A 41,962-nucleotide genomic window follows, 5' to 3' on the forward strand; every position below is an offset into this window, starting at 1 on the left:
CACTGTTGGCTGTTCCCCTTGGTCGGGAGCCTTCCCTCCATCAATTCCGCCACATTGTTTTCTGTTTTGTTCACTGATTTCTCCGGTACTATACTCCCGTCCGACTTCCTGAACTCAATAAGGCCTCTGCTTTGACACTTAGACCTTATCGTCCCAACTGCTCACGATGGGAAACCGTTCAGGATCTCCCAGGTTCCGCGCGATGAACTTCCTCACATGCACAGGGTCTCCGACCCCGGGAGGTATGGTCAGGTTTCGCCAATACAATCTGACCATTATAGGTTTCCGCCTCGCTTAACTGCGTCACCACCTCCGATTTACCGATTTCGTGGCTCAATACCTGGCCTGTGAGTGCCTTCGCTAACACCTCACGACAGAAGTTACCCACAGTCGCGCATAGCTAAAGGACCGGGCGAGTGGCTAGCTCTTACCCGGAAGGGACTTTCACCCTCTGTTCTATCGCCAGCTTGCCTGGCGTACTAAACGTCCGGTCATCTCACCTTGTTCTTCCCCTCAGGCCCCTGCACGCTACCGCTTCCTTTCTTTATTTGGAGACTGACACCATGAGCCGTAGCCGATATACCCCGGAGCAAAAACAACACCATGTGACCCAATGGTGCCACAGTGACCTGACTCGAAAACAGTATTGTGAACAGCATCAGCTGAGTTTTTCCTCTTTCCGTGACTGGATTGCCGACAGTAATAACATACCCCAACCTCTCAGCCAGACACTGCCCGCCATCTTGCCGGTTTCACTCCAGCCTGACGATGCGCACACCGTCACCCTGCATACCCCAAACGGGTATGCCATCGCCTGTCCATTGACGCTGTTGCCTGACGTGATGCGGGTACTGGCCCGATGCTGAAACCGCAACAGCTCTTTCTGGTGCGAGAGCCCGTCGACATGCGTCGGGGCATTGATGCCCTGACTCAACACCTCGAGGGACTGAATTTGCGCTGGCAGGACGAAGCCGCTTTTGTTTTCTGCAACAAGGCCCGCTCCCGCCTCAAGGTGTTGCGCTGGGACCGACACCTGTCTCTTGATCAGATCTCCAAATCAACCGATTTAGCCAGCAAATAGCCGTCTATCAGGGTTTGCAGCCGAAACCAGCCTTCCCAAAGTCGTTCCCATCCGACTCGACCCGTGCGTTTGGAATCGTACCAGCCAGCCAGTTTTCCCAGATTGATGAAGGCCCAATGCAAACTCGGGGCTTTTTTCGGCGGACCGCGTTTTTCTTGTTTTGACCACAGTAATTTCCACGCCAGGGGGCTTAATACTGTCTCACAGCTCTCTTTCTCTGCCTCTTCTTTGTGCAGACCCATAAAATCGAGGTGGTATAGCCGAGTTCATCGGCGACCGACGCATGGGAAAATGACAGGGTTGTCGTGTCTTCCAGCGCTAACAGGCAATGATAACGTTGAGCGTGAGCGGCGGTGGCGGTAAATCCGGCTTCGGCGATGGCTTGAGGTGCAATGGCGGAATTTCGGGTCAGTCGGTAGGCCGCTTCAACATCGGCAGGAGAGTCAAGAGATTGCACGAGCGATTGTCCTATATGGTTAGCCAACGAACAGGCCACTTTCACCAGGCGGTTGGTACGGCGTTTATCACCTAATTCCGCATGTTGAAACGTGTCATTTGCCCATTGTTCGGCGCAGGTTGAAAACATAAAGATTACCTCAAGTTGTGTTTTTTATTGAGATCAATCTATGAGGGAAAAGTTCAATAACGAGGGGGCGGGTTAAAATATTTGTGTAGGAAAGACAGCGGTCCGTGGGGTTACGACCTGTTTTTTTGTCCCCGCTAAAGGGGATTGGGTCATGCAACCATCCAGTGATAACCACGACCAGTCGATGATAGCGAGGTGCTTGCAGGCCAGCAAACCGTTCTGCCAGAAGCGTTCAAAAACGCCGGCGTCACGCCATTCCTGAAAACGACGGTGAGCCGAACTTGACGAGCATATTCCTGTTGCATTCAGGGCATTCCATTGGCAGCCTGTTCTGAGCACAAAGAAGATGGCATCCATAGCGGCGCAGTTATCAACCCGTTTGCGATGTGTACCTAGCGGATGCTGAGTTTTATGTTCGGGGATAAGTGGCATCATTTTTTCCCAAAGCTCATCACTGAGCCGCCATTTGTTGTTTGTCATACTCTCTATACCTTCAGAAATTATCCGTTCTAGAATATTATACAACATGACAATTCCTTTTGGGATAGTTTCTAAATCGGCATAACCTTCAACACCAAATTTTTATCCTTCTGAAAGAGAGCCTTACGAGCGGTATGATTGCAGGTAAAGCAATAGGTCATGATATGACTAATATAATGAATACGGAAAAATACGGTTAATATTATTTAAAAAAAATAGCCTCATAAATATTCTGACAGTTGACGTGGAATTGATAATAAACAATGTAATATATAAAAATTTAAATTTATTGAGGAAGAAAACTCTTATTAAATTAATTCCGCATTGAACTAATTATCAAATTGGGGATCAGACTATTACATGATCTACTAAATAGATTTCATTAAGATAATAGCTTACAAAATTGGGTAACATTTTAATCTAATTATTTTAGTAACAATAATCTTCAAATATTTATATTTAATGAAAAATGTGACACAATTATAAAATTATAGATGTGTCTATAGCATACAATTATTCCATCATGTATAAATAAGAATTCAAAATTGTAGATCATTTTACATAATGCCTTGTGCTGCAAGGGTTGAGAGCTCTTCATAGTAGAAGTATGAGTTGGTGCGGCCTACCGAGTATCAAGCTTCAAATGTCAATCAAGCGAACAAATTGTAGCACTATTATGAAAGGTTATTTATATGTTGCATTAGAATTGATTGTAAGGTGTTGATGTAATTGTTTTTTATGACAGATGTATTTTCTTTATTTCTAACTGAAACAATTAATCTTGCCTTACTTTATTGAAATAGAAAAGTATCTTATTGGCTAAAATATCTGAAAACCTCTGAGGTTCGTTGATAAAGAGAGTAAGACTATTATTGATTGGTATTATGTTTTTGTTGACTAAAGGATGAAAAAATAATCATGGTAATTCGAATGCATAAAGATAGTCTCATTAATTAGGCTAAAAAAGTATACTTGGATGGCATCAAGTCTAATAGACATGAAATGGATATTGAGCTTGGCCCATTTATTAGCCCTGATATGTTGATGCGAGATCCTGAAAATGATCTATGAATCCTGTTTGGAACTTATATTTGGCGATGTGTTCTTGAAAATTGAAGAATCAGCGTTGGCTCGAAAATCCTGTGAGCTTTACATGAAACTGGAAGGTTTTTCTATTGGAGGATCGATAAAAATAAAACCAGCATTGAATATGATAAAGCAACTTGAGTTGAGAGGAAGGCTTAGGCCAGGTGGGAAAATAATAGAAAGTTCTTCCGGTAATCTTGGAGTGGCTCTTTCAATTATTTGTGCAGTAAAAGGATATAAATTTATCTGTGTTGTGGATCCTAACGTTTTGGAAGCATCGGAGCGATTAATGAAGATTTATGGCGCAGATGTAATAAAAGTAAGGGAAAAGGATAAAAATGGAGGATATCTCGGTACTAGGATATCGGTAATAAAAGACATGCTGAAGGAAGACAGTAGTATATGTTGGACCAATCAATATGAAAATATGGACAATGTTAACGCTCACTACCTGACGACGGCACAAGAGATATACAAGTCATTTCCAAAAGCAGACTATATCTTTGTCGGTGCCGGAACAACAGGAACGCTATCTGGTATTAGTCAGTTCACGAGGAAATATATGCCTAATACAAAGGTTATCACGGTCGATACTCTAGGTTCAGTTACTTTTGGCGGTAAAAAAGGAAAAAGGCGAATTCCTAGACTAGGTACTAGTATCCCTCCTGAAATAAGTAAGTACGCCATATTTGATGACTTAATTATGGTGGAAGAATCCGAAACAATAAAAGCTTGCAGCGATATGGCTGGAAAAGGAATTTTATTTGGTGGATCTACAGGCTCTGTGATATCAGCGATACGAAAATATTCAGACTACATACCAGACAATAGTCAGATAATTGCTATATCACCGGATTTTGGCGAGCGATACCTAGATATCATTTACAGTTTGCATTCTGCCTTGAGCACTGTGTGAGAGCAACAGAAACTCACTTGAATTGCAAAATTTAAACACTAGAAACTTTTTCAAATAGAACATTTGGCTTGGGTGTTGAATTTCAGTCGTAGCGGATTTTATGCCTAGAGTTAGCGTCAGGGGCGCAAAACGGCCACTTATGAAACATTGGAATCTTTGCTATAGCCGTCGATACGCGCTAGGAAATATTAAAGCGGGGGCGGTAGCGTGCCTGAATCGCTTGACCATCACAGAGTCTTTTTTTCCAGTGATGACTGATGCGGTGCACCACAAAGACGTTGGTATTTGGTGTTTTTGTCCTGGTTCTCCACTATCCGGTGGTCAAATTCAATATGCCACTACAATGAGAAGTAAAAGATGAATATCTATGAAGAATTAAAGCAGCTTAGTTCCGGTGTCTCATTGGGGCTTCAGTGCAACCCCAAACGCTTTTATTATGGAAAAGGGGCAAGGTTATATAGTGAAGATGATCAGGAATTTATTGATTTCTCTGCAGGAATGTTTACAAATATTTTGGGACATTGCCATGAATACGTAGAAGAAAAGCTGATTAAAGCCATCAAAAGACCTTGGAACACACACGATTATTCTAATGAAGACAGATCTAGGTTATTAGAGAAACTACAGATTATTACACCAAAGCACATTGATACATTTGAATTCTACTCGACGGGCTCAGAGTCAATAGAGGCCGGTATAAAGTGCCTACTTTCGTTTTTGCCCCCGGGAAGGAGACGGTTATGTGTATTTAAGAACGCTTTTCATGGTAAGACGTTGGGGGCCAGGGGATTGAATGGTACCTGTCTTAGCGGTGAAAGAGCACCTAACCACGCTGTGATCGAAGCTCCGGGGGAAAAAAGTACAGAATCTGAGATTGATAGGGCCATTACCGAAGCTAGCCATGTTCTGAACGACGGCCGCATAGGGGCCATAGTTTTAGAGTCAATTCAAAATGGCCCAAGTGTGAATATTATATCAAAACGCTTCATGAATAGTTTGGCAGATATTTGTCGGGAAAGGGATATAAAAATATTTGCTGACGAGATTTGTGTAGGTCTGGGCCGGACGGGCAAAAACTTCGCATTTGAGCACTATAACCTAAAACCGGATCTTATCGCTTTTGCTAAGGGATTGGGTAACGGATATCCCATTACAGCACTGGGGGGACGGAGAGCAATGCTCAACACCTATCCCTACGGGAAGCCCGGCAATGCCTCTTCAACATTCGGAGGCAACGCGCTGGGATTAAGCATTGCCCTTTCCACTATGGAAGTCTACGAGAAAGAAAAACTAGGAATAAGGGCCAAGAAGCTCGGAAAAATTGTTGAATCAAAGCTTACGACCCTGAGAAGCACTCCTCAAGTAAAAATCATGGGATATATTGGGCTGTTCTGGGCTATTGGTATTTTCAATGATTCCGCTCAGATCCTATCCGATGAGCTTGCCATAAGAATACATAGAAGATGCCAGGAAAACGGACTTCATTTCGTATTATTTAGTGGGATGCTACATTTTGCCCCAGCTCTAACAATTACAGAAAGTGAGCTGATATTTGGTTTGGACATTCTTATTGAAGCCATTAAATTTGAAACAGGGATATGATATGCGTTTAATTAGAGAAAAGGACGTTGAATTACTGTGCAATGACTGGGATGAACTTGTATCTGCCATTAAAGAAGCTATTTTTATCAAAGAGATTGGCGAATATTCTCAGCCACTGAAACCCTATCTGAGATGTAGTGACCCAACCAACAGAATAATTGCAATGCCTTCGTGGGTAGGGGGAGATATTAACAAAGCAGGAATAAAGTGGATTGCCAGCTTTCCGAAAAATATAACAAAAGGCCTTCCAAGAGCAAATTCAATCACAATTCTCAATGATATAGAGACAGGAATTCCCTGTGCGATTGTTCTTGGGGCTGCAATCAGTTCTTTCAGAACGGCCGCCGTAAGTCTATACGTTCTGAAGCAATATATGGAATCATGGAGAGAAAAAAAGATAAATGTTGGGATAATAGGTTTTGGGCCGATAGGGGTTACCCATTATCGAGCGATTAGTTCCTTAAGTTATAGAGTTGGAAGCATAAAAGTTCATGATATTAAAAGCAGCAAACTGGCGGAGTTGGAACCAAACAACAGAGAAACCTCTTTAAAACGGTTGTTAGCCAATTCAGATGTCGTCATTACTTGCACTCCCAGCAAAAGCCCATATATATATGAAAAGCCCAAAAAAGGAAGCCTTCATTTAAATGTATCGCTTAGAGACTACAGCTTAGAATCCTTGAAACACTTTGATAAGCACATTGTAGATGACTGGATGGAGGTATGCCGGGAGGGAACAAACATTGAAAATATGCATCAAGCTGGGCAGTTAGCTCCAGAACAGGTCTCTGTACTGTCGATAGTAAACAGCTGTTTAAATATGAAAAATGGAAAGACTGTTATGTTTAGCCCTATGGGAATGTCCATCTTTGACATTGCTATTGCCAATTATGTCCTGAAAAAAGCAGAGGAAAGCAATATAGGAGTTTGTTTAGATGAATTATAATGTGAATTATCTATTCAAAGCAGCCATTAATGTTATACGAAAAAACAGAGAGGGCATTATTAATATCCTTACTGAGATTTCAACGTACAAAAGTGCGTCATCTGAAGTTAGGTCATCAATTAGTACTCTGAAAAAAGCCAGAATCGAGTTACTTTCTAGTAAGCCTATCAACATAGATAGTTTAGCTGTTTTTCACCCATCAAATGTTATCCTCTATTCATTCATACTCTATGTAATTATCCCGCGGGCATACACCAAGAAAATATATATGAAGCCTGCTTCTGTAGTGAAGTCTCAAACACTCAGAATAGTAGAATACTTTAAGGATGAATTTGGGGAAGATTTTGTAGAGTTATGTACAGTCGGGCAGAGAAAGTTCACGAAGATAGCAAAGGGCTGTGAGTTCTCGGTATTTACAGGAAAATATGAGAACTTTGTAGAGGTAAAGTCAAAGGCACCGGAAACAGTACATTTCTTTTTTGGTAGTGGATTTAATCCCGTAGTTGTGGAAGATATAGTTTGTATTGAAAAAGTGACAACTGATATTATAACCGCAAGGACATTCAACTCAGGGCAAGATTGTATTGGGCCTGACATTATATTTGTTAATGAAAGATATAAGGATGAATTCCGTGATAATCTCGTAGCCAAAATAAGAGATCTAAAGATAGGAAGGAGAGACGAGAAAGATACAGATATTTGCGATTACTACTACGATAGCGCAAAATCATTCAATAACGCTTATTTTATTGAAAATTATTCAAGAGTTTCTGTTGATCTAAGAAACAACTCATTGGTTGGGCCGGTTCTGTTAGAGTCCGACAATTTGAATGAGGAGGGCGATATTGAATTTTTTGGTCCAGTGTTCAATGTTAAATATTACAAAAAAATTGAAGATGTAGAGAGTATACTCTTTTCAGATAGGTATCTAAAGCGTGCAATGGGCCTGTCCATATATGGTTCTCTCCCTTCGGTAGCAAGGCTTTCTGAGAGATACACCATAGCATTTGATCAATCATATATAGATATCGAAGATGGAAATAAACCATTTGGCGGCTATGGAATAGAAGCAAGTTCTATCCACTATGGTTCGGTCTGTATTGCTAAGCCAATATTAATATCGGAAGATATTCTGAATGGTTTGAGGCTGAAACGTTCTGTTAAAGAGGAAATAGAGATTATCAAATGATAAAAGTTGAAAATTTAAGCAAAAAATTCTCATATTACGAGAAAGATGAAGGTTTAACATCTTCTATCCGCAATCTTTTCAAAAGGAAAAAGCTGATAAAAACGGCGGTTAATAATATAACATTTGAGATAAAAAAAGGAGAAATTGCATCTTTTCTTGGTCCTAATGGAGCAGGAAAGTCAACGGCTCTAAAAATATTGTGCGGGATTCTGTCACCGAGTAGCGGACATGTAGACGTAGAGGGGCATAAGCCGTTCGACAGGGAAGAAAGCTTCAAGAAAAAGATTTCAATTGTTATGGGACAAAAGAGCCAGCTCTGGTGGGATTTACCGGCGCTGGATTCATTTAACTTGAATAGAGTTATCTATAATATTCCCCAGGGAGAATTTAAATCCAGGTTAGAAAGATTAACAGGTCTTTTGAATGTTGAAGCTGTGTTGAAGGTACAGTTACGGCGGCTCTCTCTTGGCGAGAGAATGAAAATGGAGCTAATAGGGGCATTGTTGCATAATCCTTCTGTTCTATTACTTGATGAACCGACTATTGGGCTAGATATACAAACTCAGGATGCAGTCAGAAAGTTCATAAAAACATACAACCGAGAGTCAGGATGTACTGTGCTTCTTACCAGCCACTACATGGGGGATGTGGTAAGCCTTTGCGAACGTTCTCTTGTTATAAATAAAGGTCGGCTGGTGTTCGATGGGCTGACAAATGATATAAAAAGGGAAATTGAAGATCACAAAAGTATCATAATAACAACGCATGACAAAATACCAAATAGTACAACTATATCCAACTTGGTAAAAGATATCGAAAAGATAGAAGCAGGGTATGAAATAAAGGTAAGCCCTGATGATATTCAACACTTGATCGCTGAATTATTTAACAAAATCAGCGTTAAAGATTTGAAGATTGTAGAACCGCCGATCGAAGATGCAATCAGGAGACTATATGATAGAACAAGTATTTAAAAAATTTATGAAGGTCAGTTCTCTTGGGATACAGCAATCTTTGGAATATAGAACTGACTTCTTTGTGAGTTTGATAAGTGTACCTATAATAGTTGTTGTTCAATATTACTTCTGGAAGGCTGTTTACACAAACTCGAACGAAGTTTTTACATACTCCTTTAATCAGATGATATTTTATATATTAACGGCTCAGTTAATATCAAAAGTAGTATCTAGCGGGTTCGAAGATGAGATTCAGCATGATATAAAGAATGGTGGGCTGAATAAATATATAGTGATTCCAATGTCCTATACATTGTATCACTTCTCCAAATTTATAGGAGGGAAGCTGTTACAAACCGCTTTAGTGGGAACAATATTATCTTTTATTATCGTATCGTTCTATCTCGAAACAGGAAACCAAATAGAACTGAATAGGCTGGTACTGTTCATTTTATCAATAATCAATGCGTTTTTACTGACATTCTCATTCTATTTCACACTGGCGGCTTTGTGCTTTTACTTTCATGAGCTCGGCTACTTCTTTATGGCATTAAGATTAATTACAGGTGTCGCCAGTGGTGCGCTTTTCCCTCTTCATATTTTCGGTAAAGAGGCATTTGAAGCGATGAAATTTTTACCTTTCATGTATATGATTAATTTTCCAGTGAATATAATATACGAAAAGATTTCCATCAGTGATACTATATTTGGCGTGTTAACTTCATTTGTATGGATTTTAATTTTATTCTCCATGATGATTTTGGTTTGGAAGACGTCAAGTAATAAATATATTTCTGCGGGGGGGTGATGAAAAAATATCTGTGCCTATTTAATATCTTCGTCAAAAGTTCCTTGATGGTTCAAATGGAGTATCGAGCGAATTTCTTTATGAGTATTGTTCTTGAGTGTATTTATCTATTCATTAAGTTTATTACAATATATATTGTCTATAAGTCAGGCATCACGTTTTTAAATTATCCCAAAGAGTATATACTTTTAGTTATAGGAACTCACTCGATTGTCACAGCTATCTATCTCGGATTATTTGTAAATAACTTCTATACTTTAAGTCGAAATATCAATGATGGCACTCTTGATATATATCTTACTAGACCTGTAAATAGCTTGTTTATGATGAGCGTTAGATACATTGACTTTGGCTTGTCAATTCCTGAGTTTATTGCTGGTGTTGTCATGATTTATTATGGCTGTACAGTCTTAAGTATAGAGCTAAACCTATTCAACACTGCTGAGTATATATACTCCGTATTTATCTCAATATTGCTGGCCTATTCAATTTTTATTATCCCTCATATATTATCCTTCTGGTTTGTAAAAACAGGCTCACTCACTCATGTATTGGATCAACTTTGGGAGTCAAACTCTTACCCTTATATGATCTACCCCAAGAGTATTAAGATTTTGGGCATATATATGATACCACTATTCATAGTATCTAACTATCCAGCGGAAGTACTTTTAGGAACAAAGAACATATCTCATCTTGAAGCTACTTTTATTTCATTAGTTGTTTTCATCCTGACTTATAAATTATGGGTTAAAGGGTTAAAGGAGTATCACAGTGCAAGTAGTTAATTTATCGAAAGCCTCGCTTTTTCAAAGTGCAATTTATAGAGAATGGTTGGCAAAACCGACTCAGAAGTACAATGTGCCTATCTCTTTTGAAATAAATGGAATCATTGATAATCTTCGCCTTAAGAATTGTATAGAAGAGGTAATGAACAATAGACTCAAACTGGCAAGAAAATTTTTCATAGACAATGATATTGTCTATATATCGGAGTCGGAAATTAGCAACGGAGGCTATGTTGTTATAATTCAGGAACCCGGCAATATATTTGAGAAAGAGGTCCTGAACACAGTATTCGATCTCTCAGTTGGATTCTGCTGGAAAGGAGTAATTGATGTTCGGAGCAAGAGTATAGCCAAGCTTACTCTGGTCATTCATCATTCAATTGTAGATGCAACAACATATCAGTTCGTGCTGCAGGAAATTTCCTCTATGTATAAAAGGGAGGAAGTTAGCTTATCCTGTGAATACCATCCGATAGAAAGCTACATCACAAATGTGCAAGGCTATCTTGACTCCAGGCAAGGTATAAGAAACAGAAATGAGATAGAGCAGGAGTATCTTAAAATTGCCGACAATATAAATGAAATTAGTTTGGTTGAGGGATTAAGGAGCCAGGAAAACTTTTTTTATAAAGAATTCGACCATATCTTCTATCAGAAAGTGGAACAATACGCCAATGAGCATGATGTTTCTCCATTTAGCTTCATTCTCTACAAGCTTGCAAAAAATCTAACGCCATTTTTACGCTCTGACTACATTGTATTTTCTATCCAAGTTAACAACCGACCCAAGAATTTGACGTATGTTACCGGTCCTGCCATGAATTCAGTTCTTGTATGTGTTGATGTTACACAGGATGTGACGCCAAAGAGCATACAGAAATCACTGAGAAAATCCTATAAGTTTGCGAATTTCCCCTATTCTGAAACCCAAAGGTTGGTTAAATTTGAATTATCGAAGTGCATAAATGTAAGTTTCCATGAAACTTATAATAGTAGTTTACATCTTGGTGATGAAATAAACATAACGCAAGAGTCTGTCTGGCATGATTTATACAAAGCAAACCTTAGCATCGCTATAGAATATGGTGATGAAAAAACAAGAATAGAATATGAATACAACAGTGAAGTGATCAGCAAAGATTTGCTTGATTATTTGTCACACATTGCTGAAGAAGATGAAAAACGGACAAAAAGGCAAAGAGTCGTGGCAAAGCCCAGCTCCAATCAGTATGTGGCTGATCCCAGCTCATTCTTCTACTATCTGAAGGAGAAGTTTCTATCCTTGATGATAAGTGATAGTACTGGATTGCAACAAAGACAGCATGTTCTCTCTTTGTCTCGCAGTCTGGAAGAAAATATCTGCCGTGCCAATACTCCCATCATACTTATTGAGCTCCCGCGCAGCTTGGAGCAAGTATTAGTAGTTTTGGTCTGCTTGAGTAATGGCATTCCCTTTGTTCCTATTGATCCCAAGTGGCATGAGGAGAGGAAATCCAGTATTAGGTTAAAATTCGCTAGTTACACTATTTGTGCATTAAACGAGGGAGTCGTTAATTTTTCACATAGCCGTTCTGTATGCAGGGTAAGCGAGGATTTTGGCGATTCTGCATATGTGATATTTACATCTGGCTCTACAGGTGAACCTAAAGGTGTAGTTGTTAATCGAAGTGCTCTGGCTAGCCATATTATCGGCGTTGACGAATCTATTGACCTCAGCAAGAATACTAAGTCTCTCCTCTCTACCTCACCAACATTTGATATTTATTATCTTGAGCTATTGTTGCCTGTTTATAAAGGGTGGGCAATTAGAATTATTGACGACAATGAAAAGTTAGATATCGATACCCTGCTGGATATAATTGATAGAGAGCATATTGATTTTATACAGCATACACCATCAATGTGGGAAAGGTATCTTCACTCAACCCGGAAAATCTGTGTGGAAACAGCCATTTTCGGCGGTGAACCTTTGTCGGCCAATACCCTGAAAATTATGAATAGGCTGGATATCAAGCAAGCATTTAACTTCTATGGCCCGACTGAGACAACCATATGGTCGTCGTTTCACAAAATTGAAGCTGAACAGTTTAATGTTACTACAGTGGGAAAACCTCTTTCGGGGGAAAGTATCGCGGTGGTAAACCACAATGCCATCTCTACACGGGGCTGTATAGGAGAGATCGCGATATCTGGAGAAGGGCTTGCGAGGGGGTATCTGGATAACCAGTATCTCACCGGCGAGAAGTTCAAGGAAATCGAAGGGGAGAGGTTCTATCTTACTGGTGATATTGGCTATGTTGATAAAGAAGACAACCTTCATATTATAGGTAGAATAAATGACGAACTTAAGTGGAACGGTTTTCGGATAAACCTGGCAGAGATAGATAATATACTTGCTGGCGATGAAATGGTTGAGAGTTCTAAAACCATCTTGGTAGACGGTAATATTGTTTGCTTTTATATCTCCCCAACAGATATAAATCCGAATCTTGCGAGAAATAGGATCACACAAATACTGCCCCACTATGTACATTTATCAGAATTTGTCCGCATGGACACATTTCCTGTCACGACAGGAGGAAAAGTCAACAAAGTGGCGCTGCACGATGCCTATATCAAGAACCAAACCCGGGATTATTCCTGTCACCTGCCGAAGCTTTCAGATGTTTTGCATGTACTGTCCTCTATCAAAGGTCGTGTGCCTAAGGAAAACGAATCGCTATTGAGCCAGGGGTATACATCTTTGGATATTATTATTTTTACTTCGATCGTCAACAGCAAGTTCAGGATAAATATATCTCCAGTAATGGACCTAGCAAACAAGAATGTCGTCAATATCTATGAAAATATAAAATCAGCGGCTGTAATGGCCGGTTAATTACCACCGTACGGCTCAAATCTTATGTGAGACGCACGTCCTAACTTTGGAAAAAAGCTGATATCCCTGTGTATCCCGGTTAAAGCTGTACAGTAGGGTATTTGTCCTTCTATTGCCAAAATAAACAGGAAGCAAAATGAAAGAAATATATGCCGTTCAGTACGTAATGACTATCAGATGTAATGCTAAGTGTGACTATTGCCGGTACTGGAAAGATGACTACCAGCCCAAGCGGGAGGTGGGACTGGAGCGTCACAAGGAAATCATTGACGACCTCTACAACAATGGGGTGCAATATATAGATTTTACTGGTGGTGAACCATTGCTCAAAAAGTGGCTTCCGGAGCTGATGAGATATACGAAAGAGAAGGGAATTTTTGTAACTTTCACGACCCACGGTCAGCTGTTTCCCAAAAAGTTTGATGAGCTGAATGGTGCGTTTAGTGAAGTTAACTTCTCACTGGATGCAGCAACAAAGGAAGAGCACGACAAGGTTAGAGGCCTGAGAGTATTTGATTCGATTATGGAGTCGATTCGGTTGTGCAAATTAAATTCCCTTAATTATAAAGTTATCATCAGCACGTTAGAAAATGTCGAGAGAACCATTGAAATCATTAATCTCTGTCAATCGCTCGGAAGCAAAGTTCACCTCTCTCCGGTTTTTTCTTATTTCGGTAATAAAGGTGAGCAGACAAGTACAGCGGAAAAAATAGCACACTTAACAATGGAACCTAATGTAAGCATTATTTTGCCTATGTATCAGATGATCATATCAATGGCAAAGAATGAAGTTAACTTACCGCTATGCTCGGCGATGAGAAATGTGCTCACGGTATCCCCCTTTGGAACAGTGCTCTCGCCCTGCCAACAGTGCTATGACAAGGAGATTGCTATTGAAGGTAGGATTGTAGACACGCTCAATTCTCCGAAATTCAAGGAAGAAGCCGAAAAAGTTGGCAAGCATAGCTTCTGCGAGGGTTGTACCATTAACTTCAACCACTCTTTTAGCTTTGGTCTGAACTTTGACAAATTCTATTTCTTAGAGTCCATTGCCTGGGATAAAACCAATATAGAAAGGAAATTCGGTAATAATGGACTTTACATATATAAAAATTCACTTCAAACCCGCTTTAAAAAACTGTTCGGGCTAATGTCATCTTTGCCAACATATCCTAAAAGTGAAATATTGATATTTATCAGAGCTGATGATGTATTTCGGGATAAATGGATTGACTACGACAGTAGAAATTATCGCTTTGTCCAGCACAATATTGATAAAAAATTCGAGTTGTTACCCTCGTATTTTATTGAAAAACACCTATTCTCTATTCTGGAAGAGATGGATGGCTATGAATATGATATAGCCAGAATTAAGATATATAACTTCATGTTGGATCTATGGGGAGTTTTCTACCATACCTACTTGGCAAGACAATGCGATATCTACCACTTCAATCAGTGTCAACGTACACTGATTGACTATCTCAAATTATTGCCGGAATGTCACAGTAAGTCCTGCCTAACCGACTATATTGATTCCATGGTACAGAAAGTAGCAAAAGTAATATCTGCAAGTGAATTGAAAATCAAAAGTTTTTCATAGCGTTAATACATGATTGAAAACGTGCAGGAATGATATTTCTGCTTATTAGAGGGAGTGTTCAATGGATATAATTAAGGTGATCGCTGAGTTTCTCGCGGAAAACCATATTGAGAATATATTCGGTATGGTGAATGACGGTGATGGAATATTTGAGAAGCTCGCCGATTATGAACAGTTAAAAATACACGGATTTATTGACCAAAGGGCCGCATCAGCTGCAGCTCTGGGATACAGTTCAGCTACCGATGACGTCGCTGTCTACTGTACGGCGGTAGGTCCGTCTCTAGCCAACTCCTTGATGGGGCTGCTAGAAGCGCACTCGCTGAGAAAAAAAATTGTCGTTTTTAGCCTCGGAATAGAGCGGGATCGTAAAGACTTCGGCTTTTTTCAGGATGTCGAAAGCATGAATCTGGTACGGCCCATCTCAGTTTTCCAGCACCGCCTGGAAAGAGCCGATGGTTTGGTTCATGTCCTGAAAAGGGCGCTGTATCTGAGTAGAAGTCGGTCAGGGATAAGTTATATCGAGATACCCAAGGATTTCGTTCACCAGTCGTCGAGCGAGTTTCCCCTGCTGGACGGATATGAGGTGAGGTCGGCCTCCCGTGCCGAGGATATTCTTACTAAGATCCGGCGTCTCAGTGCACCTTTGTTTGTCTTTGGGGCCGGTGCAAAAATCTCTAGGCAACATGTGGAGAGGCTAGATAGTCTCGGCATCCTGTACGGAACCACTGCTACTGGGAACCATCCTGTCTTTGCGGAGGGGCGTAATTATCTAGGAAACATCGGCCTTTACCTGAAGAACGACTACGAAGACACGTTTCTTGACAGCGACGGGTATATATTCATAGGAACTCACATAGAAGAGACAGCCTTGCTGAAAACAGGGCACCAGACGTTCGAGGGTAAATATCTGGCACAGGTCAACATGGATCCCAGCCACATGTACCAGTATGTTCAGAACGGTGACCACTGTATCTGTGATGGGACGGAATTTCTGGACAATTTTCTGAGACAGAGTATGGGAAGTGGTTATGAGCATAGGGAACTGTCAGAAGCGGAGGTGCCGGAGACAGCTCTGGCCTCAATTATTACTGCCATCAGCAGCCTGGAAGGTAAGAAGACCTTTGTGCTCGATAATGGCTTACACGATATGGTTGCCTATGAAAAACGGGTTATCCACCTGACCCAAGGGGATAAACTCATTGTACCTGGAGAGCAAACAGGACTTGGGCTTAGTATCGGAATGGCTATCGGCGCTGGTATTGCTGAAAACACAGATATTGTTGTGGCGATAGTCGGCGATGGTGCACTTGCTATGGGAAGGCAGGCTTTCCACCGGTTGCACCTGAGCAAGGTGCCCATCATATTCGTGGTTTCTAACAATGGTGGCTTCTCCTGGCCGAAATTGGCACTAGATAAATCACGCTACGATATGTTTTGCAATTTTGATACGGACAAAATGATTAAATACATCGGATGCGAATTTGGTATTGAGGTCCTGGAAGTAGAGACGCCCCTAGATGCGGAAAAAGTACTCGGTGCGTCCTTAAAAGATGCTAGTCACCGAATTCTGTCTGTCAGGAAAAAATGGGACCAGGAACTGCCTAGCATTGTAGAGGGTTTCTTATAATGGATTGCTACATCAAAGAAAATGGCACCCTAGTCGATGATGAGAGATTCATCCATTTAGTCAGGGGCGGTACCTACACTGAGTTTACCGATAGACTGGATCAGTGTTTAGATAGCGGCAGGGTACCTGTTATCTCTGATCATCAGGTCCTGGAAGCTCACCTCGACAAAACAAGAGCTGGCGTACTACCTTTGCTGGAAAGCGAGTTTGCCACGGAAGACAGGAAACCCTACTATATCATCAGCACCTCTGGTACAACAGGCACCCCCAGGCTATATAAGTTCACACGTGATAGTGTCCTGGCGCATACAAATGCGACAATGAAAAGAATGGGATACGGGATGGGTACAAAAGTACTTTCTATTGTCCCTCCGTGGAGCAGCTATGGTTTTAGCCTGTATTGCCTGAAAAGGCTGAAAGGTGTTGATGTATGTTTTTCTAGACCTGGGCGCATTAGTTCACTTCTCTACTTTATCAAGGAGGAAAAGATCGCTTCTCTGGAAGCCTTCCCTGATATCTACCGAATACTGAACAACCACTTTGCGAGCAAACCGCAAGATACTGTTCTGCTGGAGTCGGTGGAAACATTTTGCTCAGGGGGGGAGAAGCTACCGCCGGCGATATTAGCCCGATTTACTGCACTGACCGGTAAGCTAATTCTTGATGGCTATGGATTGACCGAAGCCGGACCCAACGTGGCCATTGCTTGTAGAGACAACTATAGACCCGGCTCGGTCGGTACTTTTCTTCCTGGCATTGAATACAAGATATGTGACAAGCAAATCTTGCATATCAGATCCCCCTTTCAGGGGATCCCTCTCGGACAGGAAGCGGAATATTGCTTTATCAATACCGGAGACATTGTCAGATATGACGGTCATCTTGAGATTCTGGGCCGCTACGATAACCTTATTTACAATCGAGGAAAAACCATCAGCCCGGAGTACTTTGAAGGACAATTTAATACCCTTTTCGAAAAATATAACTTTATAATCAGGAAGAATGGAAAACACCTTTGTCTCTACGTATCCGAAGAGTTGAATGATCAGGAGCTTGCAAGACTCAGAGCGAGTACACCTTTCAGGGAAGTAGGAATTAGTAAAATACAGTTTAGCATGTCGCAGGGAGCAAATGGAAAAACGATTGTCAACCTGTAGTCTGAATTTAATCACTTCCCACAATTGGAATCAATGTTCAAGGTAAATCCTGTCATATACAAAAAGCTAACGTTTGGCTTTTGCTCAACATGTTAGCTCATTCGTAAGGGGAAAATTAAATGTTTGATTCGTTGCTTCAGATCGAAAATCTAAGAAAACAAATCAGTGAATTAGGATCCGATATATCGGATTTCCAACTGCTGTGGATAAATGCTTACGGTCATATAGAAAAAGAATTATTGAACGTTTTGACAAATGTTAACAGACAAAAACGAATAAGGCCAAAACACTCAATGGCTATAGAGCCATGTTTAATTCCTCAAGAAATATGTGAAAAACTTGATATAAAGAATTACTTTATGACTTTTAACAAAAAATCGGATGATGCATTTTTTGTGGCCAAAAAGCTCAGGTATAAAATGAATCAAAGTATGCTTTTTATAGGTATCTTACCTAATAGTGTGGAGTTAAGAATAGTATGAATGTGTATATAAACTATTTAGATGTCTTGACTACCCATGGATACTGGTCAGAGATTTCAAAAAGCCTTTTCTGGGGAGAATTAAATTCTATCGCGAATGATAGAGCATATTTTTCAGAAAGGAAAATAGATAGAAAAAAGGTTTGTTCCGAGTTGTATAATAGATTAGAAGAAAAAAACATATCCAGCAGTAACACACTATATATATATATTGATCGTACCTGTAGTGATAATTTAGAAATCCGCCAAGCAGGGTGGTCAGGCGATTATTTCATTGAAAAAATGATCAATAATTGCAGGTTTGAAATTACAGATAAAATTGTAATGTCGAATGCATGTGCTAGTATAGGCTATGCAATCAGTCTAGCTAAGAAATATATTTTCAATGGCATTTACGAAAACGTTATGATTTTTAGCCTAGATTTAATCACTCTTTATGAATACGAGTCAATGCGCTCATTAAAGGTTTTATCTAATGAAAGTGCAAAACCATTTTCCGAAGCCAGAAATGGTATTAATATCAATGATGGTGGTGGTATTTTACTATTAGGTTCTAATCCTCTTAGCAAAAACTCACCATTAATACTTGGCTGTGAGACACATGAAAATTTTCATTCGGGATCGTTAACCAATAGTGAAGATATATCGATACTCTTGAGAAATTTCTCTGACATAAAATTTGATGTAATAGTTGCTCATGCGGCAGGTACGCCAAAAGGCGATGCAGAAGAACTATCGGCGCTCCAATGTTTCGCTGGTTCGGAATATATTCCGATAACGTCTATAAAAGGGGCGATTGGTCACAGCCTTTATTCATCTGGTTTGGCTCAAATTGCATGTGCATTAGATATGATTAAAGTAAATTATATATACCCAACAGTAGGTTATACGAAGTCTGGGCATTCTTCTGGTGGTGCTTTTGTGAATACCCAACCTTTTAGAAAAAATGTGGAAAAAGTTTTAGTAAATATGTTTGGTTTTTACGGTAATTATAGTGCCATTGCGATTGGGGAGTAAATCATGTATGAAATGAGTATTAGTCAGTTTGGTATAGATAAGCATGTGAAATCTGTTAATCCAGACGACTACACTATCACGGCGTATTACGAAGTAAAAACAGACATGGCAATTAAAGAATACAAAGCATGCTTAACTGCCATTCTAAATGACAATAAGTTAATAACCTGTAATATTGAAAATAGATTCTTTATTCCGAATCGCAGTCAGGAAGAATGCTATACAGTTGGCATTAGCCATAATAGAAAGGATGCGGAAGCTAAATGTTTTAGCTATTCACTGTATCCGAAATCGTTGAGGAAAATTGCAATAGAATTAACGCCTTCCTGCTCTGGGTTATATATCTTTATAAGAGCTTCACATATTTATTTTGATGGTATGGGATGTGTGAACCTTTTGAGTCAAGCATTGAAAAAAGATAACGAAACAGTCAAGAATGAAATTCTTGCACTTGAAGCTTTCGTGAAACATGAAAAAGAAAAGGAATATAGTGATAATTATATAATTAGACTTGACCGTTTTCTGAAAGAAATAAAGATATTTAATCAGGAACGACTGAGGACGGCCCATCTTAATTATGAAAAAAAATGGAAAGCTTTGAGTTGTTATTATGCTCTGGACAATACACAGGCCGAATATGTCAAAAACCTAGCGAATATAATGAATGTAACCACATTTGTTGTATTTGGTGGACTACTATCTAAGCTTATAACACACTGTTTTTGCCTTAATAGGTTTATATTGGGGAGTACTGTGACCACTCGTAATTCTCTAGAGCTATTGCATGCTCATGGATCTTACACTAATATAATCCCAATACTAATGGATACCTCAAAATCCATAAGTAATTCTGACATGATTAAAGAATTTAATAATTCATGGTGTCATTCAGTGAATTATTTAGATATAAGTATGAGAAGTATCATATCTAAAATGGATGAATCTGATCTTTTTGATCCTAGCAGACATCCGTTGTTTGATATATCTTATAACTATGTAGCTAAACCTCATTGCGATAAAATTGAACCTCAAAGAATAATTGTTGAAAACAACAAATATGGTTTGGATTTAGAGGTTTGTGAAATTGGTGATGGATTCGAGATATACCTTAACATCAGTTACGATGTTTTCTCATGTGAACACATAAACTATATTCACAAAGAATTCCATCAGGGATTAGATTCTATTATTCACAAACAATCTGAGAAACAATTCATAGAAGTAAATGATGCTTATTGGGCCAAGAAAATGAATGGCCCTAGTATATCTAATATCAATATCTATGAAGAGATGCTCGAAACTACAAAAGAGTCGAAAAATTTTATTTACCATAATGGAGGCTCTATTAATCATCATGAGTTTATGAAAAAAGTCAACTTACAGATGCAATGGATCATGGAAAATTGTGGTTCTGAATCTACATTAGTGTTGGCAATTGATAACAAATTTACTTACTTTCAGTTAATGACAGCATGTCTTTATTTAGGACGTCCATTTACTCCTGTTCATTCAAACGTACCAAAGGAAAGATTTGACTATATAGTTGCTAGTATTGGTAATGCAACCATAATAACAGATATGGAAGAACGTCGTTCGAAGGATGTTTTGATATTCAGCAATTCACAATGTGAATCATATGATTTTGATGAAAATTTGATATATGACTTCAATATATCAGAAAGCGATGCATATATTATATTCACATCTGGCTCCACTGGAAATCCAAAAGGGGTGAGAGTTAATAGAATAGGGCTTAATAACCATCTGCTCAGCAAAGCTGATGTTGTCAAATTTTGTGACGGTGATCTATACATACAGTCGTCTCCCATTTCATTCGATATACATATATGGCAATTTTTCATTGCTCTGTTCAAAGGAATTGATGTTTATTTAATGGATAATGAACAGAGTGGAAATCCCTATTACTTCATTGAAATTTCCAGACAGTACAAGAATGTACATTTAGAAATGACCCCCCTCCAAACTGAGTTTATCTTAAATTCTCATTATGATGAACTGATAGTCTTAGCTGATAATATTCGGAGTTTTATGATTACAGGGGAAAAATTAAACGCCAGTATATTCAGGAAACTTAGTGAAATCATACCGGAAAATAAGATCATCAACGCTTATGGCCCAGCCGAATGTACAGATGACGTGCTTCATTACAAAGGATGGAGTCATTCATCAGATTATCCTATAGGATATCCGATTAGAAATACCAGGATATCGCTGGCGAATGGAGATAGAAGTATTAAAAGGCCCTACGTCGTCGGTGAACTATGTGTCAACGGAATATGTGTCAGTAACGGTTATATCGGTATAACTGATAGCAGTTCATTTTCAATCAATGGAGATGAACGTCAATACAGAACTGGGGATCACTGCTACTTCGACGTAGAGGGAGCCTTCCATTATGTTGGCAGAAAAGATAGCCAAATTAAAATAGCCGGAAATAGAATTGATCTCAAAGAGATAGATAGCTTGCTCTATATGGATAAGAAAATTAAACTCGCTCAAAGTTTTGTTATTGAAAAAAAGGGAATAAACTTCATTGGCACCGCATATGTTGCAGATACAGATGTTGATGCTGACTATATACGTAGTTTATTGTATGATCACCTACCGTGTTATATGATTCCAAAAGAATTTTTTCCCGTGGAAGAACTTCCTAGAACAATAAATGGAAAGTTTGATAAGGATTTCTTCTTTCAGAAGTTGAACAGAAGTAATAACGATGAAGCTGAAGATATATTTGATAGTTGCTGGAAACTTGTTTTAGGTTTAGAAAAAATAGATCAAAATGGGAGCTTTTTTGATTTTGGCAATTCTGTTGATGTTATAGTGTTCTCAAGTGAATTAAAGAAAAAAGGGGTCAAAATCTCTGTCGAGAATATTTACAAGCTTCGTTCTTACTCTTCATTAAGGAAATGTTTCTATGGAAAGATGTAAGATAACAAGGATCGCAGACCACAAAGATGATTTTTCATGGGCTGAGATAAGTTGCTTCTATCGTCCTTTTAATATCTGTCTAGCATCTTATCAAGATTTTTTGAATACTGTTCCTATCCTATACCAACTGCATATGATAGATCGATATTATTACGATGTTACTGAATCCGATGACTTCGTAAATCTGCTCTGTTGTCACGGGTTTGATGTCTCCTCAGAGGAAGTAAATGAAAAAGATTTGGACTCATATCTTTATACTCAAATAGATAAAGGCAAGATAGCTATAATTCCATTTGACTCTTCACTACTTCATTACACGACAAACTACAAAGTAAAATTCAGCCCACATTATCTGCTCGTCAAAGGATATAATCGTGATACCGGAATATTCTACATTACTGATTGCATGCAGAATGAAGGTTCTACTGAATACAAACATTTTACAATTCCGAACGATACTTTGGTGAGAGGTTATGCTAAATTTTTTTCCTATTTCATGGGATGTAAAATTAGCTGTTTTTCCATAAATGTTAGCAACAAAATGTTGTCAATTAATGTCGTAAACACTGTTTATAAAGTTGTAAGTCGGCTTTTAAAGTATGGAAATGGCGTTTCCGGGCTCTTTGAGCTGTTGGAAAAGAAGTATTCTTGTGCTATGTCCATGGCAGATAAAAACTATTTTCTGAATGAGATAGTTAGGGTGTCACATAGCTTTGCAGTATTAGCAAAAAGCTTGTGTGTTTTGGCGGGAATTCCTTACTCGCAAGCTGAACTATCGAATAAGTTTGTGGAATCTGGAAAGAAACTTGCTGAAGAAATTCTTAATGCAGGAGAGAAGGGTTCAGTTAAGGATTTGATTAGTGATATCTTCGCGGAAGTTAATCAAAGCATAGAGGATTTTTATCACTCCTGGGTTTTTCTGATAGAGTGCAATCCCCCAGAAAGATATCAGCGTGAAAATGAGCAAACAGATTTCTTTCTTCAGAGAAGAAACACTTCAAGCAGCTACGAGGAGGGACGGGCATGGTTATCAATCGACGGCTCTAAAATATACCAAAAGTGGTTGTATCAGGACAATGCTCCACAGCTTATTGCCACAAACTTGCCTAGCAACTTTATTTTTAATGCAACTATTGAACAGTATATCAGCGCAAATACAGACTCGACATTTACTGGTTTCTTTTTTGAAAGTGGTAATGTTGGATTACAGTTTGGTTTAAGCGGAGGATATATTCAACTTAGAGATAATAGTGTGTTAGGTAGAGATATTGTGTGGAGGTATTATGTCGGTAACTCAACCGTGGGATCTATAACAACCGTTAAGCAAAATGATACGTTTACTTTCAGCTTTTATCTTGATGGCCGTGAAATAGATTTAAAACACCATTTCCCTTCGGAGTTGGATAGTGCAGGTATTATGCTACGTTCTTGGGAAGCGTCCCAAGCAGAAGTATTATTTTCCAATATTGAACTGATTCAATAGCGTAAATAACGATTTTCAGCACAAGTAATTTCAGCCACTTACCTAGTCAAAGTTTTTAAAATACCTAAGACAGCGTTTAGGGTTATAACGTTGATGACATTTCTATAGATTAAATTTAGGTGATTAAATGACTATCTTATTTATTTACCATGGTCAAACCCCTTTATGGGTTAAACGCAATACGACTTCTATAACACTCACAATATGTACAGAGAATAACTCTGATATTGATAAAGTATTTGCAAGATGTGAGCCTGACAATGAGCAAAAGTTATTTGAAATGACTCCCTTTCTCATAAAAATTCGTCTTAAATATTGGCAGACGGAGATTCCCTATAATACTGATAAACCTCAAACTCTATATTGTTTCAAAATTCTCACCCGCACGTCATCAGGGGAAGAGGGCCAAATTTGGCTCCATGCAAAGGGAACTTCTAGCCGAATACCTGGGCGGGAGTACCATTTTCGCTGCAATATAAATTGCAGACCTCCTGAGTGGGTTGCTGATCAGGTTGTTTACCAGATATTTCCTGACCGATTTGCAAATGGCAATCCTGATATTTCTGTTAGACAAGGTGAGTACAATCTTTATGGAGATGATAAACGGGTTGTAGTTAAAGCGTGGGGAGATGCAGTCTCTGATCACGACACTAATGGCGCTTGCGAATTTTACGGTGGGGATATCGTAGGAATCAGGAATAAGCTTAATTATCTTCAGGAGCTTGGTGTTACGACACTTTATCTCAATCCAATATTTACTGCCCCCAGCAATCACAAATACGACACTGTAGATTACTTTAATATCGACCCTCATTTAGGGGGCAATGAAGAGTTTGCTAAATTCACCGCAGAACTTCATCGCAGAGGAATGAAAGTATTATTGGATGCTGTATTTAATCATACATCTCTTGATCACCCTTGGTTTAATCGGTTTAGCAAACACACAGAAGGTGAAGGTGCTTGGCAAAGTCCTAGTTCACCCTATCGAGACTACTATATTTTTGAAGGTGATAATTACTTTGGCTGGAATGGATATGAGACATTACCAAAACTTAATTATAAAAATCAGGATGTACAGAATTATTTCTACAAGGGAGAGCGTTCCGTTGTCAAACATTGGTTGAAAGCTCCTTACCATATAGATGGATGGCGATTTGATGCCATACACATGTTAGGTGAAGGCAAGGATGCCAGTAATAATTCATATTATATTAAAGAGCTTAGAAATGCGGCAAAGACAACGAATCCAGATGCATTAGTTATGGGGGAACATTTCCATGAGGCTACATCTTGGTTACAAGGCGAGCAGGAAGATTGTGCAATGAATTATTATGGATTCTTGCATCCTATCAGGCTTTTTTTGGCCAAGAAAGATATTACTTACCATTCAGGGAAGATTAATGCTGAAGAGCTTTATGATTGGCTGAATGAGGCAATTTCTAAGATACCCTGGGACAACCAGCTGTGCCAATTTAACCAATTAGACAGCCACGATACAGTACGATTTATAACTCTATTAAATGGTGATGAAACAAAAATGCGAATTGCATTGAGTTTACTATTTTGTTGGCCTGGTGTGCCGTGTATTTATTATGGTACGGAATTATCTTTAGAAGGAGGCGAAGATCCTGATAATAGACGTTGTATGCCTTGGGACAAGGCAAGGATAAACCACTCCATGTTAAGTTTTATTCGTCAGTTAGCATTTTTACGCCATAGATTTATTTCTTTGCGCCGTGGCAATCTACAGTGGCTTTTTGCCAGTAACGATACTTTAGCATTTGCCAGGCATATTCAGACGGAGAAAGTTATTTGTATAATTAATGCAGGAGACGAAGAAGTCAGTTTAACATTACAACTTTGGCAGATTGACCTAGACGAAGGATTGCTTATTGACGCTTTAGAGGCAACAAAGTATACCATTAACAATGGCGAATTATTTATCAGTCTTGTTTCTAAAAGCTTTTTAATTCTACATAATACATAATGAGGTAGGGTGATGAACAAAAGAGGAGGCCATTCCATATATCTTGAACCTCTTAATTGAACCTATCGTCGCTACTTTTATGTCGTACGAGATAGGATGAATATGTCATCCTATCTCATGCCTAAATAGCTTTCATAATAGTTATACACTTATTTTTTTCATTCCAGGTTGTTGTTGTAACGAAAACGCTTTCATGAACTCTTCTACATATCTAAGTCACTGCCACATATACTGACAGCAATGATTTCGTGTTACCGTTTCATGTAACGATTGCCACACACGTTCAATCTTGTTTAGCCAGGGAGAATAAACAGGTAAAAACAACAGATTAAATTTAGCGTTTTGCTTTAACCATGCCCTGACTTTCTGACTTTTATGAATACCATAGTTATCTAAAATTACTGTGATACTTTCTGCATGGCGATACTGGACATTCATTTCCTCTAACAGGGTGATAAATAAATCAGAATTCTTTCTTACACCACTGACATACGTGACTTCACCTGTTTGTGCATTGAGACAACCCGCAAGATAGTGTTTTTGATTTTTCCCCGGTGTCACTACCCATTTTTGCTGCCCCTTAAAGCATCCGTCCGCGCCGCTCTTGGGATTAAGGTCAATATCCACTTCGTCTTCGTAAAAAACGGGGTTTTGCTCTGATATGTTGGACAATGCCTTTGTCATTTTTGCCATTTTCTCGTCATACTCCGGGTCAGATTTTTTTAGGGTAGGCGCAGCCCTTCTCCACACAATCCCCCTGCGGCAAAAGTAGCGATATAATGTGCTTTTTGAGCATGATAAGTTTAATAATTCATTGATTATGCGAGTAATAAGCTCAAGACTCCAACGTGAACGCAGGTAGCCAAAATCCTGCGGGGAGTACTGTAATAAGAACGACAATAAAGTAAAAAGTGGAGATAAATGCCAGACAGCGGGTCTTCCTGCCGGCAGGCTTTTTAACCCTTCCAGGCCAGATAATGTAAACCAATTTATCCAGCGATTAACTGAGGAGCGTGAACAGTGAAGAGTCCTGGAGACGTGAGGAACAGTACTCCTTCATGTCACATCAAGAGCGCGGTGAGACGACGCGCATAGTCCTTATCCCAGGTTCTATGGATAAATTTTTTCATCTGACGTCGTTCGTTTCGAGGTATCGGTGTTATGATTGGCATCACTCAGTCCATTTTGAGATTTGTTTTGATTTGATGATTAATCAGATCGTAAAAATCGGACTGAGTTCCCTTCCAGTGATCTACTATTTCGAAATCTTATTTAGTGCACCGTTTGCTCATTAGTCACTTCCAGATAATTCTGTTTCACTTATCCTGACGACCTTAAAATACCTTACATCAACGGCCCACATTTACAGCACCGAATCCAGCGATATCATTGAACTATTGACAGCACGGCCATCATTGATGAGAATTTGACCATCCTCCAGCTCAAGACAATGATCGGCCAAGTGGAAAAAACGAGCATCATGGGTGATCGCCAGTACCGCCCTACCGCGTGCAGTCAACTCAGGCAATAGCTCCTGATAGAATACCGTCTTAAACAGCGGATCCTGATCAGCACTCCATTCATCGTACAGATAGAATGGCCGGTCTTCTAAATGGGAAACCGCTAGGGCGAGACGTTTTCGCTGCCCCAATGAAAGCTCGCGGGTTGAGAAACAACCATTCTCAATCTTTACCTTATGATCCAGATGCAGTTTGGCAAACAACATGTTAGCACGTGCATCCAGTGTAGAATCAGTATCACTCAGACCTATCAGTGTTTCGAAGAAATGGAAATCAGAGAAGATCGCTGAGAATAATTGACGATAGTTGACTCTGCTCTATCGAATAAGAACCGGCTGCCCTTGGCAGGATATCCCAGCCGCTTTCGGTCAATGGAATACTGTGTTCCGCCGTTTTAATTTATGGTCAAAGAAAGGTATTTTTCAGTTATTATTCAAAATGTTATCTTATCACGCCGATTCAGAATGGTTGTTCATTGATGGCAGTATAATCCTGGTACATCAGCACAGTGCCAGTGCAGCTTCAGGGGAAAATACATCGATAGGTCGAAGTCGAGGGGAACGTTCAACCAAAATCCATTTAGTGGTGGACAGTTATGGACTTCCTGTCCACTTTTAACTTTCAGGCGGTCAAGCAAACAACATTGTTCATGCCGAGAGCCTGGTCACTCAGTCACCTCCGTCAGAGTTTATGATTGCCAACAAGGGATACGACAGTGAAAAGCTCAGAGACCTTATCCGAAATAATAGAGCAACAATATACAACACACTTGAGCGAAATTATGCCAGTATGGTTGCCATGGCTTTTATGATGATGTGGTTACCCATGTGGGCTGTATAAGTTATATGCATGAAACGTCAACAGCCCCTAGGATCCTTACCCATAAAATACCAAATTAATCTTACTAATCCATTCTAATTAAGAAGGCATTATGTGGTTTCCCAGATTTAAACAAGCTTTTATCGCTCTTCTACTTCCCTGGCTGCTAGCTGTATCAATACAAATGACGGGAAGAATCTATCTTCTCCTCACTTATAGCAGTCATCAGCTCCTTGCTGACGCCATTCAAGATGTAGAACAAATGTTCTGGATTGGCGGGCTGTTTGATATCCGTATTGCCAGTCTGCTATTTGTTCCCTGTCTGCTGATTGCCGGCTTATTTGCCATTAACAAAAACAGTTTCAGCCTATGGCAACGTTTCTATCCGGGGCTGGCTGCAATACTCAATACACTGGTTGGGGCTTTAACTGTAGTCAATGTTTATTACTATGCCACTTATGAACGGTCGATCGATATTTTCATTTTCGGTTTGGTGGAAGATGATACGCAAGCCGTGTTACATACCTTGTGGAATGATTATCCCATTATCCGTGGTTTGCTCTGTTTAGTTCTGTTCACCGCTTTTGTTTTCTGGCTTTGTCTCCGCTGGCAACGCCGCCTTGCCTCACGACTAGAACGCAAAACCAGCCTGCCGGTTTCTGTTATAGCAACGCTGGCTATTTTGGCTGTCTGCTTTGTTGGAATGCGCGGCTCCATAGGGACCTTTCCACTGCGTCAATCCAATACACAAGTTTCAGAAGTGAAAATACTTAATATGCTGACGCCTAACGGTCCAATGGCATTGAACTGGGCCTTTAATGATCATTACAAAAACAGCTACTTCCCAGAGGCAACAGATGAACAAGGTCGCAAGCTATTAAGCCAATTTCTGGATAATCCAACGCCAGCTAGCCTGTCGCCGTTTATGGCTAAAACCGCCGACAATCCTGTCGCTCAGAAAAAACCACCCCATGTAATATTTAACGTGATGGAAAGCATGGGCTATCACCTGCAAAGCCTGGATCGCCCAAACCTTGATGTTTTTGGTGCCCTGCGCCAGCACTGGCAAAATGACTGGCGTTTTGAACGTTTTGTTTCTGAAGGAGATGGCACCATCGACAGTTTGAGCCGCTTCCTAGTCCGTAGCCCAAACAGCGCAATCAGCCAGTCCACTGCCCAAAATCTCGATTTCACCAGCAATATGTTTAAACCCTATCTGGCGAATGGTTATAAGATTATCTTCGTCACATCAGGTAACGGAGCATGGCGTAACTTGAATCAGTTCCTGCCAAATCTGGGCGTCAGTGAATTTATCGATCAGAATGGGCTAAAAAAACGCTACCCAGAAGCCAAATTCGGTACTTGGGGTGTACCTGATGAGTTTATGTTCCGTTATATTGAAGAACGACTAGCTCAGGCAGAGAAGAACGGCGAACATGTTCTGATTCTGTCGTTGTCCACTACCCATCACCCACCGTATAAGTCACCAAAAGGCTATCAGAAAACCGACATTAAGCTAAACGATGCAGAGAAACAACGCCTAAGCCGTCTGGCTAGCGGTGATGAGCTACAGGAGGTCTTCCATACTCTACGTTATACCAACGATCAGTTGGGGCAATTTATCAGTTGGGTAAAATCTCAGTCACTGGCTTCCCATACTATTATTGCAGCAACCGGTGACCATAATATGCGGGGCATCAGTTATCCAGATGCCCATGAACTGGCAATTGGTCACGGAGTACCATTTTATCTCTACGTACCACCTGCTTATCGCCAGAACATGACTTTTGATGCGACCAGAGTCGGCAGCCATAAAGATATCTGGCCAACTCTCTATCATTTAAGCCTATCCAATACGACTTATTACCGTACCGGCTGTAATTTGCTGACTGAACATCTGGACTCTATCTGGTGCCAGGGATATAACCCGGAAGTGACTATTACACCGCAAGGTGCCTATATCATGATAGGTAAAGGTGAATTTCGACCATGGGCAAACCAAACAGGATTATTATTAGGTGAACCACAACCAATGACAGCAGAGCAGGCTAAACAGTTTCATCGCTGGCAGGTATTTACTGATTTACTATCATGGCAGTTAAACCGTCAGGTTCACTACCAGCAGTAACTGAAAACGCTTTAAAGCATCCGGTAAAACCCGTCAATTTATATCGCTATTTGGGCGGGTATGCTATCTGTATAGTGACTTTATTCGATACTGCTTTATGCCATGTTTTTACTCTGCTGATGTTTTGATACTTTTCAGTAAATTATACCGGGGATGTTTATAGCAAAAATTATATTATCTCTTACAGTTAGTACAGACGATCTGATCAAAAGTATAAGTGGATATGGTTATGGCATTGTTAGACATGAAAGAGATTATCCTCTGGCTATTTAAGCAAAATAATTTTTCAAAATAATATACAGGAGCCACCTATGATCGATTTACGTAGTGATACTGTTACCCAACCCAGCGAGGCTATGCGTAAAGTCATGGCATTAGCGGAGGTGGGTGATGATGTTTATGGCGACGACCCTAATGTTAACCAGCTTGAACACGAAGGCGCTGTACTGGCTGGTAAGGAAGCTGCGCTGTTTCTACCTACTGGTACGCAAGCTAATTTGGTGGCATTGCTCACCCATTGCCAGCGAGGTGATGAATATATTGTGGGTCAGAAAGCGCATAACTACCTGTATGAAGCGGGTGGTGCTGCCGTATTGGGCGGTATACAGCCACAACCGATTGATATGGCGGCTGATGGCACATTGCCTCTGGATGTTGTTGCTAGTGTTATTAAGCCGGATGATGTTCACTTCGCCCGAACCCGTTTACTCAGCATAGAAAATACATACGATGGTAAGGTACTACCACTTGCATATTTGCAGCAGGCCAGCGTTTTTACACAGGAGAAAGGCTTAGCATTGCACGTTGATGGAGCGCGGATTCTCAATGCGGCTGTGGCGTTAGATGTGCCACTGAGTACTCTCTCTCAGTATTGCGATACTCTGACCATCTGTCTGTCCAAGGGTTTGGGAGCGCCAGTGGGTTCTTTACTGTGTGGTGATGCAGAATACATCAGGCAGGCACGACGTTGGCGCAAAATGACTGGGGGAGGAATGCGTCAGACGGGAATATTAGCTGCCGCAGCACGTTATGCATTGCAGCATAATGTTCAACGGTTACGCGAGGACCATGATAATGCCCAGTGGCTTGCTGAACAATTGAGTGCGCTGGGTGTGGAAGTTTTAGCACCTGGGGCACAGACTAATATGGTGTTTTTACGCATACCCACGCATGAAGCCGCGCAGTTGGGACCTTGGATGAAAGAACGAGGTGTGATTCTGAGTGTAGATTCTGTCACCCGCTTAGTGACGCATCTTGATGTTTCCCGTGCTGATCTTGAGCGACTGATTACGTTGTGGCGTGAGTTTCTTACTGTTGCTGGATCTTATAAGCGTGAGAATGTGACTGAAACTCGTTCTATTTATGGTTAAAATTCTGGTTATAAGCAGTTAAGTAAAGTCAGCTCTGAGGCACGTAGATTCAAATGGTTTTTTTGGGGGAAGGAGTAGGTAATTAACACTGCTGCTACGTTTAGCAAAAAGCCTACTGACGTTGCGTGCCTTGAGTGTTTCATAGTCCTGATTGAGCTGGCTCTTAATAAGTTTATCTCTGATTATCAACAACGTAGGGTGGGATTCCACTGTGGTTTCCCTGCCATGTTTAATTCATTTATCGGCAATACTATCCTCCGCTTATTTTACATTTATATAATCTGCCATAACCATTTAAAAACACGAATTCGGCCATTTAAACTCATTTGACCAAGCCATTTTATCTATATCTTCGAATAGATTTTCAAATTGGTTCATAATTACTAAAACTATACCTCGTGCAACAGCTAGGGCAGCAATTTGTGTAGCTTTATCATTTTATTCTAATGCTTGTTTTAATAAAGACATCTCCCGATTTAAAAGAGCTACATGTTCTGAAAAACTCATATCCCCGTCATTTTTATAGTTACTTTACCAATGATCATGTGAATCCACCCAGTTAGAAAGTTTTTATGATTGAACATAATGAAGTGTTATTCAAAATCAAGAAAAATATCGGGTTAAATAACCCGATATTGGTTAATTAAATGACCTAGACAAAGTGATCATTAATTAATGAAAAAATGGGTGCGACAGTAGACAGAACAGTTTCACCGTCTTCATCATCAACGTAATAATAGGATATTGGAGAATTCCTTAAATCAGATTTATTCACCAGCCTGACCATTTTACCCTGGTTCATTATTTTAACTCTGTAATCATTCCAGTTAATCGGTATCATTTTGAAGCTTTTTGTTTTGATATTTTTGTAAACAGATTGATCGGTGAAAATGCTTTCTTCATTTTCACCGGTTGACCAGGCCCAGGCTTTAAGCGCGACTTTTTGTTGTTCCCGGATAGTCTTTACATCTTTGGCATTATAGGCTTGCCAGACAGCCATATAAGCCTGTTGCAGTTGCTGACGTTGTTCCGGTGTATCGGTATAAGGCGTTGCTTTAATCCATTCCCATTCAGGTAAGCCACTGATTTTTACATTACGACTAAACCGGTATAAGGTCATATTAGGCGGAAATTTTCGGTTATCAAAATAGTTTTCATCTTTATGACCAGCTTCCACGTTTTCCGCTTGTATTACATGACGTACAACCGGCGTGCTGATAGTGGCATATTTGGCTTCATCCACTGGTGTAGTTACCACAGGTTGACCGTCTTTATCCATTGTTACTTTAATTGCTGTCAGCACCTGGCTGTCTTTACCGCGTATGGCAGTCAGCTCCAGCTTGCATGTCGCTTCATGGTTGAAATGATTACGGGTTTTATTTGACAGTTTATCTGGGGAAAACCAGCCCAGTGCACCAAATTCCAGACTAATTTCGTTTTCGCCATTGACCATGAACAGCATTGCCCCCGTGCTGGATGTGCCAAATCCACTGCTTGCCCGAGCCGAATTACGATTACTGAACCCCGTGACACCATTGGTTTTGATATCACAAAAGGCATATTGGATATCGAATACGCTGCGGATATACAGCCTGGGTTCATTTGCATGAGCACTAAACATAAAAATCACTCCTGATAACAGTAATAACAGTTTTAATTTCACTTTTTATCCTTTCATTGTTGCTTACATTCTTGGGAATCCGGTGATAAACGGGATATTATCCAGCTTAGGTTTAAAGTTAGAATTATTGTTCATTTTTAGTGGTGTTGTTTCTGCGCCTGAGACAGCCTCTGGTCGGGTCACAGACCGTTCTTCCCCTATCAGGTTAATTCTTAATGGGGATTCACTGGCTTTTAATGGATCGGCAATAACCCATTTCTTCTTAATTTTCATTATATCCTGTGAAGTGGTTTTTTCTTTGATATCTACGTATCAATGATTATTGCAGGATATGGCTATTTTCAGCCTAAGATCGCTTTCATCTTAGGCTGAATGATTATCGTGATTTTTTTACTAATTGACTTTATCGTTAAGGGAATAGGCTTGTCATCTTCTATCACCATATAGATGGCAATATGATAAACTTTTCTCATATTATTCCCATATTGTGTGGGAATATGTTCTTAAACCTATGTGCAGTTATTATAGGGCTGGCGACTATACTGGATTTATGTCATATGGATCTGCTGCCACCTTTACTGGTATTTTTATTATCTTACAATGATTCAACTGCAACAGATGACATTGTTAGGTTCTGGTAGCGGGTTTTCCATCCGCTTTTATATTGGTAAATCCTAAAGTGATCAGTGTTTTTTCATAATCATCATATATTGTACTGATATATCCAATTTTACTGCATTGTCCATATGACTTTTATTTAAATTTATCATTAGGTACTATTGTCTATTATTCAAAGAGGGATAAACCCTCTTTGTTTTTCATATCATTATCGGGTTAAAATAAATTTTTTTCCGTCAAAACGATATTTGGGATTTAATAGTGTCTTGTTTTTTTTATTGTATTTATTAATAAATACAAGTGGTGAGGGAGACATAAAAACAACTCGACCATCAAGAGAGATATCAATTTTAGATTGACTAAAATCTAAAGGTAAAAGTTGAATATCAGTTGAGTTTATAACTTCATCTAACCCTATTGATGAAAAATAGTCATCATTATTTCCACCATTAGCTCTTACTGATTCATCGAGGAATTCCTTATGTAGCTGTTTTAATCCTTTAAGATCCTTGTTTTTTAAGAACGCCCAATATTCTTTATAAGCAGAAATAAGAGCTGATTGATACTTTTCTGGCAATGAGTCTATCACATTATTTTCTTTTGAAAACTGATATGAATTTACCCAGTTCCATACAGGGTAATCACTCTTTATGTCAAATTGTTGTGAATACTCATAATAGTACTTTTCGTTATTATGATTTATCTTATTTCGGCCTAATAATCTCGCCAATTGTTCATTTTCAGATTTTATATTAAGAGATGAGGTAGATATATTATTCTCTATACTGTCATTAGGATTGTATTTTATACTCATAACTGGTTTTAGATCAGGAGTTTCGAATCGGTTTCTTGCTTCTAGTGCAAAGTTACAGATTGACCCAGAATCGAAAATGTCTTTTTTTATATCAGGTGACTGAACCGATGACTGAGCATAAAATTGTATTGTATTATCTTTAGGTTTCAGATATTCACCTATGCCGATTAGTGTATTCATCGGCTCTTTATCATAATATGAAAGGATCCTCATTCCATTAATAAATAACTCAATTGCGCATTTATTAACTTCAATTTCTAATCTGTAATCAATGGGTTCTATTTTGTTATTCATGAAATTTTTACTCTCTTTAGACAATCCGGCTATGGGCAATGTAAATAATAATACTGCTGCTAGAAAATGTTTATAATTAAACATAACGTCACCTTATTTTAAATCAAAAAAAATTCAGCTTTATTACATTCACTTTAATTAGAATGATATTTTAACTTTGCTAACTTACTTGCCTTGTTTTCATACATTTCTAGAGTTTAGATTTATTTTCAAGTAAGCATTTATTTCACCATGTGAAAAATAAACCTCTAAGCCTGAACATCATCTCTTAATGAATCTAGATTTTTATGCCGGTTATGGTTCATAAATACCTTGTTCTTCGGCTTCATTTTTGAAATTGTTTGGAGAAAACAGGTTAATGTATCAATGATTATTGCAGGATACGGCTATTTTCAGCCTAAGATCGCTTTCATCTTAGGCTGAATGATTATCGTGATTTTTTTACTTAACGGGCAATCATCACTTTGCCGTTGATGATCGATAAATAAGGGTTGTATTTGAAAATCCTATTCGTTATTTTATTCTCCATTCTGACTGGAGAGCCACCTAGTGCTCCCGCTTCCAACCGGAACATTCTCCCTTCTTTATAGCGTACTAACTTATATTTATCCCATTCAGGTTGTATGACGACATAATTTTTATCATCCAATTTTTCTTTAAAACCGAATGAGTTAAAGAAAGTCTCTGGTCGGCTATTTTCACCTATTGCCCATTCGGTCCAGGCGGGTTGACTCATTTTCCATAATTGATTTAAATCTCGTTGATGCAAGGTATTGCTGATTTCCAGATAGAAATTTTTTATCGCCTCCATATCATTTTTTTCCGACACTGGTCGTGCTTTTATCCACATCCAGTCCGGTAATCCACTGAGGGTAAAGGTTTTCTGTGCGGCAAAAAGCCCTTCTTCCGCCTCTATTTTCGACATGGCTGCGTAATCAAAGCCAGCCTTACCATTGGGTAACTGGCTCTGCGATTCTCGTGTTGTGACATTGCCTTTATCATCAACAGTCAATTTGATATGGCTGATCACTTCTTTATCATCATACGGAGACGCCTTAGTGAGGGTGGCTTCACACTCATTGTCTGGGGAAAAAGTATCCGAATTTTCATCCAGAGACCCCATCAACAATTCCATCGTATTCTGACCATTTTCGACAAAGGCCGTCATATTAAAACCACTCGATTGTGTGCCTGTCTTTGACCCGACATTATCCAGGGCCATCACGCCATTAATTCTCGCCACACAGAGACTACGATGGCTCTTAAATGACAACAGATATTTATATTCAACCATATTTGTTTTTCCTGATACTGAATAACTTATCACTAGTAGTAAAGCCAGCAAAGTTTTAACCCAGTTGTACTCTGAACTTTGATTTATCTTTTGGTAATGGCTCTTGAAATATCCACTCTTTTTCAATTTCATCTTGTAAATTTTTCTTATACGTTGATTGCCGACCTTCAATTTTTCCATTATTTTTCTCCTTTTCTCTTCCAACTGCTACTCCATAGGCCACATTACTCTTCGCTTTAATCCCTTCATGGTAAAAGACCAGAGCCAGCTTATCTTTCCGGCTGTTATCCAATGCAACACACACTTCAGCCATAATCTCAGCACTGGCCTTAAAATACCCTTCTACAGCCCAATACCAGACTCCACCTCGAATATTAGTTTCTGTGCCAATAGCCAGGCTGACTTTGACCAACGCGCCGGGCTCAAAATGCCACGCCTTCTTCTCATCCGAAGCCCAGCTAAAACCCAGATCGATGCTGCCTTTCACGATTAAATCCAGTTGAACACCAAGGTAGGCACCATCTTTACCCTGTTTAACTTCTTTTTCCTGTTCTTGCCCCTTTTACTAATTGACTTTATCGTTGAGGGAATAGGCTTGTCATCTTCTATCACCATATAGATGGCAATATGATAAACTTTTCTCATATTATTCCCATATTGTGTGGGAATATGTTCTTAAACCTATGTGCAGTTATTATAGGGCTGGCGACTATACTGGATTTATGTCATATGGATCTGCTGCCACCTTTACTGGTATTTTTATTATTTTACAATGATTCAACTGCAACAGATGACATTGTTAGGTTCTGGTAGCGAGTTTTCCATCCGCTTTTATATTGGTAAATCCTAAAGTGATCAGTGTTTTTTCATAATCATCATATATTGTACTGATATATACAATTTTACTGCATTATCCATATGACTTTTATTTAAATTTATTATTAGGTACTATTGTCTATTATTCAAAGAGGAATAAACCCTCTTTGTTTTTCATATCATTATCGGGTTAAAATAAATTTTTTTCCGTCAAAACGATATTTGGGATTTAATAGTGTCTTGTTTTTTTATTGTTTTTATTAATAAATACAAGTGGTGAGGGAGACATAAAAACAACTCGACCATCAAGAGAGAGATCAATTTTAGATTGACTAAAATCTAAAGATAAAAGTTGAATATCAGTTGAGTTTATAACTTCATCTAACCCTATTGATGAAAAATAGTCATCATTATTTCCACCATTAGCTCTTACTGATTCATCGAGGAATTCCTTATGTAGCTGTTTTAGTCCTTTAAGATCCTTGTTTTTTAAGAACGCCCAATATTCTTTATAAGCAGAAATAAGAGCTGATTGATAATTTTCTGGCAATGAGTCTATCACATTATTTTCTTTTGAAAACTGATATGAATTTACCCAGTTCCATACAGGGTAATCACTCTTTATGTCAAATTGTTGTGAATACTCATAATAGTACTTTTCGTTATTATGATTTATCTTATTTCGGCCTAATAATCTCGCCAATTGTTCATTTTCAGATTTTATATTAAGAGATGAGGTAGATATATTATTCTCTATACTGTCATTAGGGTTGTATTTTATACTCATAACTGGTTTTAGATCAGGAGTTTCGAATCGGTTTCTTGCTTCTAGTGTAAAGTTACATATTGAATTTGAATCGAAAATATCATTTTTTCTATTTGATGGCCAAACATAGAATTGTATTGTATTATCTTTAGGTTTCAGATATTCACCTATACCGATTAGTGTATTCATCGGTTCTTTATCATAATATGAAAGGATCCTCATTCCATTAATAAATAATTCTATTGAGCATTTGTTTGCTTCAATCTCTAATCTGTAATCAATAGGTTCTATTTTATTATTCATGAAATTTTCACTCTCTTTAGAAAATCCGGCTATGGGTAATATAAATAATAATATTGCTAGAAATTTTTTATGATTAAGCATAATATTTCCTCATTAAAAATCAATAAAATAGAGTGGACCAAATTCATCTTTATCGCATATCAACACATCTGCTTTGATTAGTTTCATACTAGGTCCGTTATTTCCACCTTTACTACCAATTCTTGATTGGCTAATTGAATCATTAGAGTTTTTTATATAATCTGCTTTTACTTCCACCTCAAAATAAGCTTTTATCCCTTCATGTGAAAAATAAATTCCCAGTCCTGAATCATTACATCTCAATCCCGTTGCCAGCGCTGAGTCAACACCTCCTGTTGCGGTAAGCATGCCTTTTATAAATAAAATTCTGACTCCTGCTTCAAAGCCTACTTTAAGTTTTAAAGATAATTTGTTCTCTATTTCTCCTATTAACTTTACATCATTAGCACGCTTTTTTACAGTGACTCCGCCATTTAAAATTTCACCAGAAATAATAAAATCCACATAGAACAGTCCATAGCCGTCAGCTACTCCTTCTTTCCTATCTTTCATTTTCTCCTTTTGCTCTTCCATTAATTTCCTAAGATCATGCCATTTTTTACCCGCAGCAGGGCTACCTAATATAGCAATCAAGACATTAATGATATCTAATCTGACTTCCAAGCCCAGTAAAGGCGCCAGTTTTAATTTGCAATTGTATTCAAAACTTGGGATTGAATTAATAATTTTTAATTCTTTATTACCACTTATTTCAACTGATGGTCCAAGCAAGTTAATTTCTTTAATTCCGGCCATTCCTCCTTTATCGGCTAAAATTCGTGATACTGCTTTTTCAACCGCATTTTTCACTTTTTCTACAAGAGATTTTTTATCTTTCCATATGTTTTTTTTGCCTTCAAAAATGGTAAAATCAGAATTATTCTTTTTATCGAATAACTGAAATTCAGTTTTTCCTGCTGCTGTATATTCCCTTTCATGGACATATCGTCCAATTTCACTCCATTTTGTCTTACCTAATTCGTTTTTAAGTTTCTAAAATTGATCTTTATTATAATCTAAACGCTTGGCTTTAAAAGTCGAATGTGCAGCATTTTTAACGTCTATTTTGAGTTCACCGGATAAAATATACTTTGGATATACATCAATTTGTGTTTTCTGAACCAGTCCAGAACAATCAACGGTTTGAGAATAGTAAGTTACTTTGTCTATTTCATTGACATCTCTGGCAAAGAATTCTTTGAGCCATTCCCATGGCGTGGTAAATATAGGAAGTTTAGCTTGATCATTAGTTATTGTATAACTTTTATTCGGATTCTTAGGGGTCAATTCTATGTTTTCAGTGCCACCTTTCCTGAAAGTATAGGTTGTAGGACAGTTTTCTTTATTGTTTATACATTTTGTTGGTACGAGTTTTAATGTTAGTTTGTATGTTCTTTTCTCAGAAATAATATTAACTACCTCAAACATTTTACTAGTTGATGGAAAATCAATATATTTGATACAGTCATCTGTTAATATATAACGATGGGTACAAGGTGGTGGTATATCGCAGGTTGCACAGGCTTTTCCCGCATTAACGCCTACTACAGTATCCATTTTTAAACCTCTTCATTAATGTCATGAATAAAAATATTAGCTCTATACCAGCCGGGTTTCCCATTATTAGTGAGGCCGGACAAAAGATTTTGATTAAAATTATCAACAGTAAAATATTCATGCTTAATCAATTTTTTCAATATGCCTTCTATTGAACGTGTGTCACAAATATCTTCTTCAATTAGAAAATCATACAGATAAATAATAAAACTCATTGAGTTTTCTGTGTTTATTTGTTTGATGTATTTAATCTTATCTACTTCGGATAATAATAATAAATTGAGTTTTTGTAGGTATTTTTCTTTCTGTTTTAACTCTAATATATCATACTGGCTTGTACTTATTTTTAATAATTTCCCTCTGCTGGTTGCATTTTCAGGATATTTATTCCGGCTCTGTGCAAAACTATCCTGCCTGTCAATCCCCGGATAATTTGTGGCAATTTTCTCTATCGGCCCGAGAAAACAGTGAATTTCCCAGTCACTCAGGACGCCGAGAAAATCCCAGATATTGCGCGGGTCATAAAACCGAAAAAACACCGGCTTGTCCTGATCGGGCAATAAGACCTGAAGATATTTGCGTAGATGCTGGCGCAGTGTTCTCATGTCGGCTGGCGAGTGAAGGAAGATCCCCCAGGGCGTTCCCCATTCGGCCAAAAAAAGCCCGACTTTCTCCGTCACTTCCACCAGATACGGGGCCACTTTCAAGAGTTCAGGTTGTAAAGACTCGTCATACAGACACGTCACGGGCGGGTCAAAATGTTCCAGGATAAAGAACAGCCGGGGTTCGGCGGCACCGTCAATGACGGCATAACGTTTTTCTTCTGTCATTACTGATCATCCTTCATCGGACAGTGTGCTACGAACATGGAGCCGGGTCCCAGGCAAATTGCACCCGCACCCGTCCGTATTCATCACAAAAGATTTCTTCCCCTTCCGGGCCAACCACGGTCGCAATTTGCAGGCCATCGATGCGGGGTTTGGGGTAAGGCGAAGGGCACCATGAACGGCTGCGATCACCAAAGGTGAAGTGGTTCGTTAATCTTGTTCCCGTTTCGCCGTAACGGGTTTCATCCGCCTGGGGTTGTTGTCCGTGGTGGCTGATTTGGATCACCTGCCACGGGACATTGAATTTTTCTTTCGGGTGGTCGGTAAGGGTAAACAGGATCCCCGGCCAGAGGAAAAACCCGTCACTTTGACCTCGGCCCAGGAGGTCGTTGCTGCGTAGTGCCTCCAGACGATAGCGGCTCATTTTCTCACCGCGTTCATCTTTGTAACGGCCCGGAAAATCATAGTGATAGTAACTGGGCAAATCTGTTCGCTGGTTGGCGTGTTTAGACTCGTAAAAATTATATTCTGCGGCCCAGGGGGGATTTTTAAAGGTGCGGTCTTTGAGAAAAACCCCTTGTATGCCTACCTGTTCACGCCAGCGGAATTGATTGATACTGGGTTGTATCCCCTGTGGATCGGGCACCGGGTTATAGGGAACAGAAAAGCGGTTACCGAGTGCCATACAGGTATCGGCAAAGAAGATCGTTCGCCCGTTCTGGCCTTGATGAAACTCAAAGTAATAAAAAATCCCCTCGTCAGCCAGCAGACGCTGTAAAAAGGCGAGATCACTTTCGTCATATTGAACACAAAATTCCCGCTCTGGGTGCGCATAGTTGAGGGTATAGGCTATGTTTTGAATGCCATTTTCTTTCAGCAGCGTGTCAATCATGTTGGTAATGGACTGATGCTGAAAAATCCGGGAGTTCACCCGCAGGCCTGCCCGCCATAAGGCGGGATGCACGGTCAGGGAATAATGACTGCGATGGCGGCCAGTGGTTTCCTGTTCAAAGCGGGTGACAATGCCACTGACACAGCGCTCCGGTTGCCCGTCACGGTAGACGGTCAGTGTTGCTTCATTATCCAGCACATCGGCAAAGTCAATATCCGGGTCAGCACTGGTGAGAGTGGCTTCGAGGCTAAAGAGGGTTGAGAGGGCTTCATTAAGGGTAAATTCAACCACCGCAAAAGTGTGTGCCGGGAGATTACCGGCCGTGAGGGTAAAAACCAGTCCTGAATCTGCCATTATTGTCTCCCTGATTGAGTGATATCGGGGTGGAAGTTGTTGAATAAGGGTCTAATAGTCATAACCTAATCTTTGTATGATTGATGGAGATGAGCATCGGGCTGGGTCGTTTGCACGGGATTGGCCGTCAGCCCGGCGTCTTGTTGTAACGCATAATAGCGACTGAGCAGGGCGTTAAAACGGTCGTCGGTCTTTTTTATCAGGGCCGGTGAGACGGTGTGCCCCTGTTCAACCTCCACGGCCAGCTGACGCAGCAACTCTTCCAGCGGCACGTCGCGGTTGT

Annotated in this window: 31 protein-coding genes and 6 pseudogenes; 22 read left to right on the forward strand and 15 right to left on the reverse strand. The window is 39.4% G+C overall.

The annotated features are described in order from the left end of the window. Positions 1-416: 416 nt before the first annotated feature. Both tnpA and tnpB read left to right on the forward strand, forming a co-directional pair. The gene (tnpA, locus tag C5471_RS16860; RefSeq protein ID WP_242688753.1) at positions 417-866 is read left to right on the forward strand and encodes an IS66 family insertion sequence element accessory protein TnpA; all 450 of its coding nucleotides are present in this window, start codon (positions 417-419) and stop codon (positions 864-866) included. Further along, a pseudogene (tnpB, locus tag C5471_RS16865) lies at positions 860-1,033 on the forward strand (IS66 family insertion sequence element accessory protein TnpB); the annotation flags it as partial. The gene tnpA and the pseudogene tnpB, both read left to right, overlap by 7 nt. A gap of 11 nt (positions 1,034-1,044) precedes the next feature. Here the strand turns inward: tnpB and C5471_RS16870 are convergent. Next, a pseudogene (locus C5471_RS16870) lies at positions 1,045-1,667 on the reverse strand (IS4/Tn5 family transposase DNA-binding protein). Positions 1,668-1,764: 97 nt separating this feature from the next. After that, positions 1,765-2,147, reverse strand: a pseudogene (locus C5471_RS16875) (IS5 family transposase); the annotation flags it as partial. A gap of 1,060 nt (positions 2,148-3,207) precedes the next feature. Here C5471_RS16875 and sbnA point away from each other — a divergent pair. The 17 genes from sbnA (at position 3,208) to malZ (ending at position 25,626) form a co-directional block, all read left to right on the forward strand. Next, entirely contained in the window at positions 3,208-4,149 is a 942-nt protein-coding gene (gene sbnA / locus C5471_RS16880; RefSeq protein ID WP_133816429.1) for a 2,3-diaminopropionate biosynthesis protein SbnA, read from the forward strand. Positions 4,150-4,249: 100 nt separating this feature from the next. Then, complete coding sequence (locus C5471_RS16885; RefSeq protein WP_166296186.1) at positions 4,250-4,510, forward strand: hypothetical protein; 261 nt, start codon at positions 4,250-4,252, stop codon at positions 4,508-4,510. Continuing rightward, positions 4,507-5,751 (forward strand): class-III pyridoxal-phosphate-dependent aminotransferase, encoded by a 1,245-nt coding sequence (locus C5471_RS16890; RefSeq protein WP_133816430.1) that lies wholly within the window; start codon positions 4,507-4,509, stop codon positions 5,749-5,751. Before C5471_RS16885 ends, C5471_RS16890 begins: the two co-directional genes overlap by 4 nt. A gap of 1 nt (position 5,752) precedes the next feature. Further along, the gene (locus C5471_RS16895) at positions 5,753-6,697 is read left to right on the forward strand and encodes a 2,3-diaminopropionate biosynthesis protein SbnB (RefSeq protein ID WP_133816431.1); all 945 of its coding nucleotides are present in this window, start codon (positions 5,753-5,755) and stop codon (positions 6,695-6,697) included. Beyond that, positions 6,687-7,886, forward strand: coding sequence for an aldehyde dehydrogenase family protein (locus C5471_RS16900; RefSeq protein WP_133816432.1), 1,200 nt, complete (start codon positions 6,687-6,689; stop codon positions 7,884-7,886). The genes C5471_RS16895 and C5471_RS16900 overlap by 11 nt, the downstream gene beginning before the upstream one ends. Continuing rightward, positions 7,883-8,860 (forward strand): ABC transporter ATP-binding protein, encoded by a 978-nt coding sequence (locus C5471_RS16905; RefSeq protein ID WP_133816433.1) that lies wholly within the window; start codon positions 7,883-7,885, stop codon positions 8,858-8,860. Before C5471_RS16900 ends, C5471_RS16905 begins: the two co-directional genes overlap by 4 nt. Further along, positions 8,841-9,650 carry an ABC transporter permease gene (locus C5471_RS16910; RefSeq protein WP_166296189.1) on the forward strand — a complete coding sequence of 270 codons (810 nt, stop codon included), beginning with the start codon at positions 8,841-8,843 and terminating at the stop codon, positions 9,648-9,650. Before C5471_RS16905 ends, C5471_RS16910 begins: the two co-directional genes overlap by 20 nt. 80 nt (positions 9,651-9,730) lie before the next feature. Next, the gene (locus C5471_RS16915) at positions 9,731-10,438 is read left to right on the forward strand and encodes an ABC transporter permease (protein ID WP_166296192.1); all 708 of its coding nucleotides are present in this window, start codon (positions 9,731-9,733) and stop codon (positions 10,436-10,438) included. Next, positions 10,425-13,316, forward strand: coding sequence for an AMP-binding protein (locus C5471_RS16920; protein ID WP_133816436.1), 2,892 nt, complete (start codon positions 10,425-10,427; stop codon positions 13,314-13,316). The genes C5471_RS16915 and C5471_RS16920 overlap by 14 nt, the downstream gene beginning before the upstream one ends. A 136-nt stretch (positions 13,317-13,452) precedes the next feature. Then, entirely contained in the window at positions 13,453-14,919 is a 1,467-nt protein-coding gene (locus C5471_RS16925) for a radical SAM/SPASM domain-containing protein (RefSeq protein WP_133816437.1), read from the forward strand. Between the two features lie 61 nt (positions 14,920-14,980). Then, positions 14,981-16,549: a thiamine pyrophosphate-binding protein gene (locus C5471_RS16930; RefSeq protein WP_133816438.1), complete on the forward strand. Its 1,569-nt coding sequence runs from the start codon at positions 14,981-14,983 to the stop codon at positions 16,547-16,549. Then, a complete protein-coding gene (locus tag C5471_RS16935) occupies positions 16,549-17,706 on the forward strand; it encodes an AMP-binding protein (RefSeq protein ID WP_133816439.1) in 1,158 nt (385 codons plus the stop codon). The genes C5471_RS16930 and C5471_RS16935 overlap by 1 nt, the downstream gene beginning before the upstream one ends. 119 nt (positions 17,707-17,825) lie before the next feature. Beyond that, positions 17,826-18,188: a hypothetical protein gene (locus C5471_RS16940; RefSeq protein WP_133816440.1), complete on the forward strand. Its 363-nt coding sequence runs from the start codon at positions 17,826-17,828 to the stop codon at positions 18,186-18,188. Next, on the forward strand, positions 18,185-19,204 hold the full coding sequence (locus C5471_RS16945) for a beta-ketoacyl-[acyl-carrier-protein] synthase family protein (protein ID WP_133816441.1): 1,020 nt from the start codon (positions 18,185-18,187) through the stop codon (positions 19,202-19,204). Before C5471_RS16940 ends, C5471_RS16945 begins: the two co-directional genes overlap by 4 nt. Positions 19,205-19,207: 3 nt before the next feature. After that, the gene (locus C5471_RS16950; protein WP_133816442.1) at positions 19,208-22,156 is read left to right on the forward strand and encodes an AMP-binding protein; all 2,949 of its coding nucleotides are present in this window, start codon (positions 19,208-19,210) and stop codon (positions 22,154-22,156) included. Further along, positions 22,143-23,639 carry a BtrH N-terminal domain-containing protein gene (locus C5471_RS16955; protein WP_133816443.1) on the forward strand — a complete coding sequence of 499 codons (1,497 nt, stop codon included), beginning with the start codon at positions 22,143-22,145 and terminating at the stop codon, positions 23,637-23,639. The genes C5471_RS16950 and C5471_RS16955 overlap by 14 nt, the downstream gene beginning before the upstream one ends. Before the next feature lie 127 nt (positions 23,640-23,766). Beyond that, complete coding sequence (gene malZ / locus C5471_RS16960) at positions 23,767-25,626, forward strand: maltodextrin glucosidase (RefSeq protein WP_133816444.1); 1,860 nt, start codon at positions 23,767-23,769, stop codon at positions 25,624-25,626. Between the two features lie 141 nt (positions 25,627-25,767). On the opposite strand, the pseudogene C5471_RS16965 reads toward malZ, so the two are convergent. Both C5471_RS16965 and C5471_RS16970 read right to left on the reverse strand, forming a co-directional pair. Further along, a pseudogene (locus C5471_RS16965) lies at positions 25,768-26,798 on the reverse strand (IS630 family transposase). 191 nt (positions 26,799-26,989) lie between these two features. Continuing rightward, positions 26,990-27,439 (reverse strand): annotated as a pseudogene (locus C5471_RS16970) (cyclic peptide export ABC transporter); the annotation flags it as partial. Between the two features lie 19 nt (positions 27,440-27,458). Between C5471_RS16970 and C5471_RS16975 the strand changes: the two are divergent. The 3 genes and pseudogenes from C5471_RS16975 to ltaE all read left to right on the forward strand — a co-directional run. Further along, a pseudogene (locus tag C5471_RS16975) lies at positions 27,459-27,986 on the forward strand (IS5 family transposase); the annotation flags it as partial. Positions 27,987-28,077: 91 nt separating this feature from the next. After that, on the forward strand, positions 28,078-30,093 hold the full coding sequence (locus C5471_RS16980; protein WP_133816446.1) for an LTA synthase family protein: 2,016 nt from the start codon (positions 28,078-28,080) through the stop codon (positions 30,091-30,093). A gap of 311 nt (positions 30,094-30,404) precedes the next feature. Further along, the gene (gene ltaE, locus C5471_RS16985; protein ID WP_133816447.1) at positions 30,405-31,463 is read left to right on the forward strand and encodes a low-specificity L-threonine aldolase; all 1,059 of its coding nucleotides are present in this window, start codon (positions 30,405-30,407) and stop codon (positions 31,461-31,463) included. A gap of 652 nt (positions 31,464-32,115) precedes the next feature. Here the strand turns inward: ltaE and C5471_RS16990 are convergent. The 11 genes from C5471_RS16990 to C5471_RS17040 all read right to left on the reverse strand — a co-directional run. After that, complete coding sequence (locus C5471_RS16990; protein WP_207627382.1) at positions 32,116-33,084, reverse strand: hypothetical protein; 969 nt, start codon at positions 33,082-33,084, stop codon at positions 32,116-32,118. Positions 33,085-33,147: 63 nt separating this feature from the next. Then, a complete protein-coding gene (locus tag C5471_RS16995; protein WP_242688754.1) occupies positions 33,148-33,357 on the reverse strand; it encodes a hypothetical protein in 210 nt (69 codons plus the stop codon). A 553-nt stretch (positions 33,358-33,910) separates the two neighbouring features. Then, a complete protein-coding gene (locus C5471_RS17000; RefSeq protein ID WP_133816449.1) occupies positions 33,911-34,894 on the reverse strand; it encodes a hypothetical protein in 984 nt (327 codons plus the stop codon). A gap of 361 nt (positions 34,895-35,255) precedes the next feature. Then, positions 35,256-36,104, reverse strand: a complete 849-nt coding sequence (locus C5471_RS17005; RefSeq protein ID WP_133816450.1) for a hypothetical protein — start codon at positions 36,102-36,104, stop codon at positions 35,256-35,258. Positions 36,105-36,159: 55 nt separating this feature from the next. After that, positions 36,160-36,591, reverse strand: a complete 432-nt coding sequence (locus C5471_RS17010; RefSeq protein ID WP_133816451.1) for a hypothetical protein — start codon at positions 36,589-36,591, stop codon at positions 36,160-36,162. A gap of 558 nt (positions 36,592-37,149) precedes the next feature. Further along, positions 37,150-38,070, reverse strand: coding sequence for a hypothetical protein (locus tag C5471_RS17015; RefSeq protein WP_133816452.1), 921 nt, complete (start codon positions 38,068-38,070; stop codon positions 37,150-37,152). Between the two features lie 12 nt (positions 38,071-38,082). After that, positions 38,083-38,859: a hypothetical protein gene (locus C5471_RS17020; protein ID WP_133816453.1), complete on the reverse strand. Its 777-nt coding sequence runs from the start codon at positions 38,857-38,859 to the stop codon at positions 38,083-38,085. 183 nt (positions 38,860-39,042) lie between these two features. Beyond that, positions 39,043-39,606, reverse strand: a complete 564-nt coding sequence (locus tag C5471_RS17025; protein WP_133816454.1) for a hypothetical protein — start codon at positions 39,604-39,606, stop codon at positions 39,043-39,045. A 2-nt stretch (positions 39,607-39,608) separates the two neighbouring features. After that, positions 39,609-40,436, reverse strand: coding sequence for a DUF4123 domain-containing protein (locus C5471_RS17030; RefSeq protein WP_133816455.1), 828 nt, complete (start codon positions 40,434-40,436; stop codon positions 39,609-39,611). Between the two features lie 28 nt (positions 40,437-40,464). Continuing rightward, positions 40,465-41,679, reverse strand: coding sequence for a type VI secretion system tip protein TssI/VgrG (tssI, locus tag C5471_RS17035; protein ID WP_242688755.1), 1,215 nt, complete (start codon positions 41,677-41,679; stop codon positions 40,465-40,467). Between the two features lie 65 nt (positions 41,680-41,744). Further along, positions 41,745-41,962, reverse strand: a 218-nt coding sequence (locus C5471_RS17040) for a VasL domain-containing protein (protein ID WP_278250171.1), incomplete at its 5' end; no start/stop codon positions are given.

Origin of the sequence: Photorhabdus tasmaniensis (assembly GCF_011189505.1) — a bacterium.
GTDB classification, from domain to species: domain Bacteria; phylum Pseudomonadota; class Gammaproteobacteria; order Enterobacterales; family Enterobacteriaceae; genus Photorhabdus; species Photorhabdus tasmaniensis.

Coding starts and splice junctions, on each gene's coding strand:
- ltaE (WP_133816447.1), top strand. CDS start 30,405: ATGATCGATTTACGTAGTGATACTGTTACCCAACCCAGCGAGGCTATG.
- C5471_RS16950 (WP_133816442.1), top strand. CDS start 19,208: ATGTATGAAATGAGTATTAGTCAGTTTGGTATAGATAAGCATGTGAAA.
- C5471_RS16980 (WP_133816446.1), top strand. CDS start 28,078: ATGTGGTTTCCCAGATTTAAACAAGCTTTTATCGCTCTTCTACTTCCC.
- C5471_RS16935 (WP_133816439.1), top strand. CDS start 16,549: ATGGATTGCTACATCAAAGAAAATGGCACCCTAGTCGATGATGAGAGA.
- C5471_RS17025 (WP_133816454.1), bottom strand. CDS start 39,606: ATGGATACTGTAGTAGGCGTTAATGCGGGAAAAGCCTGTGCAACCTGC.
- C5471_RS16940 (WP_133816440.1), top strand. CDS start 17,826: ATGTTTGATTCGTTGCTTCAGATCGAAAATCTAAGAAAACAAATCAGT.
- C5471_RS17005 (WP_133816450.1), bottom strand. CDS start 36,104: ATGGTTGAATATAAATATCTGTTGTCATTTAAGAGCCATCGTAGTCTC.
- C5471_RS16995 (WP_242688754.1), bottom strand. CDS start 33,357: ATGAAAATTAAGAAGAAATGGGTTATTGCCGATCCATTAAAAGCCAGT.
- C5471_RS16895 (WP_133816431.1), top strand. CDS start 5,753: ATGCGTTTAATTAGAGAAAAGGACGTTGAATTACTGTGCAATGACTGG.
- C5471_RS16945 (WP_133816441.1), top strand. CDS start 18,185: ATGAATGTGTATATAAACTATTTAGATGTCTTGACTACCCATGGATAC.
- C5471_RS16885 (WP_166296186.1), top strand. CDS start 4,250: ATGCCTAGAGTTAGCGTCAGGGGCGCAAAACGGCCACTTATGAAACAT.
- C5471_RS16910 (WP_166296189.1), top strand. CDS start 8,841: ATGATAGAACAAGTATTTAAAAAATTTATGAAGGTCAGTTCTCTTGGG.
- tssI (WP_242688755.1), bottom strand. CDS start 41,679: ATGGCAGATTCAGGACTGGTTTTTACCCTCACGGCCGGTAATCTCCCG.
- C5471_RS16900 (WP_133816432.1), top strand. CDS start 6,687: ATGAATTATAATGTGAATTATCTATTCAAAGCAGCCATTAATGTTATA.
- C5471_RS17015 (WP_133816452.1), bottom strand. CDS start 38,070: ATGCTTAATCATAAAAAATTTCTAGCAATATTATTATTTATATTACCC.
- C5471_RS17000 (WP_133816449.1), bottom strand. CDS start 34,894: ATGTTTAATTATAAACATTTTCTAGCAGCAGTATTATTATTTACATTG.
- C5471_RS16890 (WP_133816430.1), top strand. CDS start 4,507: ATGAATATCTATGAAGAATTAAAGCAGCTTAGTTCCGGTGTCTCATTG.
- C5471_RS16990 (WP_207627382.1), bottom strand. CDS start 33,084: ATGTTTAGTGCTCATGCAAATGAACCCAGGCTGTATATCCGCAGCGTA.
- C5471_RS16905 (WP_133816433.1), top strand. CDS start 7,883: ATGATAAAAGTTGAAAATTTAAGCAAAAAATTCTCATATTACGAGAAA.
- C5471_RS16915 (WP_166296192.1), top strand. CDS start 9,731: ATGAGTATTGTTCTTGAGTGTATTTATCTATTCATTAAGTTTATTACA.
- sbnA (WP_133816429.1), top strand. CDS start 3,208: ATGATCTATGAATCCTGTTTGGAACTTATATTTGGCGATGTGTTCTTG.
- C5471_RS16925 (WP_133816437.1), top strand. CDS start 13,453: ATGAAAGAAATATATGCCGTTCAGTACGTAATGACTATCAGATGTAAT.
- malZ (WP_133816444.1), top strand. CDS start 23,767: ATGACTATCTTATTTATTTACCATGGTCAAACCCCTTTATGGGTTAAA.
- C5471_RS16955 (WP_133816443.1), top strand. CDS start 22,143: ATGGAAAGATGTAAGATAACAAGGATCGCAGACCACAAAGATGATTTT.
- C5471_RS16930 (WP_133816438.1), top strand. CDS start 14,981: ATGGATATAATTAAGGTGATCGCTGAGTTTCTCGCGGAAAACCATATT.
- C5471_RS17030 (WP_133816455.1), bottom strand. CDS start 40,436: ATGACAGAAGAAAAACGTTATGCCGTCATTGACGGTGCCGCCGAACCC.